The organism is bacterium (assembly GCA_035307765.1).
In the GTDB taxonomy this organism is placed as follows: domain Bacteria; phylum Sysuimicrobiota; class Sysuimicrobiia; order Sysuimicrobiales; family Segetimicrobiaceae; genus Segetimicrobium.
The window spans coordinates 111,862-169,099 of the sequence record DATGHU010000034.1; the positions used below are offsets into that span (position 1 = coordinate 111,862).

The following is a 57,238-nucleotide window of genomic DNA, read 5'->3' on the forward strand; positions in this document are numbered from 1 at the left end:
CTGACATCAGACGGGCCTTCCGCATACTGCACGCCGCGGGCGTCCGTGTTCGGCGGAATGCCCTGCCGATGGGTTGTCCCGGCCATGCCGACCGATCGACAAAACCCGTTCAGTGCGTCCAACCCCAGCATGTCCACCACCGTCCCGGTACAGGTGTTATCGCTGACGATGATCATCATCGTCAGGACGTCGTGGAGGGTGATCGTAAACCCGGGACGAAAATGCTGAAAGCACCCGCTGTTGCTGGTCTGGTACTTGGCCTGGATCGTGACGGGCTGGTCAAGCGAGAGCCCGCCGGCGTGTACCTCGCGGAGGGCGGCCATCAGGATGGAGATCTTCCGCGTGCTCGCCGACGGGACGACGATCGCGCCGCGCCGGTGGGCGAATTCGCCGCGGCGTGGGTCCTTGAGACACCATCCCGTCTCAAATCGCTGCTCCGAACAGAGCGCATCGAGCCGGCGCCCCAGGGTGTCGAGGGTGCTGATCACAGTCCGTCCCCCTTCCGCGCGATCAGTCTATGGCAATCAGTGAAAGATCATCCCCCCGCTCACATTGATCGCCTGTCCCGTCATGTACCCCGCATCGGGGGAGCAGAGGAACCCCACCACCCCGGCGACATCTTTGGGCTCCGCCAGCCGGCCGAGGGGCGTACCGGCCAACCGCAGTTTCGTGAACGACCCGGGGGCAAATCCGAGATGGGGAGCCTCCTCGTAGTCGATCTGGCGCCACATCGGCGTGTCGACCGGCGCGGGGCACACGCAGTTCACGTGGATGCGGTCCGGAGCATAGGCCACCGCGAGGCTCCGGGTCAGTGCGATCACCCCCGCCTTGCTCACCCCATACGGTGCCCACCAGGGGGTCGCCAGCTTGCCCGCGATCGACGCCAGGTTGACGATGTGGCCGCCTCCGGCCGCCGCCAGGTGCGGCCGGGCTGCGACGCAGGTGAAGAACACCGCCTTGCAGTTGATGTTCATGATCGTGTCCCACTCCACCTCGGTCACCGCCTCGGGCCGATGGACCCGGACGACCCCCGCGTTGTTGATCAGGATGTCCAGCCGCCCGAACGTGTCGACCGCCGCCGCGATGAACCGCGCGCGATCCTCGGCGGCGGCCACATCGGCCTGAACCGCCAGGCTGCGCCGGCCGGTCGCCGTGAGCGCGCGCGCCACGGCCGCCGCGGTGGTCTCATCGCGGTCGACCACGACGACGTCGGCGCCGTCCTCTCCGAGCCGCTGCGCGATCGCCCGACCGATCCCGCGTCCGCCCCCGGTGACGACCGCGACCTTACCCGCAAGGGCCCCCGCCATGGTGAGTCTCCTTCCCCCTGAAGTTCGGCGCAATTGGCAGATAGACTCTCTCATTATCTTATCGTACCGTAGCATCGGCAAGCACGATCGCCATCGCGAGGGGAGCGGTGCATGAAGCTCAAAGAGTGGAGCGCGTTCTGGCTGCTCGGTCTGATATGGGGCTCGTCGTTCCTTTGGATCAAGATCGCCGTCGCCTCGATGGGCCCCCTGCTGGTCGCCGCGCTCCGCCTCGGCATCGGCCTCCTCGGGCTGCTCGCCGTGATGGCGGTCGTTCGGCAACCCCTTCCGCGGGGCCGCCGCACCCTGCTGACCTACCTGGTGCTCGGCGCGCTGCAATCTGCGGCGCCGTTCGCCCTCATCGCCTGGGGGGAAACCAAGATCGATTCGGGGCTGGCGGCGATCCTCAACGGCACGATGCCGCTGTTCACGATCCTGATCGCCCATTTTTGGCTGCACGACGAGCGGATCACCCCCACTCGCTTCTTGGGGCTGGTCGTCGGGTTCGGCGGGGTAGTCATCCTGGGTAGCCGCGATCTCGGTCCGGAAGGACTTCACGGAACCGCGTGGGGACAAGCGGCGCTGCTCGCGGCCACGATCTCTTACGCCATCGCCGCCATCTTTTCGCGCCGGCACCTCCGGGAGGAACCCCCGTTGGTGCAGGCGACGATGACCGTCCTCGTTGGAGACATGCTCCTCTGGGCGTCGGTGGGCCTCGCGGAGCGCCCCATCCACCTCTCGCTCACGACGCTGCCGTGGATCGCGCTGGCGTGGCTCGGGCTCCTGGGATCCTCCGTGGCCTATCTGCTCTACTTCTACCTGATCCGCGTGTGGGGAGCGACGCGGGCGTCGCTCGTGACCTACGTCTTCCCCGTCATCGGCCTCGTCCTCGGGATCACATTCCTCGGCGAGCGAACGGACTGGCGCCTTCTGCTCGGCTCGCTGCTCGTCCTCGCCGGCATTGTCACCGTCAACCGCCGCCCGGCCCCCGGCCGCGATCCGGCATTCTCCAGGGCGGGGTGATCAAGACCGGTCGGCGGACAGGAAAAGGTCCGTCCGGGCCTCGACCGGGGCAGAGCCGGTCGCGCGGGGCAGAACGAAAACCAACCGACACTCGTCAGCCGCGGCTATCGCTGCTCCCGGCTCGGGAACATCGCCGGCGCCAGATTCCGCGGTCGCGGTGGGGCCTCGTCGAGGACAGCGTCCCCCGATCCGGTTGCACGCGGCTCGGGTTCCGCGGGGAGCCCCTCGGCCGGCGGCGTCGCGGCACGGTTGACCACCAACCGGAAGACGTCAGATCGAGCATAGTGACCCGTGACATCGAAATCGTAGCGACCCTCAACAACCCGGCGCAGGTCGAGATCCGCGGTCAGGATTCCCTCGCTGCCGAACAGCGGTCCCGCCAGGTAATCCCCAAGCGGCCCCACGATCGCGCTCCCGCCCCGGGAGAGGATCTCTGGCTGGTCCTCGAGTTCCTCGCGCACCTCCAGGTCCGCCGGGTACATCCCCTTCGTTACGTACTGACAACAGGAGAGAACGAAGCAGCGCCCCTCGCAGGCGATATGACGGATCGTAGCCTGCCAGGAGTCGCGCGAGTCCGCGGTGGGAGCGACGTAGAGATCGACGCCCTGAGTGTACATGGCCATGCGTGCAAGCGGCATGTAGTTTTCCCAGCAGATCAGACCACCCAGGCGCCCGTAGTCAGTCGGAAACACCGGCAGCGTGCTTCCGTCACCTTCGCCCCAAACCTGCCGCTCGGCTGCGGTCGGCTTGAGTTTTCGGTGACGTCCCAGGATCTCCCCGTTCGGTCCGACATAGAGGAGCGTGCAGTAGAGGGTCCCTCGGCTGTACGTCGTGTCGCGCTCGATGACGCCCATCGCGACGTATGCGCCCACCTCCTGAGCGGCGCGGCAGACCGCATCGGTCGCCGGACCAGGAATCTCGACCGCGTTCGCCCAGTAACGGGCCCACGTCCGTCGCCCGGCGGATGACCGGCTTCCTAGCTTGGTTCCAAGCCCCAAGCCCCACAGGTAGGCCGGGATGTACGCCTCCGGGAACACGATGAGTTTCGCGCCCCGAGTCGCCGCGGATCGGATCAAGTCGCAGGCCTTCTCCACCGTCGCTTCCCGGTCGAGCACAATCGGTGCGGCCTGGATCACCGCGGCGCGCACCGTTGGAAACGCATCGCCCATGATCCCCCTCCCTCCCGGGAGCCCGAACCGCAGGTCGTCCCTGCGCCATCATTCCGCACCCGCCCCCCCCTCCCTGCCGAACCCGCTTCGATTCCCGCGCCGAGCCGGGACGCTGACGGAGGCGAGGCGAGCCGCGGACGAGGACTGATGCCGCGACAGAACGAACTGATGCCGCTGATCCTCAGATGGGATCTCGTCGCGAATGGGTGCATTGATCTCCAGGGCGACACCGCACGAGCAACGCCTCGGCGAACAGGCCGGATGCAAGTTGCCGACGATTTTCCGTCCCACAGACGATGGGGAGGCTTTCCCGTAAACCGGCCAACGCGGATCGCACAAGCGACGATGACGGCTCTGGCATTGTGGGTAGCTGTCTCCCTGCCGGGGCCCACGGCCGCTTCGGCGGCCGTGACGGTAAAGGGCGACCGGGCAGCATGGGCGGAGATCGCGGCAGCCTACCGCAAGCTGAACAGCCTCTCCGGGTACCGCATCAAGGGCGACATTTCCGTCAGCGGCGGGCCCGGCGGCGGGACGGTGAGCGGCGAGTTTGCGCCGCCAAACGCCTACCACCTCACCCAGCAGAGCCCACGAGGAACGTCTGAAACGTTCTCCGTGGGAGGCAAGATCGTCAGCAGGCAAGCGGAGCCGGGGTGTCGGGGGCGCTCGATGCGTGACTCGGCGCAGGATCCGAATGGATCCCCCTTCTTCAAGGACCCCGAGGACTTCGACGGCGAGTACACCATCACACGGCAGCCGGATACCACGATCGACGGTACACCGGTTCACGCGTATGGGATTGTCATGCGCGCGCCGCGGGGAGGCGGGCAGATCACCGGCACCATTTCTATCGGAACCGAGACCGGGCTTCCCCGCCGCAACGTCTTCACGATCGCCGGGGTCAGCGGGCAGGGCGGGGGGACGACGGGGACGAGCACCACGGACTTCTATGACCTTGGCGCAAAGATAGCGATCGTGCTGCCCGACTGCTGACACGGACGAACCCCGCCACGCGGCGACGCGCCCAGCCAGCGCTCGGCTCCCGGTGCTACCCCGACCTCAGGCCGGATGCGTCCGCCGTCGCGCGGCGGCCAGGGATATCCTAGGGAGCGCACGCCGCCCATGCCCCTGGCGGAGTCGGCCAGGTCGCGGCCTCAGGATGCAGCAGCGTCCCTAAGATCTCCAGCCCGTCTACGATTCTCGGCCCCGATCGGCTGAAGTAACTACTGGCGTCGGTGGCGTAGACCCGTCCCGAGGCAACCGCGGGAAGTTTCCGCCACTCCGGGCGGGCGGCCAGCGCAGCCGCCTCGGCCTGTGTCCGAGCCACGTCGAACCCGCAGAGCCCCAGCACGATGACCTCAGGGGTGGCCGAGGCGATATCGGCCCAGTCGATCCGGAACGATGGCCGGCCTTCGCGGCCGATCATCTCTCGGCCGCCGGCAAGCGCGACGAGCTCCGGCATCCAGTGCCCGCCGCAGAAGGGTGGGTCTAACCACTCCAGGCAACAGACCCGCGGACGGCTACGGCCCCGCGTCGCCGCCTCGACCTTGGCGATCCGCGCCTCAAGACGCGCCACGAGATCCCGGGCTTCGGCTTCCGCCCCCACGGCGGTCCCCACCACCGAGATGTCGTTGAGGATGTCCGCCAGCGTGTGCGGGTGCAGCTTCAGCACCCGTGGCGGCACGGGGAACGCCTCGATGATCGGCCGGATGTCGGACTCCGGGAGGGCGCAGACGTCGCAGAGGTCCTGGGTGATCAGCAGATCCGGGCGGAGGGACCGCAGGCCCTGAACGTCTATGGTGTAGAGGCTCTCCCCGCGGGTCAGCGACCGCTCCACCGCCGCATTAATCTGGGCACTGCTCAGCGAGGCCGAGTCGATGGTGCCGTGGACGACAATCGGGCGCCGGCGGATTTCCGGAGGAAAGTCACATTCGTGTGTGATTCCCACCACATCGGGGGCCAACCCCAGGGCGCAGACAATCTCGGTCGCGCTCGGCAGGAGGGTGACGATCCGCACGCTTCGCTCCACCTCCTCCCCGTCCCACGCCCCAGGCGGACCGGGGCCAGGACTTCCCGCACCATGGTTCGACGGCGCTAGAACACGCGCCTTGCTCCCGAATCGGGGCCGCCTCCGAGCCCACGCGAAGGGGTGCTTGACCGAAGCTCACGCCCGCGCGTGCGCCCCGACCACCCGTTTCCGCTTCTGGGCATCCCCGGGAGGCGCAGCGGTGTCCAGGGATGGACGGAGGCAGGCTACGCCGCGTCCGGACCGCGCAGTGATGCGATCGTCTCCACCGTCACCTCTTCCAGGCTGGACACGACCAGATCGGCAGCGGTGAAATCCAGCGAGCGGGTGAGCACCGAGGGGACGGCGATGCAGGCCATGCCCGCGGCCTTCGCCGCCTGCGCCCCGTGTGGGCTGTCCTCGAGCGCTACGCACGCCGCCGGGGCGGCCCCCAGCCGATGCGCGGCCAGGAGATAGACGTCGGGGGCCGGCTTCGCCCGCGGCACTTCGTCTCCCCCCGCCGCCGCATCGAACTCCGCCGCGAGGTCAAGGTTGGCGAGGGCCCTAAGGATCCACGACCGGCGTGAAGAGGAGGCGACCGCGGTCCGCCAGCCCGCCCGTCTCACCGACGCCAGCAGTGGAACGACTCCGGGTAGCGGTTTCAAGTAGTCCGGCGCCACGGCGTCGTGCTGTTTCTGCCACACCGCGGTCACCTCTTCGGGCGGCGCGGGGCTGCCCGGCCCCCGAAAGGGGGCCAGCGGATCCCAAGGACGGTCGTTGCGGCCGATGTTCTGCAGCCAGGAGGTGAGCGGAAAGCGCAGTCCGTACCGGGCGTACGCCGCCTGCCAAGCGAGGACCTCGGGGGTTTCGCTGTCGAGGATCAGCCCATCAAGGTCGAAGATCACAGCCTGGATCACAATCGCCCTTCCGCGGACGCGCCGCGTGGGCGTCCCGGTCCCGCGGGAGCCGCCGCGGCGGGACGGGCCAGGGGGAGGCTGAACCAGACCGTCGTTCGCCCGTCAGCGCTGCTGGCCCCTGTCTCGCCCCCGTGTGCCCGCGCGATTTCCCGGACGATGGCGAGTCCGATCCCGGCGCCGCCCGTTGCGCGCGAGCGGGATTTCTCCCCGCGGTAAAACCGCTCGAAGATGTGCGGGAGATCGTCGGGCGTGATCTCTTCCCCAGTGTTCGACACCTCGAGGCGGACGGCCCCCGCCGCCGCCCGGACCGCAATCGTCACCTCGGCGTGGAGGGGCGCATACCTGAGAGCGTTGTCCACCAGGTTCCGAAGCGCTTGGCCCACGAGATCCCCGTCGGCCTCCACCGGGGGAAGAGATGGATCATACAATTCGCTCAGCCCCATCCCGCGGCGGGCGAACTCGGGGCCGTAGACCGCCGTGAGTCGGTCGACCAGCGCACGCAGGTTGACCACCGTCGACCGCGGATGGGAAACGCGGGCGTCAAACTGGCTCAACTGATGGAGGTCATCGACCAGCCGGACCAGCGACAGCACTTCCTCGTGCAACATCACCAGCGTCTCCGGGCTGGGCGGGGTTACGCCGTCCCGCAGCGCCTCGAGGTAGCCACGTAGGGTCGACAGCGGGGTCCGCAGCTCGTGGGCCACGTTCGCCACCAAATCACGCCGGAGCCCCTCGATCAGCTGGAGGGCCGCCGCCATCTGGTTGAGCGATTCGGCCAACCGCCCGATCTCGTCACGCCCGTGGCGGGGGAGACGCCGGCCGTAATCCCCCCGTGCGATCTGCTCCGCCAGGACCATCATCTGCTTGAGCGGGCGCACGATGCGCATGACCAAGATCCATCCGGTCAGCATCGCGATTGCCGCGGCAACCAGGCTGCTCGCCAACAGGATCCGCCGGCTCGACACCTGGAATTCGGCCTCGATCATCGTGGGGTCGACGTGATAGCGCATCATGATCGCCATGAACGTGTGCGACGCCTGCTGCTCGAGCGCCACCCCCGAGATGACCACGGCAACGGCGATGACGAGCCACTGCACGCCGAGCAGACGCCAAAGGAGACTATTCCGCACGACCGTCCCCCACGAGCTTGTACCCCACCCCGCGCACGGTTTGGATATACCGAGGGTGCAGCGGGTCATCCTGCAGCTTCTCACGAAGCTTCCCGATGTGGACGTCGATCGTCCGATCGACCACCACCGCTTCGTCGAACGCGTAGACGTGGGCCAACAGCTGGTCCCGGGTGAAGACCCGGCCGGGGAACTCCATCAACGCCTGCAGCAGCTTGTACTCAATGGGCGTGAGCCGTACCTCTCGGCCGTCGATCGACACCTCGTGGCGCTCCAGGTCCATTACCAGCGGGCCCCGCACCAGCCTGGGGATCAGCGGTTTTTCGATCGACGAACGCCGCAAGATCGCACGCACCCGCGCGACGAGCTCCCGGGGGCTGAAGGGCTTGGTCACGTAGTCGTCGGCCCCAACGGAGAGCCCCACCAGCTTGTCCACTTCTTCGATTTTCGCCGTGAGCATCAAGATCGGGACGTTGGAACCCCTGCGGATCTGCCGACAGAGCGTGATGCCGTCGATCTTCGGCAACATCAGATCCAGGATGACGAATCCCGGGCGGTGCCGGGCGAACACCTCCAGCGCCTGCGCTCCGTCGTAGGCCGCCAGCACCTGGAACCCCTCCCGCTCGAGGTACATCCGAACGAGCGAGATCAGCTTGTGATCGTCGTCGACGACAAGGACGCTCGTCTCCTCCGCCATGACCCCTCCGCGGACTTTCCCCTCGGTATCGACCCGTAGTTTATGAACCTCGTGTGAAGGTTTGATGAAGACCCTCTCGAACCTGTCTGTGCTTCCCGAGGGGTCCGGCGGGATCCCTCTCCCCTGGGCCGCCGTCGCCCCCCATTCGTCCACCGCGTGTTCCATCCCGGGGCATGATCTCGGCTGCGGGGTGTTACGAAGATGTGAATTCCCTGTGGATACAGTTGAAGGGGACATCGATGAACATTACCCACTCGACCACACCGGAACTCATGGACGCCCCGGGTCGCCCGGCCGGCGAACTCCGAGAGAACCTCCGCGACCTCGAGCGGATGAACCGGTTCCTGGGCGGACACGCGATCGTCCGCGCGTACCTAAACCGGGCGCTCCCGGTGTGGCGGCGGCGGGGCGGAACCGCGGGAGCGGCGCTGGTGGTACTGGACGTTGCAACCGGAGGAGCCGACGTGCCGACGGCCGTGGCCGCGTGGGCGCAGAGGCGGCGGGTAACCATCCGCATCGTGGGCATCGACCGCCACCCCACCATCGCCCGGCTCGCCCGCATCTCGGCGGCGGCCTGCCCGGAGGTGACGGTGATCCGGGCCGACGCCCGGGCCCTCCCCTTTGCGGACGCGAGCGTCGATGTCTGCCTCTGCAATTTGGCGCTGCACCACCTGACCGCCGAGGAGGGGCTGGCTCTGGTCCAACGCCTCCATCGATTGAGCCGGGTTGGGTTCCTGATCGTCGATCTCCTCCGATCTCCGGCCGGATACGGTGGGGTATGGCTCGCCACCCGCTTCGCCCGCAGCGCGGTCACCCGCCACGACGGGCCGCTCTCGGTTCGCCGGTCCCGGTCGTGGGCGGAGTACCGGCAGTTCGCCGCGGCGGCAGCGATTCCAGGGCTCCGGCTGATCCGTCACTCGCTTTTCCGCGTCTCGCTCTCCCGGATCGGATAGCACGGGGATGCTCGACGCACTCGTGGTGGGCGGCGGGCCGGCCGGAAGCATCGCCGCGGCGGTCCTGGCGACGCGGGGATGCCGCGTCCTCGTCGCGGAGCGCGCGCGCTTCCCGCGGACGAAGCCGTGCGGAGACTATCTCAATCCCGGCTGCGGCGCCGTCCTTGAGCGCGTCGGGGCCGTCGCTGAGGTCGAACGCGTGGCGCTGCCGGTGCCGGGAATGCGCATCGCCGCGCCGTCCGGCGTGTCGGTCGTGACCGCGTTTTCGAGTGGCGGCGGCTACGCGCTCCCCCGTCGAACGCTCGACTACGTGCTGATGGCGCATGCCGCGCGGAAGGGTGCGGCCGTAATCGAGGAGGCACGGGTCACGGCATTGGAACCCGAGGCGCGGGGCCTCCGGGTGACCGTGGAGCGCGGGCCCGGGCCGGTGCGGCGCGAGTCCTACCACGCCAGGCTGGTGATCGGCGCCGACGGCATCCGCTCGGAGGTCGCCCGGATGATCGGCGCTGGGAATCCGCCCCGGAGCGGCCGGTTTACCGTGGGCGCCTACCTCCGCGATCTCCCGCCGGACGCCGCGCCGGGGGAACGGCTGCCGGGAGAGATCCACTTTGCCCGAGACCGGTACTGCGGGGTTGCGTATCTCCCCGGGGGGCTGGCTAATGTCACGATCGCCCTCTCCAGGAGGACGGTCCGTTCGTGGCGGGGGGCCGTCGCCGCCGGGTATTGGGCCGCGCTTCACGACTTCCCGCGACTCGCCGACCGACTCGCCCAGGCAGCCATCGTCGGAGGGCTGCGGACCAGCGGCCCCCTAACCTTCTGGCGCCGCCGCAGCGTGGCCTGCGGAATCTTGCTGGCCGGCGACGCCGCCGCGTTCATCGACCCGATGACCGGACAGGGGGTCTCCCTGGCCCTGCGCGGCGGCGAGTTGGCCGCGGAGGCCGCGGTTCGCGCCCTCGATCACGACGGGCCGACGACGCGGACCCTGGCCGCCTACGATCGGGCGCGGCGGCGAGAGTTCGCCGGCGCGGTGTTCCTGTCCAGGATGCTGGAGCACCTCGCCTTCCGCCCCATGGTGATCCAGCGGGCCGTGCGCGCGATGTCCGCGCGCCCGGATCTCGCGACGCGGTTTATCGACGCGGTGGGGGGCGTGAGTCCCGCCACCTCTGTGCTCCACCCCAGATTCCTCGCCGGCATCGCCGGGATCGGGTAGATGCATACCGAGACAACGACCCACATCAACGGCAGCCCGGAGGAGATCTACGGTTATGCCTCCCGCGTCGAGGAATGGCCCCGCTGGCTGCCGCACTACCGCGGCGTACGGGTGATCGCCACGACCGGCAACGAGCGCATCGTGGAAATGCGGGCCCGCCGCGGGCGGATCCCCGTCTCGTGGTGGGCACGGCAGATCCTCCTCCCGGGGGAGCGCCGGATTCGGTACACGCACGTCCGAGGGGTCACGCGGGGGATGGAAGTTGAGTGGCGCATCGTCCCGGCCCCGCACGGGACGGTGGTCACGATCGCGCATGATCTGGCGCTCGACTGGCCGCTGGTCGGCCGCCCGGTCGCGGAGTGGATCATCGGTCCGTTGTTCGTCGAACCGATCGCCGGGGCGACCCTGCGCCGGATCAAAATGCTCGTGGAACAGTCAACCGCACCTGCTGGAGGTGGAAGATGAAGCGACGAGTCGTGGTCACCGGGATGGGCGCGATCACTCCGATCGGGCACGGGAGCCAGGGGTTGTATGAGGGGATCCGCCGCAGCCGGTCGGCGATCGACCGCATCACCCGGTTCGACCCCGAACCGTTCTCCTGCAAGATCGCCGGCGAAGTGCGCGACTTCGACCCCGCCGGCTATCTCGAACCGAAGCGGCTGAGGCGGCTGGACCGGTACTCTCAGTTCGCGGTCGCCACCGGTCGGATGGCCCTCGACGACGCGAGGCTCGATCTGACCGAGGAGAACCGAGACGCGATCGGATGCTTTGTAGGCTCCGCCCTGGGGGGCGCGAGCTTCGCGGAGGAGCAGGCGGCGGTGTTCCTCACCCAGGGCCTTCATCGGGTGAAACCGACCCTCGCCCTCTCGGTGTTCTGCGGTGCGGCATCCTGCAACATCGCGATCGAATTTGACCTGCGAGGACCGAGCAGCGCGAACTCCGACAGTTGCAGCAGCGGCACGATTGCGATCGGCGAGGCGTTTCGGACCGTCCGGGACGGCTACGCCGATCTGATGCTAGCCGGCGGAGTCGAGGTTCCTCTCACCCCGCTGATCTTCGGCGCATTTGCCATCATCCGCGCGATGTCCACCCGTAACGATGAACCGCACCGCGCCTGCCGGCCGTTCGATCGCGCGCGCGACGGCTTCGTCATGGCTGAGGGGGCGGCGCTCCTCGTGCTCGAAGAGTGGGAGCACGCGCGCCGCCGCGGCGCCCCCATCTACGGCGAGATCCTCGGCTACGGATCGTCCAACGATGCCCACCACATGACCGCTCCGCTCCCCTCCGGCGCCCAGGCCGCCCGCGCCATGCGCAACGCGCTCGCCGAGGCGGGCATCCCCCCGCAGGCGATCGGATACGTCAACGCCCATGGCAGCAGCACACCCCTCAACGACTCGACCGAGACGCTCGCGATCAAGCAGGTCTTCGGGGACGACGCCTACCGCGTGCCGATCAGCGGAACCAAGGCCATGCACGGCCACGCCCTGGGCGCCAGCGGGGCCATCGAGGCGGCGATCTGCATGCTCGCCTTCCGCCACGCCTACCTGCCCCCGACGGTCAACCTTGAGGACCCGGACGCGGCTTGCGACCTCGACTACATCCCCGGCACGGGCCGCGAGGTGGCGATCGAGCACATCCTCAGCAACTCCTTCGGATTTGGGGGGATCAACGCCACGCTGGTGTTTGGACAAGCCCCTTCCTGAGGCGGCCTCGGACGCCGCACCCTAGCGGGGCCGCTCGTCGATCACCCGGCGCAGCTTGCCGCCCTCGCTCCGCGGAAGGCTGCCCGGCGGCACGACGCGGACCTGGACATTGATGCCCGTGATCCCCCGCAGGCGCCCGCCAACCCTCGCCTCGAGGGCGGCCCAGGGGGGCCCGTCCGGGGCACGCTCCCCCGCCGAGGCCGGCTGGGCTTCGATCCGCACCTCAAGATTGTCCAGCGCCCGCTCCCGCGTCACCCGCAGCTGATAGTGGGGCGAGAGCTCGGCAAACTGCACCACGACCGACTCGACCTGGGAAGGAAACACGTTGACCCCGCGGATGATCAGCATGTCGTCGGTTCGGCCGACGACAAGCGACATCCGCGTGTGGGTGCGGCCGCACACGCACGGGGTGGGGTCGAGCGAGGCGAGATCTCCCGTCCGGTACCGGATCACGGGGAGAGCCTCCTTGGTGAGGGTGGTGAAGACGAGTTCCCCCACCGTCCCCTCCGGCCGCGGATCTCCGGAGGCGGGATCGACAACCTCGACCAGGAAGTGGTCTTCGAAGACGTGCGAACCTCGCTGCCCCTCGACGCATTCGTTGCTCACACCCGGACCGATCACCTCGCTCAACCCATAGATGTTGACCGCCCGCACGGGCAGGAGCCGCTCGATCTGCAGGCGCATCTCCTGGGTCCACGGCTCCGCTCCGAGCACGGCGCACCGGAGGGAGAGCTTCCCCGGATCGATCCCTCGGGCGATCGCGGATTCCGCCAGTGTCAACATGTAGGACGGCGTACAGGCGATGACTCGAGGTTGAAGATCCTGGATCAGCAGCAGTTGGCGCTCGGTGTTGCCGCCCGAGACCGGCACCACGGTCATCCCCATCAATTCCGCGCCGTAATGCATTCCCAGCCCACCGGTGAAGAGCCCGTATCCGTACGCGTTGTGGAAGATATCGCCGGGGCGGCCGCCGCTCGCGGCGAGGCACCGCGCACAGACCTCGGCCCACACCTGCAGGTCACCGCGAGTATACCCCACAACCGTGGGCTTTCCTGTGGTACCGGAAGATGCGTGGAGGCGGACGACGTCGCCTTGGGGGACCGCGAAGAGCCCGAACGGATAGTGATCGCGCAGGTCGGCCTTCCGCGTCCAGGGGAGGCGGCGAAGATCATCGAGCGTCCGGACCTGCTCCGGGCGGACGCCGGCTCGATCAAATGCCTGGCGGTAGAAGGGAACGCGATCGTAGACGCGTCGGATCAACTCCTGGAGACGCCGCAGTTGCAGTGCGGCCAAGTCGGCCCGGGGCATGGTTTCGGCGGCGATGTTCCAGATCATCGGCCGCCGGGATGTCGAAGGTCGCTCGCCGGAGGGGTCGTGCCGGCGGCACGGACAACTGACCAGGGTGCGTCCACGGGGGATATCTACCAGGAGTCGGAGTACCGCTCCTCCTCCCAGGGATCCCCGCGCATATGGTATCCGTTCTGCTCCCAGAATCCCGGGCGGTCCGCGAGCATCAGTTCAATCCCGCGCACCCACTTCGCGCTCTTCCAAAAGTACAGCTTCGGCACCACCAACCGGCACGGCCACCCGTGCTCGTGGGTCAGCGGAGTTCCGTCGTGCGCAACGGCGAAGATGGCGTCGGGGTCGAGCAGTGCCGCCAGCGGGAGGTTCGTCGTGTACCCCCCGTAGCTGTGCACCATCACAAATCCCGCCTCCTGCCGCCCCCGCGCGTGCCTCAGGACCTCGGCCGCCGCCACCCCCTCGAAGCTATTGTCGAACCGCGACCACGCGGTCACGCAGTGAATGTCGCAACGCACCGTGGTCCGCGGCAGTCGGGCAAACTCCTCCCACGTCCACCGGGACGGGACCTCCACCTCACCGCTCACCGTGAACTCCCACGACGCGAGATCGATTCGGGGAATTCCCCCGTAGTGCAGAACCGGCCACTTGGCCGTGGCGGTCTGCCCCGGGGGTAACCGCAGCGCTTCGGTCCGCTCCATGCGGAGTGGCTCGGACTCCCCCGGATGCTACCGGGTCGAGGGGGCCTGTGCCTGGGGCTTGACGGAGATCGGTGCAGATCCCGGCCATGGGTGGACCGGGTTTCCCGCAGCGGCGGCAATCGTCTCGGGCAGCAGGTACTGGCCCTGCGTGTACAGCGTCCCCTGGAGTTCGTGCACCAGCGCGGGGTCTTCCGTGAACCGCGGGATCAGGGTCTTGGCGTGAATGGAGAGTACCGTCGCGGCACCCGCGGCCTGCCCCTCCTCCATGGTCGTCGGGATCACTCGGGCCGACCCCGCGGCCTCATAGCTGGCGGAGATCGACCGGCTGGCGACAAGCAGGTTGGTAATCCCGACCGGCACGAGCGCCCGCAGCGGGATCGTGTAGACGTACCGGTGGGCCGCGTACGGGTTCCGCTCCCCCGGTCGGTACGGGTGCAGATCAATCGGGTAACTCGCCACGCCCACGGCGTCCCAGAAGACCCGCGCGTCGACGATGTCCTGCACGGTCAGCGTCGTCAGGCCCCGGATATGCCGGGTCTCACGGATATACAGGTAGTCGGCGGGCCGGACCAGTTCGGCGTCCCTGAATCCCGGCGCGAAGGTCCGCAGATACTCGATCAACTTGGGCAGTTCCACCCGCGCCCTGAGCATTCCGTCGGCGACCGAGGCGGGGTCGGTCCCGTCGACGCCGTAGACGAGGAGGCCGTTGATCAGAACGGTGCGGTTGTCCTGCCGCCCGATGTTCAGATCGTAGATGCCGATCCCCGGCTCGATCGGCCGGTAGAGCCGCATGATATCGCCGTAGCCCCACGCGTTCCCGTGGTACATCCCGCCCCGGGTGGCAAGCCGCCCGGAGGTATTGGTGACGTACTCCAGGACCTCCCGCCAGTGGATGCCCCTGACCTCAAAAACCAGCGTCGCCGCCATCATGGCATGGTCAACGCCCGAGCCCTCGCGCCCGAGCGAATACGGGACGCCGGCCATCGCCGCGATATCCGCATCATCGGTGGCGTCGACGATCCGTTTGGCGCAGACCGTTTCCCGGTCGTGACTGAACTCGTCCTCGACGACGACCCCAACCACGCGCTGGCCTTTCACAAACACCTGCACCGGCCGAGTGGACAGACGCAGGGTGATGAGGGGTTCACGGCGGACCTGGCGGAGGAACACGTGCTTGGCGAGCTCCACATCGAAGGTGATTCCGAGCTGCCCGAAAACCTCAGAGAACACCCCGCGGGACAACTGCTGGCCGGCGGGGCCGTAGTCCATGTCAAACATGTTGAGCATCGACCCGGTGAGATCTCCACCGAGGTAGGGACGCGCCTCGGTCAAGAGGACGGGCGTCCCCATCCGGGCCGCCGTGACCGCAGCCGCGACGCCGGCGGGGGTGCCTCCCACCACCAGCACGGGCACAGAGATTGCGCAGGCAAGGGGCCCGGGAACCCGACCGTGCGCCGTCGGCACGCCCACGGAAACGCCGAGCAACAGGGCAACCAGCGCCGCCGCGAGGCGGGTGACGGTCACGCGAACATCGGTTCCCATGAATTTCACCGACACATTATAACAGATGCCGCTCACGCTGACACTCCACTGTTTTGAGGAGGCCCATCGCTCCGTCGGATAATACGCAGAGGAACCTCGACGGGTTCCGGTGGCCCCCTACGTCCCACGCACGGGCTGGGGGGCGGGGGGGCGGATGAAGATTCGGCACAGGATGATGCTGAACTCGTACAACAACACCATCGGGATCGCCACCAACAGCATGGTGACCGGGCTCCAGTCGGGGGTCCCAAACACCGCGATCCCAGCGATGATCATGTAGGCCCACCGCCACTCTCGGCGGAGGCTCTGCGGGGAAACCACCCCGATCATCGCCAGCGTGAGGATAACGAGGGGCGTCTCAAACGTGGCGCCGACAATGAGGAGAAAGAACAGGACAAACGAGATGTATGCGTTGGCGGTGATCAGCACGTTGAACTGGTTCCCCGCCTGTCCCAACAGCCAGTGGAGACTGACCGGAAGGATGAACTTGTAGCCGAACGCGATCCCCATCGCGAACAGCACGCCGGCGAGGAGCGCGAGCGGAATCGTCCGCCGCCGCTCGTGCTCCGTGAGCGCCGGGTCGATGAAGGCGTACAGCTGATACAGAATCCACGGCATGCTCACCGCGAAGCCAAACAAGAACGCCACTTTCACCTTGACGAGGAACGGCTCAAGCACCGTGAGCGTGGTCAGCTTGACGTGGCCCGCCGGCTCGAGCAAAATCCTCAGCAGCGTGTCCACAAACGCCAACCCCAGTCCGGTGGCGATGAGCAATCCGAGCACCGCGTACTGGAGTCGCTGGCGGAGCTCCTCGAGGTGCTCCACCAGGGTCATGTGCTTTTCCCGGTCCGCCATCTCAGTGCGTATCCCCGGCCAATTGGGAAACCGTCACCAAGGCATACCCCCGGCGCTGCAGCTCTCTAAGGATCTCAGGCAGCGCTCGGACGGTATCCAGGGTGCCGTTGTGAAGCAGGATGACCGCACCGGACTCCGCCCGGGCGAGCACCCGCGCCGCCAAGATCTTCGGCGGGGGCAGGGCCCAGTCCCCCGAATTCGCGGTCCACATCGCCAAGCCCATCCCATCGGCCGCGGCGGCGTCCGCCACCGCCGCGGTGTAGTCCCCCCCCGGGGGCCGGAACCACAACGGCCGCCCGGCCAACACACGGACAACGTCGCTCGCCGCACCGAGCTCTTGCCGCATTGTCGCGTCGCCGACCGTCGCCAGATTGGGGTGGTGCACGGTGTGATTTCCCACCTCGTGCCCTTCGGCAGCCATCTGCGCAATGAGGTACGGATATGTGACCGCGCGGTCGCCGATGACGAAGAACGTCGCGTGGGCGCCAAAGCGGCGGAGGATCGCGAGGAGCAGCGGCGTGGCGACCGGACTGGGGCCGTCGTCGAACGTCAACGCGATCTCCCGCCGGAGGGGGTTGCCGCGCCAGAATCGCCCGTGGCTTTCCACCCCGAACAAAATGCCCTCCAGCCGATATTTCATTTCCAGGAAACGCTGACTCAGCGTGCCGTGAAACGTGGTCGTCGATTCGGAGGTCCGATCACCGGGCAGCGCCGGCGGCGTCCTGGGCGATCTGGCAGACGGGGGCAGTTCGTGGGCGCGCGGCGGGACCATCACGACATCCCCGCCCAAAAGCGCAGGGCTGTACCAGACGTCTCCGGCCCGAGCGAGGGCCTCGGCGGAGGGACGGTCCGCGGGCTCCGCCAGCAGCCGCTCCCGGTAAAGACGAGCCGTTGCGGTCACGTCCGTCCGTCGCCCCTCGAAGGGCCCGCTCACCTGGTACTGTCCGGTCAGCACGACCTGCGCCGCCCGAGGATCGGCAAGGAACGCGGTTGTGGCCAGCGCGCGTTCGCTCGCCTGCACCTCTCGCACCAGCGCCCCGGCGTCCTCCCCCGACCGATCCATGCCGTAGACGAACCAGATCCAGGCAAGGTGTCCGATCAGCCCGTTGGGCATCCGGCTGATCCCATCGCTCGCGACCGTTACTTTGACAACGAACGGGGCCAGGCCGGCACGGCTAAGCGCCCGCCAAATGCGCACCTCCTCGGCGCGGATTCCTCCCCCGATGGGATGGGTGTCCGTGGTGATGTACGGAGAGATCGGCACGGGGGGGACGCCGGGCCAGGGCGATGCGGGGGTGCTCCCTTCCGCCGCGTCGGCGACCGCGACCGAGGCAAACGAGGCGACCCACGCCGCGGCGGCGGCCCTCCATCGCGTCGGGGCCCGCGAGGTCACGGCCGGGACGGACGAGGCGATCCGCACCAGGTCCTCCTGTGGCAGTTCGCCCACCAGGGTGTAGGAGATCACACCGATGTTCCAGTGGAGCAGCGTCGCCACACCCTGCACCGCGATGGTGCCGGTCACCGAGCCGATCCGCACGGGCCGCCCGCGCGGCGACGCCAGCGCCCCACGGCTCTCGAACAGCGTCAGGGTGGAGACGCCGTCCGAGTAAAGGGAAACGGCGGCGGGCTGCCCGCGGACGTCTCGCACCACCGAGCGCGTGAGCACGAAGCCCGCCGGGAGATAGGTTGGGAGTTGCGGGGTGAACCCCATGCGCTGCGCGATCTCCGCGGCCGACAGGCTCGGCGGGTTGTGCTGCTGCTGCACCCGCGTCCCAGGGGGAGCCGGGACCGTAAAGAGATCCGGGGTGAGGATCGGGTTAAGCTGGACGTTCAGAAACACCGAGGATTCCTGAAGAGTCCAGTCGGCCCGATACCGCTCGAACCGCAGGATCAGTCGCGTCTGCCGATCGACCCAGATTCTGAGCGATGGCCTCCCCGGGAACTTGCTCTGCACCTCGATCACCCGCGCTGGACGCCCCGCCACCAACTCGGGGGCGCCGAACCGCACGTAGTAATTGGAGAGGATTTGGGGGAGCACCGCCTGGGTGAGGCGCTCCTCATCGGCCGCTGGCGCCGGCCGTTCGACCACCTGATTACGGGCGGGGACGTATTCCATCTCCATCCGCCCGGTGATGATCACGATCCGCTGGGGCTGGTTGCCGGCCGGCAGGTACTCGAGGCGGGTCCGGTCCGGCGCCGCGTGATAGATGCGGACCTGGGAGGCCTGGACTTGGCCGCCCCAAATGGTGATCGCCTTGGTCCCGGCGTAACTGACGCGCCGCGGGGCGCTCGCACCCGATCGCAGCCACGACAGCGCGTTGTCCGGCTCTGGGGTTTTGGCCCATCCCGGGGTGCCGACGAGATTCCCGATCAATGCAAAAACCGCCAGGACGGCGGCCTGGCGGATGCGCCGCAGAACCATGCTACCGGATCGGTTGGTCCGGGGTGCCGAAGTCCGAAGACACGAACGTGGTAGTGGCTTCATCGACCAGCGATCGGTCGGCGGAGAGAACGACGTAATGACGCAGGTACGCATCGGTATCGAGCGGCATCTGACGCGGCCCGAACTGACCGGTCATCCACGCCAGCGGCAGGCCCAGCACCAATACTACCGCGCTCGCGGCCAGCGCCACACGGATCGGCCGAACGGCGAACACCCCGAGCACGCCGTTCAGGAAGCGAAGGCGGGGTCCGCGTGCCGCCTCGCGCTGCAACTGCCAGTGCAGTCGCTCCGTGAATCCCTCGCGCGGGGTCGGATCGGGCAAGCTCCGGAGAAGCCGCTGTACCTCCTGCACCCCCTTATATTCCTGGAGGCAGCTCGCGCAGGTGTCCAGATGGGCCTTGACGCGCTCGACGTCGCGGACGCCAAGTGCGCCATCGAGGTATGCCGAAAGGTCCACCGACACGTGCCGGCTCACCGATCTTTCCTCCTCGCGCTGACGTGCGACCCGAGTTCATCGCGGAGCACCTGCCGGGCCCGGTGCAGCCTGGACCGTACCGTCCCGACCGGGCACCGCAGGGCGCGCGCTACCTCATCATACGACAGGCCTTCGATATCCGCAAGGACGACGGCCGCCCTAAACTCCTCCGGCAACCGGTCGAGTGCCGCCTGGATCGTCGCTTCCAGGTCGGTTGCCTCGGTTCGCTGCTGAGGGTCGTCGCGCGAATCCCCCATCAGGGCGACAAGGGGGTCTCCCTCGCCACCGATCGGCGCGTCAAGGGAGATCATCGGCCGCCGATTCCGCCGCCGCACGATGTCGATGTAGGTCCGACTCATGATCCGGTACAGCCACCGATCGAAGTAGGTTCCGGGCTGGTACCGATCGAAGGCGTGGAACGCTTCGACGATCGCCTCCTGGGCAAGGTCTTCGGCGTCGTCGTGATTTCCCGTCAGGCGGTAAGCGACGCGGTAGATCTGGCCCTGGTGTCGTTGTACCAACTCCTCAAACGCGGCCAGGCGACGAGTCGAGCTCGACTCATCGCCGCGGCCCACCGCGTCCCGGCCCCCGAATGGGGACGTCATCCCCTCCAGGCCCTCCAGGACAGATATGGCCTCCGCCATGGCCTGGCCCCCTTACGCCCTTCGTGTCCTTGCAAGCGTTGGGGACCGGCAAAAAGTTCCCGGGGAGGCTCCGTCGGAGGGGGAGCCGGCGTCAGCAGTTCAGGTCTAGGCGGTTTCGATCGAATTGGATCGTGCGGTCGAACCGGGCGCCTAAGAGGCCGGGACGGCCTTCCCCAAAATCGCCTTCCGGAACTCATGGACGTGGGCGGACGGCGTGATCGCCACGATGATATCCCCCGCGTGGAGCGTGGTCTCCCCGTGGATGATCTCCGAGGTATCTCCCCGCACGAGGATGGCGAGCGTGCAGCTCTGAGGGAGGACGAGGTCCCGCACCTTCTGGTTGATGCTCGGGGATTCCTCGGTGAGCGCAACCTCTACCAGTTCAAGGTGGCCTTTCCGCAGCGCCATCAGGGGGATGACATCAGCGACCTCCACTTCCTGTTCGATCAGGCTGTAGATTAATTTTGTCGAACTCACCGTCTCGTCTATCCCGAGCATTTGGAAGGTCAGCTCGTTTTTGGGATTGTTGATCCGAGCGACCACGCGCTTGACCTTGAATTTCCGCTTGGCCATCTGGCAGATCACGAGGTTGTCTTCGTCGTCCCCGGTAACGGCCGCCACCAGATCGGCCCGCGGAGCTCCCGCCTGCTCAAGCGTGCGCACTTCGCACCCGTCCCCGAGAAACGCCACGTCCCCGAACTCCTCCTGCAGGAGGTCAAACCGTTGCCGTCCCTTCTCGATCAGCGTGATCTCGATGCCCGCGGACCGCAACGCTTTGGTCAAATAGTACCCGACCTTGCCGCCGCCGACGACGATCACATACATAGGGCTCGCTCCCTTCCGCTCGGCTACGACGAGTGCGCCAGGACTTCGGGCAGCGCCTGGTACTCCGCCACACTCCGGTACGGTCGCTCGAGGATGAAGTCCAGACACAACCCCGCCCCCAACAGGGTCGGACTGATCGTGTCGACGCCCAGTTCTTTGTACGCCTCGGCCCGCAACGGATCGTAGATCCGGGCGATCACCCGTGCGACCTTGAACTTCATCTTCGCGATCTGCGCGGACATGATGTTCGAGTTGTCCCCGCTGGTCGTCGCGGCGAACGCCCCGGCCCGCTCGATGCCCGCTTTCCGCAGCACATCCTCATCGATCCCGATCCCCAACACCGTCTTGCCATGAAAACTCCGGCCCAGCCGCCGAAACGACTCTCGGTCCCGATCGATAACCGCGAGCGAGTGCCCGCTGGCCTCCAGCATCAGCGCCAGGGCCGCCCCCACTCGTCCGCACCCCAGAATGACGATGTGCATCGCACCCACCCTCCCTTTGATCCATTCCCCAGTCGCCCGGCCCCGAGGACCCGCACCCTTGCCCTCCCCTCCTTACACCGAGCGCCCGGGCGCTTCCTTGTGCGCGGCGACGGTACCCGGGAGGCGGGGAGCGGCCCCGGCGGAGATCGCGGGCTCATCGACCGAGGCCCCGATGCTCGTCTCCGCCAGGCGGTCGATGATCACTTCGCAGGGGGCGCTCCGAAAGAGCGACTCCGCGGTTCTCGCCGTCGATCCTTCGGTAAACCCCATGTCCGGCGAGATCCCCAACACGATCAGATCGACTCCCTTGTCCCGGGCGACACGCGCGATCCCCTCCCCCGCATCCCTGGCCCGGATGATTTCCGCGTGCGGCTCGAGGTTATGCAGGGCGACGATCGTTTTGGCCTGCTCGAGCGCCCGATTCGCGCGCACCTCCGCTTCAGGCAGCGGCACGCCCAACGAGAGCGTCCGCGGGACCTCCAGAACGTAGCCGAGAAAAATCGCGGCTTTCTGCGGGGCCCCCAATCGGCTGGCGAGCTCGACCGCCCGCTCTGAGTAGTAGTGCTCAAGAATGGGCACCAGGATAGTCTGGACCGCCCCCACCGAGCGGACCGCGCGGGCGACTTCCTGCGGAACCGCCCGAGGCACGCGCAACATCCACCAGAGCAGGGCACCCATCGGCACCGCGAATGCCCCCGCCAGCACGGCTCCAAGCAGGCTGACGTGCAGCGGCGGGATCATCGGGCGCCTCGCCGGCGAAGGTAGGCAAAGACGAAAGAGAGCCGGTACGCGCCGAACCCAACAAACCCCAGCCCCACCAGCACGGCCGTGAGGTGGAAGCCGAACGCCAAGGTGCGGGCGAGCACCACGATACCCAGGACCACCATCAACACGGCGGTTACCGTGTGATAGGCGTCGGCCCGAGTGAACTTCACCGCTTCAGCCACGGGCCCGCTCATCGGCATCCTTCAAGATGCCCCACCCGCCATAGGATACGGGACGCTGGTTCGATGCAAGGACGCCGGCCCCACCATCGGCAAGTCCCAGAGGCAGAAGCACGCACCGAAACCGCCAGGTGCGGGCTTTGCGCTAACGGTCTCGAGGGTACGGATCCACGATTCGGCATGGGTCACCTCATCGCGCCGGATATGACACCGGGCGATCTCCCTCTCCCGGCGCCTGCACCAGACTCTCCGACGTCGGCCGGCGGTTGTACCGGTTCATCGCCGCAGCCAGTCCGTCGGTCGCGGCCACAAACGCCGCCTCAGCAGCCTGAGTGACGGCGCGGTCGATCGTCAATCGCTCCTCGGCGGTGAACCGATCTAGAACGAACTCGGCTGGATCCACCCCCGCGGGCGGGCGTCCGGTTCCGATCCGCAGGCGCGCAAATGCGCCGGTGCCCAACTCCTCCATGATCGACCGCACGCCGTTGTGCCCCCCCGCCCCGTCCCCCGGTCTGATCCGAATGTGTCCGAGCGCAAGGTCGAGGTCGTCGTGAACGACGAGCAGATCGCCGGGGCCGCGATGCCTGCGGCGAAGGAGGTCCTTCACCGCTTGACCACTCACGTTCATATACGTTTCGGGGATCGCCAGGATCAGCGAGGCTGACGCCACCCGCGTCTTCCCCCAGGCCGTCCACCCATCCTCTTGCAGCTCGACCCGAAGGCGCTCGGCGAGGCATCGGACCACATCGTGGCCGAGGTTGTGCCGGGTGTTCTTGTAGCGGCGCCCGGGATTGCCGAGCCCGATCACGATCATCATCAGAACGGCACAACGTGGAGGGTGCCGACCCTCGCAGGTGGGCGGCAAGCACTTCGGGCGGCGGCCGGGGACAGAAAAGGCGCGGGGTTCACCGCGCCCTTCACCACTCCCTTCCGAACCACCCTAGTCCACGATTGCGCCCGCACGGTATCCATAAAAAGGAAGTATCGGGCACGCGCGGTCGCAGGCAGGCACCGCGGCACGTACTACTCTTTCTTGTCCGCCTTTGCGGGCTTCGCGTCGGCCTTGGGCGCCTTCGCCTCCGCCCTCGCTGCGGGTTCGGCTTTCGCCTCCCCTTCGGCTTCCGCCCCGGGCTCCTTCCCAACCAGCTCCGGCTCAGTCGCCGCCGCGCCCTCGACCGGCGCCGCCACCTCTTCCGCCTTCGGCGCCACCACCGCCGCGATCACCTCTTCTGGAGCGGTTACGATCTCGAGCCCTTGGTCGACCGGCAAGTCCCGCACGTGAAGCGACGCACCGATGCGCAGCGCCTCCACACTGACCGTCACGTGCTCCGGGATCGCGGTCGGCAGGCACCTGACGAGCACCTCACGTAGATGCTGCTCGAGGATGCCGCCGGACGCGGCAACCCCCTCCGGCACGCCCGTGAGCACGACGGGGACGCGCGCTTCGATCTTGTCGGTGAGGCTGATTTGGTGCAGGTCGACGTGAAGGACCTCGTGCCGCAGGTGGTCGTGCTGGATCTCGGCGACCATGACGGTATCCGTGGTCTCCTCGCCGTTGAGTTTTACCCGCAGGTCGATGAGGACGTTGCGCCCCGCCTCCGTGCGCAGCGCACCCAGGAGCGCCTTGCGGTCGACGGTCAGCGCAACCGGCGTCCGGCCCCGTCCGTACAGAACGGCGGGCACCAACCCCGCCTGCCTGACCCTCTTGACCGCGTTCTTTCCGAGTTCAACTCGCGGCGACGCCGCTAGGCTGATCCGCTCCATTTGCGTCGTCCCCCTTTATCCGCCGGGAGGGCCTGCGCAACCGCGCCCCCGGAAACGAACCCCTGCGCAGGCTCACGACCGGTCATTATAGCACTCGCGAGTAGGTGACACAACCTCGGCAAAGCAAGAAGCCGGGGCGTCCCTTAGTCCTTGGGTGGGACCGGGGGGTAGCGGGCGAGGTCGATCGCCGCATCTTGTAGCAGCCGTTCCGCAACGGAATCGGGGTAGGACGCGCCGTAGACGATGCGCACCAAGCCGGCATTGACGATCATCTTCGCGCAGGTCAAACAGGGCTGATGAGTACAGTAGAGGGTGGCGCCGGGAATCCGCACCCCGTGATAGGCCGCCTGGATGATCGCGTTCTGCTCGGCATGAAGGCACAAGCAGGTATCCAGCGCCGTCCCAGGGGCCGCACCCGATCGGCAGCGGTCGCACCCCCCATCGCCGCAATTGGGCCTCCCGCGGGGCGTCTCATTGTACCCGGTGCTCAACACCATTCGGTCGTTGACGATGACCGCACCCACTTGCCTGCGCAGACAGGTAGACCGGGTGGCGGCCAGATGCGCCAGGTTCATAAAGTACTCGTCCCAAGAGGGCCGGGCCACGTGGATCAGCGGGTACCGTACAAACGGTCCCCGGCATCGCCCAACCCGGGCAGGATGTACCCGTGCTCGTTCAACCGCTCGTCGACCGCGGCGGTGTAGATGTCCACGTCGGGGTGCCCGGAGTGGACCCGCCGGATCCCCTCGGGGGCGGCGATGAGCACCATCAGCCGGATGGTGCGGGCCCCGCGCGTTTTGAGCAGATCGATCGATTCGACGGCCGATCCGCCGGTGGCCAGCATCGGATCCACCACCAGCACCTGGCGGTTGCCGACATCGGGGGGGAGCTTGCAGTAGTAGGTGTGCGGAGCCAGGGTCGCGGGATCGCGGTAGATCCCGATGTGGCCGACCCGGGCCGTTGGCATCAGGCGGAGAATCCCCGCCTCCATCGCCAGCCCGGCTCGGAGGATCGGGACCACAGCGATTTCCTGCCCCGCGATCGTCGCCCCCTTCGCCAGGGTCAGGGGGGTCTGCACGTCGATCGGGCGGACCGGCAGGTCGCTGGTTGCCTCAAAGGCCATCAGCATCGCGATCTCCTCGACCAGCTCGCGGAACTCTTTGTGGCCCGTCCGCTGGTCACGGAGGATCGAAAGTTTGTGCTGGATCAGGGGGTGGTCGAAGACCCGAACCTGACCCACCGACTACCGCCCCATTCCGCCGAGCCGACGCGACACGATCAGGTCACTTCCACCGGCTCCGGGTAGACGGGGAATGAGGTGCACAGATCCCTCACCTGGCCGCGCACGCGCTCGGCGATCGCCGCGTCCTCGGGAGCTTGGAGCACCTCGTCGATCCAGGCAGCGATCCGTCGCATCTCTTTGGGGCCCATCCCGCGTGTCGTCATCGCGGGCGTCCCGATTCTGATTCCGCTGGTGGTCATCGGTTTTTCCGGATCGAAGGGAATCATGTTCTTGTTCACGATGATGTGGGCGTTCCCCAACGCCTTCTCCGCCTTTCGCCCGGTGAGAGACCGCTTGCGCACGTCGAGCAGCACCAGGTGATTATCCGTGCCCCCAGAGACGACGTGATAGCCGGTACTCCGGAACGCCTCCGCCAACGCGCGCGCGTTCTCGACGATGCGCGCGGCATAGGTTCGAAACGCCGGCTGGGAAGCTTCCAGGAAGCACACCGCCTTGGCGGCGATACAGTGCTCGAGCGGGCCGCCCTGGAGACCGGGGAATACCGCTTTGTCAACCTGCGACGCGTAGGAAGCCCGGCAGAGGATCATTCCGCCGCGCGGGCCGCGCAGCGTTTTGTGGGTCGTCGACGTCACGACATCCGCGTACGGCACCGGATCCGGATGCGCCTTCCCGGCCACCAGTCCAGAGAAGTGAGCCATGTCCACCATCATCAAGGCGCTCACATCATCGCAGATCGCCCGGATGCGCGGGAAGTCAAAGGTACGGGAGTACGCGGTCGCTCCGGTGACGATGATCTTTGGACGGTGCTCCTTGGCCAACCGTGCGAGCACGTCGTAATCGATCTGTTCGCTGCGCTCGTCGACCCCGTACGGGATGACGCGGTAGAGTTGGCCGGAAAAGTTCACCGGGCTCCCGTGGGTCAGGTGCCCGCCGTGCGCCAGATTCATCGCCAGGATCGGATCGCCGGGCTTAATAAAAGCGAAGTACGCGGCCATATTCGCTTGAGCCCCTGCATGCGGTTGGACGTTCGCGTGCTCGGCGCCGAACAGAGTTTTAGCCCGATCGATGGCCAACTGCTCCACGACATCGACGAACTCGCACCCGCCGTAGTAGCGTTTGCCGGGATACCCCTCGGCGTACTTGTTGGTCAGCGCGGTCCCGAGGGTTTCCAGGATGGCGCGGCTCGCGTAGTTCTCCGATGCGATGAGATTCACTTGGAAGCGCTGGCGCTCGACGTCCTGGGCGATCGCCTGCGCGACATCTGGATCCGTCCTCCGAAGCTCGCTCATGATGCACGCCTCCCTTCGCGCCGACCGTCCTCCGGCGCCCTACTGGTCCTCACTTCCGCGCACGCCGGTCGACCCCTGCCCGGCACTTCGCCACGCGCGCGGCAACCTCCAGACCGGAAAAGGTCCGGGACTCTTCTACCGAACACCATCGGGGACCGCGATCTCGCCCAGCACCTCGCGGATCGCGGCGAGCGGAACGGCCCCGACCCGCACCACCCCGGGCGGGGTCCGCGTGACGTCGACGACGGTTGACGGCCTGGCCAACGGGCACCGCCCCCCGTCCAAGATCAGGTCGACGTTGGCGCCCAGATCGAGGGCAACCTGCACCGCCGTGACCGGTGAGGGGAACCCGTGGGTGTTCGCGCTGGTGCCGACGATCGGAGCGCCGAGCATGTGGCAGATTGCGGCTGCGATCGGCAGCCCTGGTTGCCGCACCCCGATCGTCTCCCCACCGCCGGCGAGGGCGCGGGACAGGCTCGGCGCCATACGGCACACGATCGTGAGCGGTCCGGGCCAGAACCGATCCGCCAGCCGAACGGCGCTCTGCGGAAGTTCCGCCACCACCTGGCGCCACTGCGTGCGGTCCGCGACCAGCACCGGCACAGGGTCACTCGGCGGGCGCCGCTTGGCGGCAAACACTCGCGTGACCGCGACCTCGTCGGCCGCGACCGCACCCAACGCGTAGAAGGTTTCGGTGGGAAAGGCCACGAGCCCCCCGTCGCGGAGCATCTCCAGCGCTCTGCGCGGCACGTCCTGACTCTTCTGATCAACCCCGATGATCTCCATCGCCACCCACTTTCAGAGCGATGACCACTCGCTCGACCCCAGCGTAGTCGTGCACGATGCAGGCAGGGGCAAATTGGCCTGTGCGATCGACGAGCTCGGCGATCGTGCGGGCCTGGTTCCAGACCGCCGACACTTCAAGGGCAAGCACTCCGCCGGCGGCGAGGTAGTGCCCGGCTTCGGCAATGATGGGGCGGTGGACGCTGAGGCCGTCGGGCCCTCCATCCAGAGCCACCGCGGGTTCGGCGTCGCGCACGTCGCGCGGCAGGTTGGTGAGCTCCGCCGTCGGGATATAGGGGGGGTTGGCCACCAGCGCGTCGACTCGACCCTCAAGGCCCCAAAATCTCAGGGGAACCAGCGCCGATCCTTCGGCCCATTCCAGGCGCTCCGCCACGCCACCCTGAGCGGCGTTGATCCGCGCCACCTCAAGGGCGGCCGCCGAAACGTCGGTAGCAAACACCCGCGCCCGCGGGAGCAGGCGCGCCACCGCAATAGCGATCGCGCCGCTCCCGGTCCCGATATCCACGACCCGCGGGCTAGGGTGGTCCCGGAGGGCAGCTCCCACCACCTCGACGAGTCGCTCGGTCTCGGGGCGAGGGATCATCACACGGGCGTCCACCATGAAGTCGATCCCGAAGAACTCCCGGTGCCCCACGAGATAGGCAACCGGAATCCCCGCCGCCCGACGCGCGATCAGCGAAGCGTACACGGCCTCGGCGTCGGGTGGGAGCGGCGCACCGGGTCGAGCGAACAGCTCCTCCCGGCTCAGCCCGGCCGCGTGGCGGAGCAGGACCTCCGCCTCCAAGGGCCCGTCCAGGGGCGCCTCTACCATCTGGCGCAGCCGGGCCGTCCCCCACACCCACGCCTCGCGGCGGGATCGGGCGGGGGGATCGGATCGAGATCGGGATATCGGCGCAGCGATGCGCTGGTCGGGGATCACGAGGCGGCGGTGAGACTCTCCGCGTGACTCGCCGCCGCGAGCGCTTCGATCAAGTCGTCGAGGGCACCGTCCAACACGGTGGGGAGATCGTGGACGGTCTTTCCGATCCGGTGGTCGGTGATTCTATCCTGGGGAAAGTTGTACGTGCGGATCTTCTCGCTACGCTCACCGCTGCCGACCTGCCTGCGACGCGCTAGGGCGATTTCAGCCTGCTGCTGCTCAATGGCCCGTTCCAGCAAGTGCGCACGCAGGATCCGCATCGCCTTCTCGCGGTTTTGATGCTGAGACCGCTCATCCTGGCAGGCAATGACGATTCCGGTCGGCAGATGTGTGATCCGGACCGCGGTCTCGACTTTGTTGACGTTCTGGCCGCCCGCCCCGCCCGACCGATAGATGTCGATCCGGAGCTCATCAGGTCGGATCACGACATCCACTTCCTCGGCTTCCGGGAGGACCGCCACGGTCGCGGTGGACGTGTGGATCCGACCGCTGGCCTCAGTGGCGGGGACCCGCTGCACCCGGTGCACCCCGCTCTCGTACTTCAGCCGGCTGTACGCCCCTCGCCCCTGAATGCCGATGATAGCCTCCTTGAACCCGCCGAGACCTGTGGGGCTGCTGGAGAGCACCTCAGACTTCCACCCGTGGCGCTCCGCATACCGCATGTACATCCGGAGGAGGTCCCCGGCAAACAACGCGGCTTCCTCTCCACCCGCCCCGGCCCGAATCTCCACGATCACGCTCCGATCATCTCGGGGATCCCGGGGAACCAGGAGTTGTTCGATCGTCCGGGTTAAGTGGGCCTGCCGCGCGGCGAGGACGGCTTTCTCGGAGGCGGCGAGCGCGCGCAACTCGGGATCGCTCTCGCGCGATAGCGCGTCGACGTCGCCGAGCTCGCGGGTGATCCGCCGGTACTCTTGAAAGGCGGTCACCACCTGGGTGAGGCTGGCGTGCTCGCGCGCCACCTGCTGATATTGCCCGGGATCGGAGAAAATGGTGGGGTCCGCCAGCCGTTGGGCGAGCTCCTGGTGATGAGCCTCCAGTGCTTCAAGCCGGGTCAGGACTTCCGGACGCACGCGACCTCCTTCGGATCTTCCCTATTATAGCATCGGACGGATGCCCTCCCGCCCGGCTCCGACTCACCGATGAGCACCACGCGCGGTGCCGGGATCGCTTCTTCGATCAGCGTGTCGTCCGGCCCCGGCCATCCAGCAGTGCGGCCACATTCCAAGGGCCGCGGGCGCCGGGACGATCCCCCCCCCGGCGCACAGCCGGAGGATCTCGTCGCTCGCCGCGCAGCCACAGGCAGGAGCAGGGCAGGGCTCGAGCCGACGGGGCATGGACGAACCACGCGCCGCGGAACCCCAGACGACGCGACCGGCACGGTCAAGAGAACGCCGTCCCGCAACGGGGGAGAAGGCGGCCGCTCACGCACGGGCGGGGTGAAGCGGTGACGACGGAGGCGCAGGCTGGCGGGGGGAGGCGTCCGATCGGCCGCGGGGCCGCGGCGTCAGATCTGGATGCCGTACTTCTTGGCAAATTTCTGCACGCGGCCCTCGGAATCCACGAACTTGCGCTGGCCGGTGTAGAAGGGATGACACTTCGAGCAGATCTCCACTCGGATGTTCTCGCGCGTCGACCCAGTCGTGAACGTCTCGCCGCAGGCGCAGGTAACCGTGGTTTGCTTGTAATTGGGATGAATGCCCTTCTTCATGGGAAGCCCACCTCGGGCCCCGCGCCGGGGTGACCGCTGGCGTCGGGGCGGATACAACAGGCGAAATTATACCACACCCCTGATGCACGCGCAAACGCGGCATCGCCCTCCTTCCAAAGCGGTGGACGCCGTCGGGTTCGGCCGGGAAGGGTGTGCGGATGAGGACGGCTAGGGGTGCCGGTGTTCGTTCGTGGAAGCCGCGGGCGTCGTCGCCAGGACGACCAAAGGATCGCCCGGTCGCACGTACCGGGTCGGATCCTGCGGAACGCCGTTGCGCCGGACTTCAAAGAGCAGATGCGGACCGGTGCTCCAACCGGTGCTGCCGATCCGTCCCATGAGCTGCCCCATGGCGACCCGCTCTCCGAACGAAACAAGCACCGAAGAGAGGTGGGAGTAAGTTGTCTGCAACCCGTTCCCGTGATCGACAATGACCATCCGGCCATACCCCATCATCCACCCCACGAACTGTACGATGCCGCCCCGCGCGGCGCGGACCGGCGTGCCGAGCCGGTTGGCGATGTCGATGCCGGTGTGAAACTCCCGAGTGCCGAAGATCGGGTGAACCCGCCAACCGAACCGCGAGGTAATCTTCCCCTCGGTCGGCTGGAGCATCGCGGGCTCATCGGCCTCCGGCACCCCCATGCGAACCGGGACGGAGCGGATGGAGGTCGCGGAGATCTGCTCCCGCGTTGAGGGCGTCCGCCGCGGCGCCGTCGAGGCGGGGTGCGCACTATCTACCCCTGGAACGACAAGCACCTGCCCAGGGTGTAGCAATGCATCCAGCGAGAGGTGATTAGCGTCCGCCAAGGTCTCCACGCGGACGCCGGCGTCGTGGGAGATTCTCCAGAGCGTCTCACCCGCGGCCACCGTATGCGTGGCGGGGGCGACGGGTACTGCGGCGGTTTCCGGGGATGGGATCACAAGAACCTGGCCGGGATGCAGCAGCGCCCCGGGGGCGAGCCGATTGGCCGCCAGAAGAACGTCGACCGTGACCCCCGCACTCTGCGAGATCCCCCAAGGTGTCTCGCCCGGGGCCACGGTGTGGGAGCCGACGCTCGCCACGGCGGGGCCGGCCGCAGGCGTCGCGAGCGAAAGATCGCTTGACCGCAGGTGCACCACCGGCACCAACGCGGAGGGGGCGGCGGGTTTCCCGGGATCTGCTTTGGCGAGATCTAGAGGAACGGCCAGAGGAACGGCCGCGAGGGTGAGTGCGAGCAACAAGCCTGCCACCACCAGCTGGGCGCGATCTGCCATGCAGGCCTCCCGAGGTTGCGCGATCCGAGATTGTTGAGGAGTTCTTGGGCTACCGAATCGCCTGTGCTGCGTGTGTGATCCGAAGCACCAGCAATAATGTATGCCAGATTATTGCGAGGACTAGCCCATACGTTTGAGCCCGTGGGAGAGAATTCCTGCAACTCCGGGGGATTTTCCCGTGAACAACGCGGATACGGACGTATGTTCCCCAAAGGACCGCGAAGGAGAGCGATCGGTGTGTGTGCGAGCGCCGGACCGCGGCGGCTGCGCCGAGCTGACCCGGTCAGCTACGCGTCGTTGTCGCTGTTCTTAATGATCGACCGGAGGAACGCCTGGTTGTTTGGCGTCTTGCGCAAGCGGTCGAGAATCAATTCGGTCATGGCGACGGTGTCGAGCGTCTCTAGACTCTTCCGAAGCACCCAGACCTTGCGGAGTTCCTCCTCGTTCAGCAACAGCTCCTCGCGCCGCGTGCCGGAGAGCTTGATGTCGATCGCGGGGAACGTCCTGCGCTCCTGCAATTTGCGGTTGAGGTGCAACTCCATATTGCCGGTACCCTTGAATTCCTCGTAGATGACATCGTCCATGCGGCTTCCGGTATCGATCAACGCCGTAGCGATGATCGTGATGCTCCCCCCCTCTTCGATCTTGCGCGCGGCTCCAAAAAAGCGCTTGGGACGATGGAGCGCCGCAGGGTCGAGGCCGCCGGAGAGCGTCCGACCGCTCGGGGGAATCACGAGGTTGTTGGCCCGGGAGAATCGGGTGAGGCTGTCGAGCAGAACGACGACGTCCCGCGCGCCCTCCACAAGCCGCTTTGCGCGTTCCAGCACCAGATCGGCCACCTGTACATGCTCTTCGGGCGGCCGATCGAAGGTCGACGCCACCACCTCGGCCTCCACCGACCGACGCATGTCGGTGACCTCCTCCGGCCGTTCGTCCAGAAGAAGGACCATCAGGTAAATCTCCTGATGGTTTTGCACGATGCTCTGCCCGATCTTCTTCAAGAGCATGGTCTTTCCGGCTTTGGGTGGGGACACGATCATGGCTCGCTGGCCTTTGCCGATGGGCGAGAACAGGTCCACGATGCGAACGGTCAGGTCGCTCTGAGGCAGTTCCAGCTTGAGCCGCTCTTGCGGAAACACCGGCGTGAGTTTCTCGAAATCGGGCCGTGACCGAGCCTGTTCGGGGTCGAGCCCATTCACCGCCTCGACGCGGAGAAGCGCGTAGTACTTCTCATTGTCCTTCGGCGCACGGACCTGTCCCAGAACCTCATCCCCCACTCGAAGCCCGAAGCGCTTGATCTGTGAGGGAGAAACATAGATGTCTTCCTGGCCGGGGAGGTAGCCGCTCGTGCGGAGGAAGCCGTATCCCTCCTGCATAACCTCGAGGATCCCCGAACGAAACATCAGCCCGCTTTGCTCCGTCTGCGCCTGCAAGATCTTCATGATCAGCTCCTGTTTGCGGTAGCGGCGAAAGTTGGGAATGCTGAGATCTTTGGCAAGATCCTGAAGCTCGTTTAGACTCTTGATTTCAAGTTCTGCGATCGCCACTACGGGCCACCTCCACGCAGTCCCATCCCATCACAAGGGGCGGCATCCGAACTTCGGACGCTGGCCCGGCGCTCACTGCCCGGTGGCTTCGATATAGCCCGCTCGACCACGGGGGCCGGTGAGCAGCATTAACACCTGATCGTTGGGCTTGAGATCACTCGGCGCCACCGCTTTGTTGTTCCGATAGACGGCGACCTGAGGCGTCAACGCGTAGCTTTGTACCGCCTGTGTCTCGACGCTTACCGTGATATCCGTAGACCCGACCCGCACGAGCTTCCCCTTCACATAGTTGAACTTATTCAGCGCGCCCATCACCGCCGCGATCGCCCCCGCGGATTCGCCTCGTGTCGTCGCGGCGTTCGGGTGGAAATTCCCGTCCGGCCCGGGGGGCATAATTCCTGTATCGATCGCCACCGCGACGTACCCATGCAGGGTCGGCGGGACATCCGCCGCATCCTTGACGGACAACGGCGCGGAGGATTTTTGGGTCGCCTCCCCCTGCCGGCCCAGCGCTCTGACAAGCAGCGCCGCGAACTCCGCACGGCTCACCTGCGAATTGGGACGGAAGGTATTGTCCGGAAACGTCGCCAGCAACCCCTTTTGAAATTGGAGGGTCACCGTCACCGAGTCGTCCTTTGCGGGCGACACCCCCATGATCTCGTACGGTCCCGGGGGAACGAATTTGTTATCCTGATCCTTTTGGAGCCACCGGGTATCGTAGACAAACGATTTGCCGGAGGCCAGGACGAGGTTGAGGTCTCCCTGGACGAACGTCTGCCCGAGCGACCAGCGGGCCACCTCGGTGGTCCCGCGCCTAACAATAAAGTCATACTGTTGGGTAGTGGGGTATGTGAATTTTATGTCCTGCTTGCCCGAATTCGTGACTTTGAACGTCAGGTCGACAGCATCTTCGGTCCCGTACACCGCCTTGTCGGTCTCGAGGGAGTAGGTGACGTCGCCCTTCCGCACCTCGGCCTTTTGTTGTGAGACGGCACCGGTGTTGAGCAACGCCGCGATCGCCGGTCGCACCTCCTCGGGGATCTCCGCGAGATCCTTGTAGTTCGGGATCCCTCCGGTCCCCTTGATGTCGAGCCCTAAGGCGAGTGCCTCGACCGCCCCGAGTCGGGTAATCGGCTGGCCGGGCTTGAACGTCCCGTCGGGGAATCCATGCAGCACCCCGGCCACAGACAATTTTTCGATCCCTCGCTGATTGGGATCACCCTGGATGTCCGAGAACAACGCGGCTGACGCCGGCATGACGGCGACGACCACCGCGGCGGCAAGCGCCACCGCGGCGACAGCATGACTTCGATGGATCATTGCACACCCTCCCCGCCCATGATTCAGATACCCCAATTTCAGCTTCTCCAGGCCCCCGCCCCCCCTCGGCTCGCCGGCGCGGATTCGCCAACTGCGGTCCCGATCTCTCCTCGCGTAATCCTTCGCGTCACTCGGTTCTCAATTTAGGGAGTGGCGAGAGGACGTCACCGACGAGAGGGAGAGGTGCATGGAAACCAACTGCTCGCGGGGCCCGTCCGCTGGCTCAGATGCCGCACCACCCACGGGAAACGGCGTGTGGCGGAACGAGCTTCGGACAGGCGGCAAGACCTACCATAAAACTTTGGTCCGCGGTATTCGCCGTTGAGTCCTATTTTCCTCCCTATCCCTGCTTGGATCGTTTGCTCACTCGAAAGGGGGCGGGAGCCGCATTGATGCTGTGCAGGTACTCTTCTCATGTATACCACGCCGGATCGCGCACGGCAACAGCCGTATGTTCGGGCTCGGGCCCCTACATTCGCTCCGCGGGGGCGACGCCGATGAGGTCCAGGGTGTTCCGCAGAACCCGCCGCGCCGCGTCGACGAGGATGAGACGCGCCGCGGTCAGCTCCGGATCCTCCGTCAGCACCCGGCACTGAGTGTAAAAGGCGTGAAAGGCCTCCGCTAGTTCCCGCGCGAACGCGCAGAGCCGTTGGGGCTCCCGCCGGGTCCCCGCGGCGTACACGATCTCCGGGAGCATGACGGCGCGTTTGGCCAACACCCACTCCTCAGGAGCGGTGAGCTGGCCTAAGTCGGCCGCATCGGCCCGCGGGAGGCCGATCCCGACCCGCTCGGCCTCGCGAAGGATGCTACAGATTCTGGCGTGGGCGTATTGGACGTAGTAGACGGGATTGTCCGCGGATTTTCGCTGCGCCAGGGCGAAGTCGAAATCCATCGGCACGCTCGGGCTGGTCATGGTAAAGAAGAATCGAGCGGCATCGCGCCCGACCGCGTCGAGAAGATCCCGCAGCGTGATGAACTCCCCGCTGCGCTTGCTCATCCGCACGACCTCACCCTCGTTGCGCAAACGGACGTGCTGGTACAGCAGAACCTCGAGCGACGACGGGTCCTTCCCGAGCGCCTCAAGCCCTCCCCGCACCCGGGCGACGTCTCCGATGTGGTCCACGCCCAGCACGTTGATCAGGTGGTCGAATCCGCGCGCGTACTTATCGAGATGGTACGGGATGTCGGCGGCAAAGTAGGTCGGCCGACCGTCGCCTCGAATCATGACCCGGTCCTTGTCGTCTCCGAACTGCGTGGCGCGAAACCAGAGGGCACCGTCTTGTTCGTAGACGACGCCGCGGCGGCGCAACTCCTCCAGCACCTGCTCCACCGCGCCGCTGGCGTGCAGGGTCCGCTCGCTGAACCAGGTGTCGAAGGTCACCCCGAAAACCTCCAGGGTCGTCCGAATATCGCTCAGCATCTCCTCGAGCGAGATCTCCTGGATCCGGGCCACCCGTGTGGGGAGATCCAAGTCGGCAATGGCGGCACCATGCGCGGCGACGATCCGGCGGCCGATCTCCGCCACGTACGCACCGCGGTACCCTTCCTCGGGGAAGACCGCCGGACGGCCGAGCGCCTCCAGGTAGGTGGCCTCCACGGAGCGGGCAAGGAGCTCAACCTGGTTTCCGTAGTCGTTCACGTAGTACTCGCGAGAAACACGGTAGCCCAACGCTTCCAGGAGGCGCGCCACTGTTTCGCCAACCGCACCGTTCCGGCCCGACCCCACCGTCAGGGGGCCCGTCGGGTTGGCGCTCACGTACTCGACGAGGACGCGCTGACCCCGGCCGATATCCGTTCCACCAAATGCGCGATCGTCGGCATAGACCCGGCGGAGCCATCGGTGGAGAAAGCTCGGCGCCAGCGACAGGTTGAGGAACCCCGGTCCGGCGAGTTCGGCCTTGCTGACCGCCTCGGAGGGAACAGGGAGGTGGCGGAGGATCGCCGTCCCCACATCCCGGGGGGAGCGCCCGAGCGTGCGCGCGAGTACGAGCGCAATGTTCGCCGCAAAATCCCCGTGCCGGGGATCCCGGGGGAGTTCCACCTCGAACCGAGGGAGCTCCGCCGGCGTGGAGGGGGGAAGATCGCCCGCGCTGACAGCGTGGCGGACGGCTTGGGCGATCAGCGCTTGGAGATCATGGGTGAGCACGTCTAGAGTCTGATGACGCCGGCCCGCGACATATCCTGGATATGGATCGTATCAACGAAACGGATCTGGTGCACCGCAGAGGTCATCACCAAAGAATGGGTGCGCACGCCGCCCCCGAACAACCGCACGCCGCGAAAGAGATCACCGTCCGTGATGCCGGTTGCGGCGAATACCAGATCATTGCCCCGCACCAGGTCCTCGGTCCGAAAGATCCGGTCGGGATCACTGATGCCCATCTCCCGCGCGCGCTGACGCTCGGCGTCGTTTCGATACCAGAACCGCCCCTGGATCTCTCCCCCCAGGCACCGCAGCGCGGCCGCGGTGAGCACTCCCTCCGGCGCCCCCCCGATGCCCATGACGGCGTGGACGCCCGGCCCGGAGACCGCCGCGGAGATTGCCGGGGCGACATCCCCGTCCGAGATCAACTTGATCCTGGCCCCCGCCCGACGGACCGCAGCGATGAGATCCGCGTGCCTCGGGCGGTCCAAGATCACCACCGTGATGTCGCTAACTCGACGGCCGAGCGCTTCCGCCAGCACTTCGAGGTTCCGCTCGGGGGGCCACCGCAGATCAACCCTCCCCGCCGCCTGCGGTGGGACGACCAGCTTTTCCATATAAATATCGGGGGCGTGGAGGATCCCACCCTTCTCCGTCACCGACACAATCGCGATGGCGTTCGGCAGGCCCTTGGCGACGAGGTTCGTCCCCTCAACGGGATCCACGGCGGCGTCCACCGTAAAGCCGCCGCCGCGGCCCACCTCTTCGCCGATGTACAGCATGGGGGCCTCATCCTGCTCCCCCTCACCGATCACGATTCGCCCCTGGATCGTCAGCTCGTCGAGCGCCGCGCGCATCGCGGTCACGGCCGCCTTATCCGCCTGCTCAACCCGCCCTTCCCCCATGTGGCGGGCCGCGGCGATCGCCGCGGCCTCCGTCACTTTGACAATGTCGAGGGCGAGCAGGCGCTCCATGGGGCTCACCATATCACCGGGGCTCCGCCGGCCGCTCAGCCAGCACCACGGAAACGGTCCGTGTCTGCCGGTCGCGGACGATGGTCAACGTCACCGTTTCTCCGATCTTCTTGCCGACAACATCGTGGACGAACGTATTCCAGTTGTCGATTCGATCCCCATTTAGGCCGGTGATGATGTCGCCGGGCTCCACCCCCGCCTTGGCGGCCGGGGCGTTCGGCTCAAGCTCCCGAACGATTACCCCGTAGGTGGTCCCCAGGTTGTAGGCCTGGGCGGTCTGCGCATCCACCTCACCGCCGAAGATGACCCCGACCCAAGGCCGAATGACGCGGCCGTTGGCAATGAGCTGCTCCATCTCCCCGCGGGCCACATCGCTCGGGATCGCAAATCCGATCCCCTGGGCGTTCGGGATGATCGCGGTGTTCACGCCGATGACGTTGCCCGAGCTGTCCACCAATGCACCGCCGCTGTTCCCGGGGTTGATCGCCGCCGAGGTCTGGATCAGGTTCTCAACAATGAGGTTCGGTAGCTCGATGTTGCGGTTCAGGGCGCTGACCACCCCCGTCGTGACGGTGCTCCCCAGGCCAAACGGGTTGCCGATCGCGATCGTCAGTTGGCCTACCTGGAGATTCCGGCTGTCCCCCAACCGGACCGACGGCAGGGGCTCTTTGGCAACGACCTTGACCACGGCAAGATCGGCTAGCGGGTCACGGCCGATGAGTTTTCCGGTGAGGGTTTTCCCACCGAGCAGCGTCACCCTGATGGTCGTGGCTCCCTGCACCACGTGGTTGTTGGTGAGGATGTATCCGTCCGGTCGAACGATCACGCCGGACCCCGCCCCCTGCTGGGGGAAGAGCCCAAAGACCGTCTGAACCTGCGACTCCGTATCGATGTTGACCACGGCCGGCCGCACCTGCTTGACCACGTTGATGACGACCGATTCCTCGGGGACGACGCGGACCGTCCCACCCAACGCCGGCGGCGGGGGGGCCGCCGCGGCAAGCGGCGGGGCACTCGGTGCGATTGGGCTGGCGGAAAAGACCGGATGAAGATTCAGATACTGAGGAAGAACGACGCCCCCAAGCAGCGCGCCGATGACCGCGACCGCGATGACGGCCAGCGCCGCCGCGGGGTACCCAGCCCGCCTCGGGGGTGTACCGGGTGATTGCATAGCCATCACAAACCCCTCCTTTTTGGCCTCTCTTAATTATAACATCCTCTACCGGTCGACCAGTTTCACCCCCGTACTATCCTCGGCAGTGTCAAGGTCCGTACGCGACACGCGTCATGTGCGGTGGAACGCCCGGATCATAGCATATACACGGCGATCACGACCGGACTCAGTCGCAACTCTGACATAGCGGGCAGCGGACTTCGCGAAAGGCCAGTTCGATCGCGTCCATCTCCAGTACGAACATGCTGATGCCCGACGCCCAAGATCCGGTCGAGAATTGGCCGTTCCGGTGAAACCATTTTGACCCCTCCTCGCATCCTCCGGGGCCCCATTCACGACGCACTGTCATTTCCGGCCACCCGTTTGCCGCGGTCGGGAGTCCTACGGTATAATCGAGACAATTTGAATCCCTCCCGTTCCCGGGAATGGAGCGCCTTCCGGTGCTGAACTGGATCAGGCGTCCGAAATACGCCCCAGGCGAGCGCCGAGATGTTCCGGCGGGACTCTGGACCAAGTGTCCCCGGTGTGCCACTCTCATCTACCGCAAGGAACTCGAACGCAACCTCCAGGTCTGCCCCCGATGCAACTACCATCACCGGCTGTCCGCCACTGACCGCCTGGCGATGGTGCTGGACGAGGGGTCGTTCGAGGAATACGACGAGAGCTTGGTCCCCGAAGATCCATTGGAATTTGTCGACGAGAAGCCGTATCCGGTCAGGATCGAGGAAGCCCAGCGACGCACCGGCGTGCCGGAGGCGATCCTCACCGGAACCGGCGCGATCGAGGGACGCCACGTCGTCGTGGGAGCCATGGAGTTCGGGTTCCTCGGTGGCAGCATGGGCGCGGTCGTCGGGGAGAAGGTGGCGCGGAGCGCGGAGCGGGCCGCCGCGCGGCGTTGGCCGCTGGTCCTCTTCGCCGCGTCGGGGGGAGCGCGCATGCAGGAAGGGGCCCTTTCCCTCCTCCAGCTCGCGAAAACGAGCATTGCCCTGGGGCGGCTGAGCGATTTCGGGATCATGTTCATCTCCGTGCTCTGTGACCCGACCACCGGGGGGGTGGCCGCGAGCTTCGCGCTCCAAGGCGACATCATCCTCGCCGAACCCGGCGCGCTGATCGGGTTCGCCGGGCGGCGGGTGATCGAGCAAACCATCCGTCAGAAGTTGCCCGAAGGTTTCCAAACCGCGGAGTTTGTCCTCGAGCATGGGTTCCTTGATGCGATCGTTCCGAGAGGGGACCTCCGGTCCACGCTGGGGCGCCTCCTCCGGCTGTGCGGCGCCCCCACTCTGGCAGAGGGCACGGGCCCGGCCACCCACGCATCTTCTCCGCCCGTCCCCACAACCGATGGCCATCCCGTCTGATCTCACCGGGGCTCCTGGAACGAGGGACGAAGCTGCCGCGGAGCGGTTGGAGCGGGAGCTCGAGAAGACCGAGCGCGAAATCAACGAGCTCAGGCGGATCACCGCCGCCGACAAGGGCATGGACCTTGGACGCCAGATCACGGCGCTCCAGGAACGCGCCGAAGTCCTCCGCGAGGCGATCGCCCGCGATCCCACCCCCTGGCAAACGGTCCAGCTGGCCCGACACCCGGGCCGACCCAAGATCGGCGATTATATTGCCGGGCTCACGACGGACTTCATTGAACTTCATGGCGACCGGGGGTTCCGGGACGATCCGGCGATCATCGGGGGGCTGGGGGCGGTTGACGGCAGACCTACGGCGGTGATCGGGCACGCCAAAGGACGTGACACCCGGGAGAATATCGCGCGCAACTTCGGAAGCCCGAATCCGGAGGGGTACCGGAAAGCCCTACGTATCATGCGGCTCGCGGAGAAACTTAAAGCTCCGGTCGTGACGCTGATCGACACCCAGGGGGCCTCCCCGGGGAAGGAAGCGGAGGAACGGGGCCAGAGCGAGGCGATCGCCAGCGGGCTCTTGGGCATGGCGAGACTCCGGACCCCGATCGTCACCGTGATCACCGGCGAGGGGGGAAGCGGGGGCGCCCTGGCCATCGGCGTGGGCGATGTGGTGCTCATGCTGGACAAGGCGATCTACTCGGTGATCTCGCCGGAGGGTTGCGCGGCGATCTTGTGGCGGGATGGCTCGCGGGGCCGCGAGGCTGCACGCGCGCTCCGCCTGACGGCACGCGACCTACTCGGGTTAGGCATCGTCGACGAGATTATCGCCGAGCCCCCCGGGGGGGCACACCGGCAACATGATCAGACCGTCGCCGTGGTCGTCGCCGCCATCCGCCGGTACCTCGCGGCCCTCGCCGGTCGATCGACCGAGGAGCTTCTGTCTGCCAGGTATGCAAAGTACCGTTGCATCGGCCGCCTCAAGGACTTAGCACAACCGCAGACGCCGCCAACCGGGTGAGCCGCGCGGACAGCGAAGCGCAGACGTGGAGAGGGGCAAACGCATGGGCCATGAGGGCCGACTTGATCTCGACGAAATCCGGGCGTTGATCCAACTCGCGACCGAGGCCGACATCACCGAACTCGACGTCGACGCTCCGCACGTCAAGGTTCGAATCAAGAAAACCCACCGCAACTCGGCCGATCGGATCGCGGTGGACCTCGGCCCCCCGGTGGCGGGCGCCGACCCGGATATCCGCCTTGTTCCAATCGCCGCCCCTATGGTCGGGACCTTTTACCGATCCTCCAAACCCGACGCCCCGCCATTTGTGAGTGAGGGGGACGAGATCCATGCCGGCCAGACGGTCTGTATTCTCGAAGCGATGAAGCTCTTCAATGAAATCCCGAGCGATGTGGACGGGCGGATCGTCCGGATCCTGGTCGAGAATGGCGCCCCCGTTGAATACGGGCAGCCGCTGTTCCTCCTCGATCCCGCACCCTAACGATGTTCTCGAAGGTCCTTATCGCCAACCGGGGGGAGATCGCGCTCCGCATCATCCGTGCCTGCCGCGAATTGGGACTGCGGACCGTTGCGGTATACTCCGAAGCCGACCGCGCTTCCCTGCCCGTGCGCATCGCCGACGAGGCGTTTTGCATCGGCCCCGCCCCCGCGCGGGACAGCTACCTCAACATCCCCAGCATCATCAGCACGGCGGAGTTGTTGGGGGTCGACGCGATCCACCCAGGGTATGGATTTCTGGCCGAGAACCCCCATTTCGCCGAGATCTGCCGCGATTGCCGTATAACATTCATCGGCCCGACACCGGAAGCCATCGCAAAGATGGGGAACAAATCGGCGGCCCGGGAGATGATGCGCAAGGCGGGCGTCCCCATCGTGCCGGGCAGTGACGGCCCGGTTCATGATGAGGCCGCTGCGATCGCGGTCGCCCGAGGCATCGGCTATCCCCTGATCGTCAAAGCGGCCGGCGGCGGCGGGGGCCGGGGGATGCGGGTGGTGCAGAACCGGGAGGATCTTCTCGGCGCCCTCACCGAGGCCCAGCGTGAGGCGGAAGCGGCCTTCGGCAACGCCGAAGTCTACATCGAAAAGTACCTCGAGGAGCCGCGCCATATCGAGATCCAGATCCTCGCCGATGCCCGCGGCACGATCGCGACCCTCGGTGAGCGCGACTGTTCGGTGCAGCGCCGCCATCAGAAACTCATTGAAGAGGCGCCGGCCGTCGGGATCACCTCCAAGCTCCGACGAGCCCTGAGCCGCGCGGCCGTACGGGTCGCCGAGGCGGTCTCGTATACAAACGCCGGCACGGTCGAGTTTCTCGTGGATCAGTCGGAACGGTTCTACTTCGTGGAGATGAACACCCGCATCCAAGTCGAGCACGGGGTGACCGAAATGGTCACCGGAGTGGATCTGGTCAAAGAGCAGATCCGAATCGCTGCGGGGGAGCGGATGACCGCCCCGCGCGAAGGGGAGCCGCGCGGGCACGCGATCGAGTGCCGGGTGAACGCTGAGGATCCGTCCCGAGACTTCCTCCCCGCACCCGGCTCGATCACAGCGTTCGTCCCCCCGGGGGGCCCGGGGATCCGTGTAGACACTCACGCCTTCGCCGGCTATCTGATACCTGCCCATTACGACTCGCTGATCGCCAAGGTCATCGCGTGGGGCCTGGATCGCGACGAAGCGGTCGCGCGGATGCAGCGTGCGCTCCAAGAGTTTGAGGTGAAAGGTGTGCCGACGACGATCCCATTCCACCAGCAAGCCCTCGATAACGCCTTCTTCCGCCGCGGTGAGATCTACGTCAACTTCATCCAGCGGCGCATGGACCTGAGCACACTCCGCGCTTAGCCCCTTCGAGGCGCCCATCCCGTGGCGCGCCTCCACCGCCGGCGCGCCGCCCAATCCCCTTCGAGCTTGACGCGAGCCCCTTGGGACATTAATATATCAACTAAATATGATTTGTGATCGCTATGGGGTGCCACCATGACGAGCCGGGATCTCGCGGGGATCGCACAGGCGCTGGCTGATCCGATCCGCCTAACAATGCTGCGGCGACTGATGGACGGCCCGTCGACGGTCTCCGAACTCGTCCTCCTCACCGGAGAGGCGCAGTCCAATGTATCCAACCATCTGGCAGTGCTCCGCAGTCGCGGATTGGTGAGAGCGACTCGGGTCGGGCGGCAGCGAGTCTACGAAATCCCAGACCCTTCGGTGGGGCAACTCGTGGAATCCCTGCTTGTCATTGCGGGGCGCGGACCCCGGCTGACGGTGAAATCCCCCGCCATCGCCAGGGCTCGCACCTGCTACGATCACCTGGCGGGCCGCCTCGGGGTGGCGATCTTCGATTCGCTGGTGGCGCGCGGGGCGATCGCAAAGCCCGCCGCACGGTATCGGGGCCCGGTGGGGTTGGGGCCCGCGGGCCCGGAGGTGTTCGGGCGCCTGATGGTCGATATTCGGGAGGCGAGCAGCGAACGACGTCAGCTCGCGATCGCGTGCGGCGATTGGACCGAACGGAAGCCGCACCTCGGGGGGGCGCTTGGGGCCGCGCTGTGGGCCAGGTCGCTGGAGCGGGGATGGGTGGTGCGCAAACCCGGCACCAGGATCGTGCTGGTGACGGGACGCGGGCGACGTGGGTTCCACGAGAACTTGGGGATCCCGCTCCGCGACCCCGCGCTGCTTTCGGCGTGATCGGGAGACGGCATTGATCACCCTCCCGCTCCCGCGCCGGTTCAGCGTCGCGCGCACGCTGGCGTTCCTTCGAAGTTCGTCGCTGGGGGCGCCGTACCACTTCATCGACCCGCGCCGCCTCCGGCGACTGTTCCGCCTCGGCGGGCGAGCCCGGGTTGTGGAGTTTGCATTCGGCCGGGCCGGCGCTCACCTCCGGGTGGGGATTGCCGGCGAACGCACCGTCCCCCGGCCTCTTGCCCAGGCTCTGCGCCGGCTCGGGGTCCACGTGTGGAGCCTGGACACCGATCTGGCGCAGTGCTACCGGACCTTGCGACGCGATCCCCTGATGACTCCCTTCGTGCGCCGATGCGCAGGGCTGCGGATGATTCGGACGCCCGATCTCTACGAGGCACTCTTGATCGCGGTACTGGGGCAGCAGATCAGCGTTGCGGCGGCCGAATCGGTCCGCCGGCGATTGATGACCGCGCTGGGCGACCGCATGGTCAAGGATGGGATCGTCTTTCTCGGGTACCCACCTCCGCGGCGGCTGAGGAACACATCCCCCCGCCTCTTGCGAACCCTGGGCCTGAGCCGTCAGAAGGCCCGGTACGTGCTGGAGATCGCCGACTGCGCAGCCACCGGGGGCCTACATTCTGCCGCCTTTGACGCGCTCAGCGACGAGCAAGCGATCGAGAGACTCAGGCAGATCCCCGGGGTCGGCCGGTGGACCGCGGAGGTCGTGGCGATGCGCGGGTTGGGCCGGGCGGATGTCTTTCCCGCAGGCGACCTGGGTCTGATGGTGGCCGCACACCGGGCCCTCGGTTGTGCGGCGCGACCGGGGGAAGCGGATCTCCGCACCCTGGCCGAACGGTGGCAGGGGTGGCGGAGTTACGCGGCGCTGTACCTCTGGCAATCGCTGGGGATCACCACCTAGCCACGGACGCCACACGCCCTGAACCGGGGCCGCCGCTCCCCCGCCCGGGTGTGGGAGGGCCCCGCTGCACGGGACGGGGCGAGCGGCCTGCGGCACGAGCCCGCGCAAAGGATGCGCCGCGGCATGGCACGAAGTCCACGCACGATGGCGCGTGTCGCGTTGCTTACGGGCTTCGAACCCTTCGGCGGGCAGGAGGTCAACCCCAGCGGGCGGATCGCCGAGGCCGTTGCGGATCAACAAATCGCGGGCCTCACCATTCGGGTGGGGGTCCTGCCGGTGATCCGGTCCGTCGCGGGGGACCGCGTCGCCGAGCTGATCGAGCGCCACCGACCGGTGGCGGTGGTGTGCTTCGGGCAAGGGAGCCCCCGCCAGACCATGCTGCGAATCGAACGGTTGGCGGCGAACATCCGCGACTACCCGATTCCCGACAACGCGGGCCACCGCCCCTCGGGGGAATCGGTCGTCGCGGGCGCACCAACGGCCTACTTCGCAACGCTGCCCGTCGCGGTGATTCGGGATCGCGTACGCGCGGCGGGCGTCCCGTGCCGCCTCTCGAATTCCGCGGGGACCTTCCTTTGCAACGAAGTCCTCTTCACCACGCTACACCTTCTCGCCGGCCGGAGCCCATCGACCCCTGCCGGGTTCGTGCACGTCCCACTCCTGCCGGAGCAGGTGGCTCGACTCGATCGACCGGGCCCCTCGATGGCGCTGGAGACGATGCTCCGTGGAGCGCGGGCCATCCTCGAGACGGTGGCCGACCTCGTGGCCCATCCGAGAGGCAGGAGCACCGCCCTCTCGTCGCCTCCGCGTGGTGGCGTTCCTCCCGCGAACAAGAATGGGCTCACCGGGGGCCGCGGGCGCCGCCGGTAACCGCCCCGCGGCTGCCGGATGAGAAGCGGTGGCCGACGCGAGCTGAGATTCAGGACGGGCGGACCTCCCACTCGGGGATCCGATCGATCACGGCAATGTGACGGGCTCGGGCGCGATCCGCTACAAGGAGCGGCGGGCGCGCGCGGACGCACCATGGAAGACCAGCGCCGCGGCGCCAACGATCCCGACATCGTCCCCGAGGTCCGCGGGCACTACCCGAACCTGTAGCGCCGGTTTGGGGTAGACGCGTGCGGCGATAGCCGCGTGCAGCGGCCGGAAGAGCAAATCGCCGGTCTTGCTCACGCCGCCGCCAACGATGATCACGGCCGGGTTGAGAATCGCGAGCAGATTGCTGAGAAAGGTGCCGATGTAGGTCCCGGCGCGGCGGTAGAGTTCCAGGGCCAGCGGGTCCCCGCCGACCGCCGCATCCGCAACGGACTGAGCGGTAATCTCCTCGGGGTGGGCCGCAAGATTCTGGAGGGTGGTCCGGTCCCCACGAGCCACGGCTTCGCGCGCCTGCCGGGCGATCGCCGTGCCCGAGGCGAGAGCCTCGAGGCATCCGCGGTTGCCGCAGTGACACCGCGGACCCTCCGGGTCGACGATGATGTGGCCGAACTCACCCGCCGTCCCGTCGGCCCCCCGGTACAGTTGCCCGTCCAGAATCACCCCGCCGCCAATCCCCGTCGAAACCGTAATATAAACGAGATCCCGCACCCCTTGCCCGGCGCCCACCCACGCCTCGCCGAGCGCTGCGGCGTTGGCGTCGTTCTCCACAAAGACCGGAGTTCCAAGTGTTCGAGCGAGCATCGGCCCGAAGGCGGTCTGTTGCCCCCACCCGGTCAGGTTCGGGGGATCGTAGATCACACCGTGGTCATGGTCGGTGGGCCCGGGCACCGCGACCCCGACCCCACGTGTCCCCGTCACCCCGGTGACGCCGGAAAGCTCCCGGGCGAGAGCCCCGATCGCCAGGGCGACCGCGTCGGGGCCCCCCCGCGGGGTGACGATCCGTTTGCGGGCCAGCACCCGCCCGTCGCGATCCACGATCCCCACCAGGAGCTTCGTGCCTCCGAGATCGACCGCGAGCGCAAACCCGGCCGCAGCGCCGCCCACGTTCAACCGCCTATACGCAAGTGGGCAGATCTACGAGCGCCCGAAGGTATCATCGCGCCCCCCGGCCGGATCGCATCGAACGCGAACTGCCGGGCCTCCAGCATCGGCTCAAAGTACCGCTTTTGTCGATTGGTGGCCGTGCCGATGATCATCGTGCGCTCCAGCTCGCTCCCGTAGCCACCAATCCCGGTGCCAATCTCGGTGACGAGCACGTTGCCGACACGAAGCACCACAACGGTCGTCAGCGGATGCGGGATCGCCGAATCCCTTCGAACCTGACCCCGGAAACGGTGAGGCAGTCCTCGTAGGCCCAGCCCAACAGAAACAGCCCCGCGAAATCCTGCCGACTCAGTTCCCCTCGGATCCGGATCTGGACCCCGTTCGAATTCGTCCACGCTGAGCAGCTACGGCTTTCGCGCCGCGCCTTCCCGAGGGGCGATCCACGCGACCCACAGGTTCGGCGCAGCACCTCACGCCTCCCCCCAAGAGCCCGATGGTTCGGGGTGATCAAAGCGGGCGAGGCAGGATGGGTATCCGACCGGCGCGCACTCGGGAGCCAATCGGGCTCCCCGACCCGCCAATGATCGCCTCACGGCGTGTGGCGCGCCCCAGTGCATCTTAAGATTTCCAATGGCCCGTGGCACCCACCCTTCGCCGGCGCCGCGGCAGGGGCGCCATCGCGTCGAGGCGAAGGGGACCTGCAACAGGGGGGCTCTCCATGGGACTGTATTCGGTGATCGCCGTTGTCGTCGTTCTTGCGCTCATACTGCGCAGCGGGATAAGGATCGTCCGCGAGTACCAGCGGCTGGTCGTGTTCCGCCTTGGACGCAGCTTCGGCCCAAAGGGACCCGGGGTCGTCTACCTGATCCCGATCGTCGACCGGGCGGTTTTGGTCGACCTGCGCGAGGTGTTCTTGGAGATTCCCGCGCAGACATGCATCACCAAAGACAACGCGCCGATCTCGATCGATTTCCTCATCTACTGGAAGGTCATCGATCCCCAGCTCAGCGTCATCAAGGTGGGCAACTTCGCCGGCGCAGCGCAGGGGATTGCGACAACCGGCCTGCGTGCCGTCATCGGCGACATCATCCTCGACGACGTGCTGGCGAAGCGTGATCAAATCAACCAGGTCCTGCGTGCCAAACTGGATGAGGTGACCGAGCGCTGGGGCGTCAAGGTAACGACCGTGGAAATCCGCGAGATTACCCCGCCCAAGGACGTCCAGGACGCGATGACACGGCAGATGTCGGCGGAGCGGAGCCGTCGGGCGCTGGTCACGGAGGCGGACGGCAAGAAGCAGGCCGCGATCACGATCGCCGAGGGGGAAAAGCAGGCGGCGATCTTAAAGGCGGAGGGCGACCGGCAGGCGGCGGTCCTCCGAGCGGAGGGGTTCGCGCTCGCGCTCGACAAGATCTTCACCATCGCGAAGACGGTGGACACGAATACGATGAGCCTCCAATACCTGGAGGCGCTCAAGGCGCTGGGGGCGGGGCCGGCGACGAAATTCATCTTCCCGATGGAGTTCACCCGGCTGCTCCAGCCGTTCCTCGACTACGCCGGACGATCGTTCACGTCCTCGCCGAAACCGCCGTAGCGAAACCCCTTAAAAACGGGCGGGCCCCGGCCAGTTCCGCGGGGCCCGCCCGGACCATCCAGTTCGCTCTGAAGACGTGAGATCGAGAAAATAAGGCGGTGCCGCTGGTCTCCCCGGACCTCCGGGGATGTCATCGACAGGCACGGACGTTGCGAAGTCAGTGTGCGGTTACATCACTCCAGATAGCGTGGGACCAGTTCAACTTCGCGCACCCCCTCGGCCGCATGCTCCACGCGCCAGGCGCGGGCCGCGGAACGGGATGCGACGATCTCGAAAAGATCCGTGCCCCGGTAGACGAGCGCCACGCCGTCATCGACCCCGAACCCGGGTGGAATGGCACCCTCGGCCACCGCACGCTGGAAGGCCGCCCGCCGATCCTTCTCTCCGTCATGGTGGGGACAGAAGCTACCGGCGATCAACCCAAGACCATCGCGCAGCGGCCGAAGCGGTCTTCCGAAAGAATCTGTCAGTCCCGCTTCAAACCAGCACAGCGCTCCGGCGCTGACGCCGCACAGGATGGTTCCTCGTTCCCACGCCTCACGAAAAATGGCATCGAGGCCAGTGAGTCGCCAGATCGCCAGCAGGTAAGCGGTCGCGCCGCCTCCGACATAGACGATATCCTGGTCAAGAATGAACTGACGCAGGTCCTGGACGTTCCGATGAAACAGTCGCAAATGCGACGGTAAGCAGCGGTCAATGGTGTAGGCTTCGTAGAAGCGGACGATATAATTGTCCGAATCGCCGCTCGCCGTCGGCACAAAACAGATCTTCGGCAGCGGTGTGCGCGCGAGTGACAGAATGTAGCGGTCGAGGCGGGGATTCTCGGGCTCCGTGCTGAAGCCGCCCCCCCCTAGAGCCACGATGCAGGATTCTGTCATCGTCGCCTGCCTACCGTTCTCGCTCGGCATTGCCCGCGGATCAGTCAGCGGCGTCTCGGCCATAGCACGGCGATGGACCTCGCGCGCGCGAAACGACCTGCCAAGATGCGCCGGGGGCCGAAATCCTGGAGCGGATTTGGGGGGGCGGCATACAAGGCGGGTCGACAGATTGGACCCAGATCGCCCCGCGAGATCCTAGAAAATCGCCTCGTGCGTCTCGGCGTTGAAGACGTGCATCTTCCGCATGTCCAGCACGACCTCTGCCGACTGCCCCATCCGAGCCTGGCTGCGGGCGTCGACGCGAGCCACGATGTTGTGTTCGCCGGCGGTCAGGTAGAGGATGATGTCAGAGCCGAGCGGTTCGTGGACGTCGACCGCGGCCTTGACGACCGCGCCGTCCTTGGTGTCTGCGCGAAACGCCCGATCGTGGACATCCTCGGGGCGGATGCCGAAGATAATCGGCCGACCGGCCCAGGAGGACAGCTTCGGCACGTAGGCCTCGGGCACGTCAGCTTTGAACACCCCCCCGTCAACAACCATCCTGCCGTCCTGTTTGGCCAGCTTGGCTTCGAGGAAGTTCATGGCGGGGGATCCGATGAACCCCGCGACGAACAGGTTCGCCGGTTTGTCGTAGAGGTTGAGCGGACTGTCCACCTGCTGAACGACCCCGTCCTTCATCACGACGATTCGGTCTCCCATCGTCATCGCCTCGACCTGATCGTGCGTGACGTACACCGTCGTCGTTTGCAGCCGGGCATGGAGCTTCTTGATCTCGGCGCGAGTCTGCACCCGCAGCTTCGCGTCCAAGTTGCTGAGCGGCTCGTCCATCAGGAACACCTGGGGCTCGCGCACGATCGCCCGACCGAGGGCGACGCGCTGGCGCTGGCCCCCGGAGAGCTGCTTGGGCTTGCGGGAGAGCAGCTCTTGGATGCCGAGCATCTCGCCCGCCTCCTTCACCCGCCGGTCGATCTCCGGACGCGGATACTTCCGCAGGCGCAGCCCAAACGCCATGTTGTCGTAGACGGTCATGTGCGGGTACAGCGCGTAGTTCTGGAATACCATCGCGATGTCTCGGTCCTTCGGCGCCACGTCATTCACGAGCCGGTCGCCGATGTAGATGTTGCCCGCGGATGCCTCCTCCAACCCGGCGATCAATCGAAGACAGGTGGTCTTGCCGCACCCGGAGGGACCCACCAGGACCGTGAATTGCTTGTCGGGGATGTCGAGCGTGACGTTGTTCACCGCGACGACGTTGCCAAACTGCTTGCTGATTTGCTCGAGCAGCACCTTCGCCAAGTTGCACCCCCGGCGGCGGCCCAGTCTCTGCGCGGTTGCCCCGCGCCCAGTGAGTTGCCGCCACCGCCTGGGCTCTACGACACGGCGCCCTGCCTCCCCTTCCTCTCCACGCCCGGATCAGGCATCGGCGGGGGCACCCGGACGCAGCGGCCGGCTCGTCCCCGCTTCCGCCTCCCGCTTCATCGCGTACAGGCGGCTGTCGGCAACCTGAAGGAGCCGCTCCCAATCCTCCGCGTCGATCGGCCAGGAAGCGATCCCCCAGGAGAAGCTGACGTGCGCCCGGGTCCCCGCCCCATCCGGGATCAGGATTTCGAGGTGCCGGAGCCGGCTCAGCACCTCTTCTGCCTTGGCGGAGGGGGTTTCGGGGAACATCAGGACGAACTCGTCTCCCCCGAACCGCGCCGCGAGGTCGGAGCCCCGAATCGCCTGCGTCAGGATCTCCCCTACCTGGACGAGCACCGTATCGCCCACCGTGTGCCCATAGACGTCGTTGACCAGCTTGAAGCGATTCAGATCGAGCAGCGCCATGCTCAGTTCATATCCCGCCCGCCGGCTCCGTTCTAATTCCGCCTCGAGCCGATCCAGAAAGCAGCGCCGGTTGGCCAACCCGGTCAGGGCATCGGTCGCCGCCAGTTCCTTCATCCGCTCGTGCAAACGTGCCACCTCAACCGCGCCGGCGAGATACCGAGCGACAACGGTCAGCAGGTGCAGTTCCGCTTCCGTGAACGCCCCGGCCGTGGCCCGGTAGGCACTCAGCACCCCAATCGGGCGGCCGTGAACCATCAGCGGGGCGTAAATTGCCGACCGGAGGATCGGGTCCAGTCGGTGGGTGCGGGGGTCGGCGTGCATGTCGGGCACGATCAGCGGGGCGCCGGTGTCCATGACCACCCAGAGCAGACCCTGGCCGCGCCAGAACTCCTTCCCGTGAAAGCTGTCGCGCAACCCGGAAGTGGCCCGGACCCTCAGGATCTCCGGGTTGCGGACGTCCAGCAGGGAGACCGCGCACGAGTCGAACCTCGTCTCCTCGCGGAGGGCCTGCATCACATCCGCGAGCAGGTCGGACAGGCTGAGCACTGCGGTAAACTCCGTGGCCAGCCGCGCCAAAAAGGCCAGCGCCTCATTCGAATCCCGCACCACGGCGTGACCCTCCGGCTGGGGCGGGGCGTCCCCCGGTCCGCGCGATCCCTTGTCCGCGGTCATGCGCGATTCCCCTGTAGGACCTTCACCCGGTCAATGACCTGACAGAACACGTCGACGATCCGCGGATCGAACCGAGTGCCGGCGCATCCCCGCAACTCCGCGATGGCCTCCTCGTGCGATTGGGCCTGCTTATAGGGCCGGTCATCGGTGATGGCACTGTAGGTGTCGACGACGGCGAGGATGCGCGCCCCCAGGGGGATGTCCTCTCCCTCCACGCCGTCCGGATACCCCGATCCGTCCCAGCGCTCTTGGTGGTGGCGCACGATCCTTGCGACCCCGTGCATCCGCTCTGTCGGCGCGAGGATCCCCTCGCCCACGACCGGGTGCTGTCGCATCACGATTTGCTCCGAGGCCGTCAGCGGACCGGACTTCCTCAGGATCTCATCGGGCACCCCGATCTTGCCGATGTCATGGAGAAGGGCTCCCCAGCGAACGTCCCGAATCTCGTCGTCTCCGCATCCCAGCCCCCGGGCCACGGCCTCCGCCAGGTGGGCGATGCGTTCGCTGTGGCCCGCGGTGTAACTGTCCCGGGCGTCCATCGTCCGGGCCAGCGCCAGCACCATCTGAAGGTAGGACTGTTCAAGATTCTGGTAGAGCCGGGCGCGGCGAATCGCCGTCCCCCCGACCTCGGCAATCCCATCGAGGAGGCGCACCTCCGCGTCGGTGAAGGGCCGGGTGCCGGGGCTGCGCTTGCGGCCGAGCCCCAACGTGCCGATTGTCTCCCGCTCCGACCGAACCGGGACGATTACGATGGGGCCCACGGCCAGGAACGGCGAGGGGTCGAACCCGGGGATGGACGCCGCGGTCGCGAAGTCGTCCGTGATGTAGGCCGCACCGGTCTGGACGGCGCGCCCGAACGGGCTCCCGGCAACCGAAAATGTCCCCCCCGCCTGCTCGAACACCTTGCCCACCGCGCAAACCCGGATCAGGGTTTGGCCGTCGGCCAGGAGGGCGAGGGTGCCGTGATCGGCCTGCAGCAGTTGCATGGCCTGCGCAACGAGGATGGGGTACATCTCGTCCGCGTTGCGCGCAGCCCGCAGGCGCCGGCTGAGGTCGTAAAACGCCTCGAGCTCGGCCGTCCGCTGCGCCTGGGCCTGGTCGAGGAGTCCACCCCACCAGGTCCGCTCGACGGTGGTCCGATACTCCTGCGCCGCCATGTCCAGCACGAGGGCGAGGAAGAATCCCCCGGCGATGAAGGCGCCGAGCCGGAAGCCCGTCGTTTCGAGCGCGGCCCCCTGCCCCGCGCGCAGCCAGAGGATGATGATCATCCCGGCCATGGCCATCGACGAGGCCAGGGCCTGCCTGAGGTTCAACCTGGCGACGGCCTCAAGAATGGTCAGATAGTAGAGGTACAGAAATGGGCTGCCGAGCCCCCCGGAGATGACCACCACCACGGTGACCACGATGATGTCGAGGGCGATGATCAGATCCGCCTTCCTCAGCAGGGCGATCCACTGCGGACCGACCGCGAGCATGATGACATATCCGCCGAGGAGCATCACGATGGCGGTAACCGCGGGGTGGGTGACTCGGATCACCTCAAACCAGAGCGCCGGGATCAGCGACAGCAGGACCAGAACCCGGACAAGGCTGATCCACTCTTCGCCCGTGCGGGCCCCGAGCCTGACCGGCGGAGGGGAAGCCGGCAGCAGGGAAGCATCGACTTCAATCCGTGTGGACACCGCCGCGCATCCCTTCCCCGTTTCCGTATGGCATCCGCTCGCCGGGGCGGCCCGTCCGCCGGGTGCCGTGGACCCAAACCGTGGAAGGCGCTCTGAGGACGGGCACGGACCGGCACGCCGCTCCCGACCGCCGCGGTTTGGCCGGCGTGCACGGCGTCATGCGCCGCCTCCGTTGTCGTTCGGGCCACAGTCTCCTGATGAGACAAACTATGCCCATTTCGGGATGGGCCGAGACCTGAACGCCCCACCGCGGGCGGTGGGGCGGGCTGCAAACGGGCGCGCGGCGGGAAAAACCTGCCGGGAGATGCGGAAATCCTCACGTCGTGGTCCTGACGTGAACGCCGCCGCGTCCGCCTCGAGGCCGGATCAGCCGACCTGCCGCAACCCCTGCTTGATGGTGGTGATGATCTCGATTGGAGTGGGATCGATGCCGCGAAGGCAGGCCAGGTAGACGCTGACGAGGTCGCCCGTGAGCACCAGTGAGAGCAATCTGGCGAGGCGGCCCGTCCCGTGTGCCCGCACTTGGTGGACGCCGGCGGCGGGACCGAACGCCAGATCACACGTCAACTCGATGCGTCGAAGTGAGCGCGGGTCCTCGGTGCCGTCCAGCAGCACGACGACGGCGAAGAGTGCCGCCAGTGCCGGCGGAGCTCCCCACCCGACCGTTTCATTATGGTTCAGCTCGGGAAACGCATTGCACGCCGCCAGCGTCTTGCTGTTCTCGTTGAACTGGCACTTCCAACGGCGTGCGGCGGCCTCGAGCCACGGGGAGGAGGCGTAGACGACCGGGATCCTCCCCGCCAACCGCTCCGCCAGCTCCTTGGCGGGGTTCCGGGCCGAAGGGACCTGGGGCCCGTTCTCCGCCGCCAACGTCTCCAGGACCGCGGCGGCGTCCTCCACTTCGGCGCCGCACGGCGCAACGAGACCCCAGCGCTCCAGCGCCGCGAGGATCGGGATCATGAGATATCCAAGCGCGGCGCGAGGGGCGAGGCCGCCCGGCACCACGACACCGGCGCGGCGTGCGGTCTCCTCCAGCGTCCCCCCGGACGTGACGGCAAACAGCACGGCCCCGGCGCGTTCGGCCTGTGCGGCGGCCGCAAGGGTCTCCTCGGTCGTGCCGGAATAACTGGCCGCAATCACGATGGAGCGCCGGCCGACAAATGCGGGCAGGTCGTAGCCCCGGACCACGGTGACGGGCACGGGAACCCGAGGCGCCAGGTATCCGCCGAGCAGGTCGCCGCCGATCGCCGATCCGCCCATCCCGCAGACAACGAGGTGCTCCGTACGGTCGGGCAGCACGGGAAGCGGGGCCGCGGAGCCGAGGCGCCACGCCTCGCGAATCTGTCGGGGCAGTCCAAGGACGCACTCGAGCATTCCCGACGGGTCACAGGCCCGCAACCGTGCGGGGGCGTCGAGCGCCGACATGTGTGAATCATTCGCCGGAGCGCGGCGCTCCCCCCCTCCTCCCCGAGAGATGCGCAGGGAGACCCATCCTGGAACCCGAACCACACTCCCTGCCGACGCGGTTTCAATCCCGCGACGGAGCCGGAACAGGTGGGGGCATGATCCGTGCGGCCCAAGCAGACCGAAGAGCGGAACGGGCGGGAGCGGCCGCCGGATCGTCCGAGGCCGGGAGGGCGGTCGATCGACATTCACGGCCTCTTGACCAACCGGGAGTACATCAAGGTGACCGCGTACGTGCTGCCGCGCCGCACGAAGATCCGGGTCCTCGACATGATGGAACGGCTCAGGCAGCGTCGCCGGGCGCGCCCGCCGGCGGCCGAGGGCCGCCCCGGGCCGATCCCGGAGATGACCGGGGGCGAACTGGTGCGGGAAATCAACTGGCGGATCGGCACGCTCCCTCCGGAGGATGCGGAGGCCCTCGTCCGGTACCTCGGCCGCTTGACCCGCTGGCGCCGGGGCCGGAGGGGGGGCACCGACCCTACCGCGCCCGGCGCACGCGGAGATCCCGGCTGATGCCGCGCGTGACGCTGCTCCACTACACGACGCCCCCCGTAGTGGGCGGCGTGGAAGGAGTCGTGGCCCGGCACGCACAGTTGCTCGCCGCGGCGGGGCTCGAGGTGCAGGTCCTCACCGGGCGGGGCGGACCGATCGGCCGGGGCGTCCGGCTCCACCGCCTCCCCCTGCTCGATTCGCGGCACCGCCGTGTGATCGCCGTCACCCGCGAGCTCGAGGCCGGACGCGTCACCGGCGCATTCGAGGCGCTCGTGTCGGAGATCGAGGCGAACCTCCGCGGCGCGCTGGCAGGGTGCGAGGTCTGCGTCGTGCACAATGCGCTCACCCTGCACAAGAACCTGGCCCTCACCGCCGCGCTACACCGGCTTGCCACCCGGCGGCTTCCCGCGCGACTGGTGGCCTGGTGCCACGACCTGGCGTGGACGAACCCGCAGTACACCGTGGACCTCCACCCTGGCGCCCCGTGGTCCCTGCTGCGGACGGCGATCCCGGGGGGAACCTACGTCACGGTCTCCCGCGACCGCCAGCGGGACCTCGGCGTCCTTCTCGGGAAGCCGGAGGCCGACATCAACGTCATTCCGAACGGGGTCGACCCGGCCGCCTTCCTGCGCCTGACGCCCACCGGCCGGTGGCTGGCCGCCACCCTGCGGCTGTGGGAGCAGCAGGTGGTCCTGTTGTTGCCGGTGCGGATCACCAGGCGCAAACGCATCGAGTATGCGCTGCACGTGGTCGCGGAGATGGTGCGACGCGAGATGGCCGTGCGGCTGCTGGTCAGCGGTCCGCTCGGCGCGCACAACCCCAGGAACCGGGGCTACCTTGAGGAACTCCGGACCCTACGAGCGGGTCTGGGGCTGGATGAACAGGTGGTGTTCTGCTCGGACCTCTCCGGGCGGGACGGGCGCCGCCTCCGGCTCTCCGACCGGACGATGACGGACCTCTACCTCCTGGCCGACGCGCTGCTCCTACCGAGCCGACAGGAGGGATTCGGGCTTCCGCTGCTCGAGGCCGGGCTGGCCCGCCTGCCGGCGTGGACCACCGCCTTGCCGCCCCTGCGTGAGATCGGGGGCGATACGATCCACACCTTCGATCCGGAGGAGCCCCCCGCCGGGGTGGCACTCCGGCTGCTCCATGCGTTGATGGAGGAGGAGGGATACCGCCTCCGACGGCGCGTCCTCACCTCGTACTCCTGGGAGGGCATCATGCGCGAGCGGATCATCCCGCTGCTCAACCGCCTCGTCGCGGTGGGCCGGCCATGACCGGACCACAGGCCGGCGGTCCAGGATCGCCCGCGGTCCGCCCCGGAAGGCGGGGGGCGGTGCCGGAGCGCCGGTCCACCTCGGTGGACGAGTGGTTCGCGAACCACACCTTTGACGCGGGGGCGTTCAGCGACCTCGCCGCCCTGCTCGCGCTCAAGCGGGCCCAGGGGGTGACGATCAGCCTCGGCCTCCCCGCGCTCAACGAGGAAGCCACGATCGGCCGGGAGATCGAGGTCCTCCGTCGGACGCTCGTGGAGGAGGTCCCCCTTCTCGATGAAATCGTCGTGATCGACAGCGGATCCGACGACGGAACCGCGGGGGTGGCGCGTCACCTGGGGGTCCCCACCTATCACCAAGCGGAGATCCTCCCCGAGCAGGGCACCTATCACGGAAAGGGCGAGGCGCTGTGGAAGAGCCTGCACATCCTCCGCGGGGACCTGATCGTCTGGGTGGACACCGATATTCGCAACATTCATCCGAAGTTCGTCTATGGGCTGATCGGCCCGCTGCTGCAGGAGCCGTCGATCGGCTACGTCAAGGGGTTCTACCGGCGTCCGATCAAGGTGGGCGGACGGCGCAACGAGTCGGGCGGCGGCCGGGTGACCGAGCTCACCGCGCGGCCGCTGCTCAATCTGTTCTTCCCCGAGCTTTCGGGGGTGATCCAGCCGCTGGCGGGCGAATACGCCGGGCGACGCGAGCTCCTCGAGCACCTCCCCTTCTTCACGGGGTACGGGGTTGAGGTCGGCCTGCTCATCGACGTCCTCCGCCACCTCGGGCTTGACGGCATCGCCCAGGTGAATCTAGACTCGCGTGTGCACCGCAATCGGGATCTCACCCCGCTGTCGGTCATGGCCTTTGCCATCGTGCAGGTCGTGATGACCCGCGTGGGCGAGCAGCTGCGCGCCCCGCTGCGCGAGTGGATGAACACGGCGATGACGCTCGTCAGCCTCGACGGC

At 67.1% G+C, this 57,238-nt stretch carries 56 protein-coding genes and 1 pseudogene (2 of these 57 running past the window's edge); 17 read left to right on the forward strand and 40 right to left on the reverse strand.

Going from position 1 to position 57,238, the window contains the following annotated elements; genetic code table 11:
* Positions 1-488, reverse strand: partial view of a serine hydrolase gene (locus VKV57_11465; GenBank protein ID HLW60525.1) — the 5' portion only. It extends 388 nt beyond the left edge of the window; only the first 488 of its 876 coding nucleotides appear in the window; it begins with the start codon at positions 486-488; its stop codon lies off the left edge, out of view.
* A gap of 36 nt (positions 489-524) precedes the next feature.
* Positions 525-1,307 (reverse strand): SDR family oxidoreductase, encoded by a 783-nt coding sequence (locus VKV57_11470; GenBank protein HLW60526.1) that lies wholly within the window; start codon positions 1,305-1,307, stop codon positions 525-527.
* Positions 1,308-1,418: 111 nt separating this feature from the next.
* On the opposite strand from VKV57_11470, the gene VKV57_11475 reads away from it, so the two are divergent.
* On the forward strand, positions 1,419-2,327 hold the full coding sequence (locus VKV57_11475; GenBank protein HLW60527.1) for an EamA family transporter: 909 nt from the start codon (positions 1,419-1,421) through the stop codon (positions 2,325-2,327).
* 104 nt (positions 2,328-2,431) lie between these two features.
* Here VKV57_11475 and VKV57_11480 read toward each other — a convergent pair whose 3' ends face one another.
* Positions 2,432-3,496: a carbon-nitrogen hydrolase family protein gene (locus VKV57_11480; GenBank protein HLW60528.1), complete on the reverse strand. Its 1,065-nt coding sequence runs from the start codon at positions 3,494-3,496 to the stop codon at positions 2,432-2,434.
* Positions 3,497-3,841: 345 nt separating this feature from the next.
* Here VKV57_11480 and VKV57_11485 point away from each other — a divergent pair, with 345 nt between their 5' ends.
* Positions 3,842-4,486 (forward strand): hypothetical protein, encoded by a 645-nt coding sequence (locus tag VKV57_11485; protein ID HLW60529.1) that lies wholly within the window; start codon positions 3,842-3,844, stop codon positions 4,484-4,486.
* 109 nt (positions 4,487-4,595) lie between these two features.
* On the opposite strand, the gene VKV57_11490 is transcribed toward VKV57_11485, so the two are convergent.
* The 4 genes from VKV57_11490 to VKV57_11505 form a co-directional block, all read right to left on the reverse strand.
* The gene (locus VKV57_11490) at positions 4,596-5,522 is read right to left on the reverse strand and encodes a cobalamin-binding protein (protein HLW60530.1); all 927 of its coding nucleotides are present in this window, start codon (positions 5,520-5,522) and stop codon (positions 4,596-4,598) included.
* Between the two features lie 224 nt (positions 5,523-5,746).
* Entirely contained in the window at positions 5,747-6,415 is a 669-nt protein-coding gene (locus VKV57_11495) for an HAD family phosphatase (GenBank protein ID HLW60531.1), read from the reverse strand.
* Entirely contained in the window at positions 6,412-7,545 is a 1,134-nt protein-coding gene (locus VKV57_11500) for an ATP-binding protein (GenBank protein ID HLW60532.1), read from the reverse strand. The genes VKV57_11495 and VKV57_11500 overlap by 4 nt, the downstream gene beginning before the upstream one ends.
* Positions 7,535-8,239 (reverse strand): response regulator transcription factor, encoded by a 705-nt coding sequence (locus VKV57_11505; protein HLW60533.1) that lies wholly within the window; start codon positions 8,237-8,239, stop codon positions 7,535-7,537. The genes VKV57_11500 and VKV57_11505 overlap by 11 nt, the downstream gene beginning before the upstream one ends.
* A 239-nt stretch (positions 8,240-8,478) precedes the next feature.
* On the opposite strand from VKV57_11505, the gene VKV57_11510 reads away from it, so the two are divergent.
* From VKV57_11510 to fabF, 4 genes are read left to right on the forward strand one after another with little or no spacing between them, the layout of a single operon-like run.
* Positions 8,479-9,192, forward strand: coding sequence for a methyltransferase domain-containing protein (locus tag VKV57_11510; protein HLW60534.1), 714 nt, complete (start codon positions 8,479-8,481; stop codon positions 9,190-9,192).
* Between the two features lie 7 nt (positions 9,193-9,199).
* Positions 9,200-10,402 carry an NAD(P)/FAD-dependent oxidoreductase gene (locus VKV57_11515; GenBank protein HLW60535.1) on the forward strand — a complete coding sequence of 401 codons (1,203 nt, stop codon included), beginning with the start codon at positions 9,200-9,202 and terminating at the stop codon, positions 10,400-10,402.
* Positions 10,403-10,867, forward strand: coding sequence for an SRPBCC family protein (locus VKV57_11520; protein ID HLW60536.1), 465 nt, complete (start codon positions 10,403-10,405; stop codon positions 10,865-10,867).
* Entirely contained in the window at positions 10,864-12,105 is a 1,242-nt protein-coding gene (gene fabF, locus VKV57_11525; protein ID HLW60537.1) for a beta-ketoacyl-ACP synthase II, read from the forward strand. The genes VKV57_11520 and fabF overlap by 4 nt, the downstream gene beginning before the upstream one ends.
* Before the next feature lie 21 nt (positions 12,106-12,126).
* Here fabF and VKV57_11530 read toward each other — a convergent pair whose 3' ends face one another.
* The 26 genes and pseudogenes from VKV57_11530 to VKV57_11655 form a co-directional block, all read right to left on the reverse strand.
* The gene (locus VKV57_11530) at positions 12,127-13,440 is read right to left on the reverse strand and encodes a phenylacetate--CoA ligase (protein ID HLW60538.1); all 1,314 of its coding nucleotides are present in this window, start codon (positions 13,438-13,440) and stop codon (positions 12,127-12,129) included.
* An 86-nt stretch (positions 13,441-13,526) separates the two neighbouring features.
* Positions 13,527-14,105 (reverse strand): sulfite oxidase-like oxidoreductase, encoded by a 579-nt coding sequence (locus VKV57_11535; GenBank protein ID HLW60539.1) that lies wholly within the window; start codon positions 14,103-14,105, stop codon positions 13,527-13,529.
* 27 nt (positions 14,106-14,132) lie between these two features.
* A complete protein-coding gene (locus VKV57_11540) occupies positions 14,133-15,683 on the reverse strand; it encodes an FAD-dependent oxidoreductase (protein HLW60540.1) in 1,551 nt (516 codons plus the stop codon).
* 81 nt (positions 15,684-15,764) lie between these two features.
* A complete protein-coding gene (gene tatC, locus VKV57_11545; GenBank protein HLW60541.1) occupies positions 15,765-16,502 on the reverse strand; it encodes a twin-arginine translocase subunit TatC in 738 nt (245 codons plus the stop codon).
* A gap of 1 nt (position 16,503) precedes the next feature.
* Positions 16,504-18,924, reverse strand: a complete 2,421-nt coding sequence (locus VKV57_11550) for a polysaccharide deacetylase family protein (protein ID HLW60542.1) — start codon at positions 18,922-18,924, stop codon at positions 16,504-16,506.
* 1 nt (position 18,925) lies between these two features.
* Positions 18,926-19,420, reverse strand: a complete 495-nt coding sequence (locus VKV57_11555) for a zf-HC2 domain-containing protein (protein ID HLW60543.1) — start codon at positions 19,418-19,420, stop codon at positions 18,926-18,928.
* The gene (locus VKV57_11560) at positions 19,417-20,064 is read right to left on the reverse strand and encodes a sigma-70 family RNA polymerase sigma factor (protein ID HLW60544.1); all 648 of its coding nucleotides are present in this window, start codon (positions 20,062-20,064) and stop codon (positions 19,417-19,419) included. The genes VKV57_11555 and VKV57_11560 overlap by 4 nt, the downstream gene beginning before the upstream one ends.
* 150 nt (positions 20,065-20,214) lie before the next feature.
* The gene (locus tag VKV57_11565) at positions 20,215-20,889 is read right to left on the reverse strand and encodes an NAD-binding protein (GenBank protein HLW60545.1); all 675 of its coding nucleotides are present in this window, start codon (positions 20,887-20,889) and stop codon (positions 20,215-20,217) included.
* 131 nt (positions 20,890-21,020) lie between these two features.
* Positions 21,021-21,371, reverse strand: a pseudogene (locus VKV57_11570) (TrkA family potassium uptake protein).
* A gap of 72 nt (positions 21,372-21,443) precedes the next feature.
* Entirely contained in the window at positions 21,444-22,112 is a 669-nt protein-coding gene (locus tag VKV57_11575; protein HLW60546.1) for a universal stress protein, read from the reverse strand.
* The gene (locus VKV57_11580) at positions 22,109-22,330 is read right to left on the reverse strand and encodes a hypothetical protein (GenBank protein ID HLW60547.1); all 222 of its coding nucleotides are present in this window, start codon (positions 22,328-22,330) and stop codon (positions 22,109-22,111) included. The genes VKV57_11575 and VKV57_11580 overlap by 4 nt, the downstream gene beginning before the upstream one ends.
* A gap of 175 nt (positions 22,331-22,505) precedes the next feature.
* On the reverse strand, positions 22,506-23,132 hold the full coding sequence (gene pth / locus VKV57_11585; protein HLW60548.1) for an aminoacyl-tRNA hydrolase: 627 nt from the start codon (positions 23,130-23,132) through the stop codon (positions 22,506-22,508).
* Positions 23,133-23,338: 206 nt separating this feature from the next.
* Complete coding sequence (locus VKV57_11590) at positions 23,339-24,079, reverse strand: 50S ribosomal protein L25 (protein ID HLW60549.1); 741 nt, start codon at positions 24,077-24,079, stop codon at positions 23,339-23,341.
* Between the two features lie 143 nt (positions 24,080-24,222).
* The gene (locus VKV57_11595) at positions 24,223-24,684 is read right to left on the reverse strand and encodes a cytidine/deoxycytidylate deaminase family protein (GenBank protein HLW60550.1); all 462 of its coding nucleotides are present in this window, start codon (positions 24,682-24,684) and stop codon (positions 24,223-24,225) included.
* A gap of 5 nt (positions 24,685-24,689) precedes the next feature.
* Complete coding sequence (gene upp / locus VKV57_11600) at positions 24,690-25,319, reverse strand: uracil phosphoribosyltransferase (protein ID HLW60551.1); 630 nt, start codon at positions 25,317-25,319, stop codon at positions 24,690-24,692.
* A 38-nt stretch (positions 25,320-25,357) separates the two neighbouring features.
* Positions 25,358-26,611 (reverse strand): serine hydroxymethyltransferase, encoded by a 1,254-nt coding sequence (glyA, locus tag VKV57_11605; protein HLW60552.1) that lies wholly within the window; start codon positions 26,609-26,611, stop codon positions 25,358-25,360.
* Positions 26,612-26,746: 135 nt separating this feature from the next.
* On the reverse strand, positions 26,747-27,397 hold the full coding sequence (locus VKV57_11610) for an L-threonylcarbamoyladenylate synthase (GenBank protein HLW60553.1): 651 nt from the start codon (positions 27,395-27,397) through the stop codon (positions 26,747-26,749).
* A complete protein-coding gene (prmC, locus tag VKV57_11615; protein HLW60554.1) occupies positions 27,378-28,253 on the reverse strand; it encodes a peptide chain release factor N(5)-glutamine methyltransferase in 876 nt (291 codons plus the stop codon). The genes VKV57_11610 and prmC overlap by 20 nt, the downstream gene beginning before the upstream one ends.
* A gap of 77 nt (positions 28,254-28,330) precedes the next feature.
* On the reverse strand, positions 28,331-29,407 hold the full coding sequence (gene prfA / locus VKV57_11620; protein ID HLW60555.1) for a peptide chain release factor 1: 1,077 nt from the start codon (positions 29,405-29,407) through the stop codon (positions 28,331-28,333).
* A gap of 434 nt (positions 29,408-29,841) precedes the next feature.
* Positions 29,842-30,045: a 50S ribosomal protein L31 gene (rpmE, locus tag VKV57_11625; protein ID HLW60556.1), complete on the reverse strand. Its 204-nt coding sequence runs from the start codon at positions 30,043-30,045 to the stop codon at positions 29,842-29,844.
* Between the two features lie 168 nt (positions 30,046-30,213).
* Entirely contained in the window at positions 30,214-31,299 is a 1,086-nt protein-coding gene (locus tag VKV57_11630; GenBank protein ID HLW60557.1) for a M23 family metallopeptidase, read from the reverse strand.
* A gap of 287 nt (positions 31,300-31,586) precedes the next feature.
* Positions 31,587-32,846, reverse strand: coding sequence for a transcription termination factor Rho (gene rho / locus VKV57_11635; protein HLW60558.1), 1,260 nt, complete (start codon positions 32,844-32,846; stop codon positions 31,587-31,589).
* A 72-nt stretch (positions 32,847-32,918) separates the two neighbouring features.
* The gene (locus tag VKV57_11640; GenBank protein HLW60559.1) at positions 32,919-34,166 is read right to left on the reverse strand and encodes an S-layer homology domain-containing protein; all 1,248 of its coding nucleotides are present in this window, start codon (positions 34,164-34,166) and stop codon (positions 32,919-32,921) included.
* Positions 34,167-34,635: 469 nt separating this feature from the next.
* Entirely contained in the window at positions 34,636-36,312 is a 1,677-nt protein-coding gene (gene argS / locus VKV57_11645) for an arginine--tRNA ligase (protein HLW60560.1), read from the reverse strand.
* A 2-nt stretch (positions 36,313-36,314) separates the two neighbouring features.
* Positions 36,315-37,295 (reverse strand): class II fructose-bisphosphatase, encoded by a 981-nt coding sequence (glpX, locus tag VKV57_11650; protein ID HLW60561.1) that lies wholly within the window; start codon positions 37,293-37,295, stop codon positions 36,315-36,317.
* Between the two features lies 1 nt (position 37,296).
* Entirely contained in the window at positions 37,297-38,460 is a 1,164-nt protein-coding gene (locus tag VKV57_11655) for a trypsin-like peptidase domain-containing protein (GenBank protein ID HLW60562.1), read from the reverse strand.
* A gap of 437 nt (positions 38,461-38,897) precedes the next feature.
* Here VKV57_11655 and accD point away from each other — a divergent pair, with 437 nt between their 5' ends.
* The 7 genes from accD to VKV57_11690 all read left to right on the forward strand — a co-directional run bounded on the left by accD (position 38,898) and on the right by VKV57_11690 (position 45,289).
* Positions 38,898-39,812, forward strand: a complete 915-nt coding sequence (gene accD, locus VKV57_11660; GenBank protein ID HLW60563.1) for an acetyl-CoA carboxylase, carboxyltransferase subunit beta — start codon at positions 38,898-38,900, stop codon at positions 39,810-39,812.
* 46 nt (positions 39,813-39,858) lie between these two features.
* Positions 39,859-40,827: an acetyl-CoA carboxylase carboxyltransferase subunit alpha gene (locus VKV57_11665; protein ID HLW60564.1), complete on the forward strand. Its 969-nt coding sequence runs from the start codon at positions 39,859-39,861 to the stop codon at positions 40,825-40,827.
* A gap of 43 nt (positions 40,828-40,870) precedes the next feature.
* A complete protein-coding gene (accB, locus tag VKV57_11670; protein HLW60565.1) occupies positions 40,871-41,308 on the forward strand; it encodes an acetyl-CoA carboxylase biotin carboxyl carrier protein in 438 nt (145 codons plus the stop codon).
* Positions 41,309-41,310: 2 nt separating this feature from the next.
* Complete coding sequence (gene accC / locus VKV57_11675; protein HLW60566.1) at positions 41,311-42,666, forward strand: acetyl-CoA carboxylase biotin carboxylase subunit; 1,356 nt, start codon at positions 41,311-41,313, stop codon at positions 42,664-42,666.
* Positions 42,667-42,801: 135 nt separating this feature from the next.
* Positions 42,802-43,506 (forward strand): metalloregulator ArsR/SmtB family transcription factor, encoded by a 705-nt coding sequence (locus VKV57_11680; protein HLW60567.1) that lies wholly within the window; start codon positions 42,802-42,804, stop codon positions 43,504-43,506.
* Positions 43,507-43,519: 13 nt separating this feature from the next.
* Positions 43,520-44,419 (forward strand): AlkA N-terminal domain-containing protein, encoded by a 900-nt coding sequence (locus VKV57_11685; protein HLW60568.1) that lies wholly within the window; start codon positions 43,520-43,522, stop codon positions 44,417-44,419.
* 123 nt (positions 44,420-44,542) lie between these two features.
* Positions 44,543-45,289 carry a pyroglutamyl-peptidase I gene (locus tag VKV57_11690; protein HLW60569.1) on the forward strand — a complete coding sequence of 249 codons (747 nt, stop codon included), beginning with the start codon at positions 44,543-44,545 and terminating at the stop codon, positions 45,287-45,289.
* A gap of 120 nt (positions 45,290-45,409) precedes the next feature.
* Here the strand turns inward: VKV57_11690 and VKV57_11695 are convergent, their stop codons facing one another.
* Entirely contained in the window at positions 45,410-46,399 is a 990-nt protein-coding gene (locus VKV57_11695; GenBank protein HLW60570.1) for an ROK family protein, read from the reverse strand.
* A gap of 2 nt (positions 46,400-46,401) precedes the next feature.
* On the reverse strand, positions 46,402-46,794 hold the full coding sequence (locus VKV57_11700) for a M24 family metallopeptidase (protein ID HLW60571.1): 393 nt from the start codon (positions 46,792-46,794) through the stop codon (positions 46,402-46,404).
* Positions 46,795-47,117: 323 nt separating this feature from the next.
* Here VKV57_11700 and VKV57_11705 point away from each other — a divergent pair, with 323 nt between their 5' ends.
* The gene (locus tag VKV57_11705; protein ID HLW60572.1) at positions 47,118-47,993 is read left to right on the forward strand and encodes an SPFH domain-containing protein; all 876 of its coding nucleotides are present in this window, start codon (positions 47,118-47,120) and stop codon (positions 47,991-47,993) included.
* Positions 47,994-48,166: 173 nt separating this feature from the next.
* Here VKV57_11705 and VKV57_11710 read toward each other — a convergent pair whose 3' ends face one another.
* The 5 genes from VKV57_11710 to VKV57_11730 all read right to left on the reverse strand — a co-directional run bounded on the left by VKV57_11710 (position 48,167) and on the right by VKV57_11730 (position 54,474).
* Positions 48,167-48,871 carry a peptidase E gene (locus VKV57_11710; GenBank protein HLW60573.1) on the reverse strand — a complete coding sequence of 235 codons (705 nt, stop codon included), beginning with the start codon at positions 48,869-48,871 and terminating at the stop codon, positions 48,167-48,169.
* A 195-nt stretch (positions 48,872-49,066) separates the two neighbouring features.
* A complete protein-coding gene (gene ugpC, locus VKV57_11715; GenBank protein HLW60574.1) occupies positions 49,067-50,167 on the reverse strand; it encodes a sn-glycerol-3-phosphate ABC transporter ATP-binding protein UgpC in 1,101 nt (366 codons plus the stop codon).
* Between the two features lie 117 nt (positions 50,168-50,284).
* On the reverse strand, positions 50,285-51,367 hold the full coding sequence (locus VKV57_11720) for a sensor domain-containing diguanylate cyclase (GenBank protein ID HLW60575.1): 1,083 nt from the start codon (positions 51,365-51,367) through the stop codon (positions 50,285-50,287).
* Entirely contained in the window at positions 51,364-53,049 is a 1,686-nt protein-coding gene (locus tag VKV57_11725; GenBank protein ID HLW60576.1) for an HD domain-containing phosphohydrolase, read from the reverse strand. The genes VKV57_11720 and VKV57_11725 overlap by 4 nt, the downstream gene beginning before the upstream one ends.
* Before the next feature lie 366 nt (positions 53,050-53,415).
* A complete protein-coding gene (locus VKV57_11730) occupies positions 53,416-54,474 on the reverse strand; it encodes a bifunctional phosphoglucose/phosphomannose isomerase (GenBank protein HLW60577.1) in 1,059 nt (352 codons plus the stop codon).
* Positions 54,475-54,618: 144 nt separating this feature from the next.
* On the opposite strand from VKV57_11730, the gene VKV57_11735 reads away from it, so the two are divergent.
* The 3 genes in view from VKV57_11735 to VKV57_11745 are tightly spaced (at most 59 nt apart) and all read left to right on the forward strand, a layout consistent with a single transcriptional unit that may run on beyond the window.
* Positions 54,619-55,026 carry a hypothetical protein gene (locus VKV57_11735; protein ID HLW60578.1) on the forward strand — a complete coding sequence of 136 codons (408 nt, stop codon included), beginning with the start codon at positions 54,619-54,621 and terminating at the stop codon, positions 55,024-55,026.
* Complete coding sequence (locus VKV57_11740; protein ID HLW60579.1) at positions 55,026-56,282, forward strand: glycosyltransferase family 4 protein; 1,257 nt, start codon at positions 55,026-55,028, stop codon at positions 56,280-56,282. The genes VKV57_11735 and VKV57_11740 overlap by 1 nt, the downstream gene beginning before the upstream one ends.
* Positions 56,283-56,341: 59 nt before the next feature.
* Positions 56,342-57,238 carry the 5' portion of a glucosyl-3-phosphoglycerate synthase gene (locus tag VKV57_11745; GenBank protein ID HLW60580.1) on the forward strand. It continues 126 nt past the right edge of the window, so 897 of the gene's 1,023 nt are visible here — the first part of the coding sequence; it begins with the start codon at positions 56,342-56,344; its stop codon lies beyond the right edge, outside the window.

What these genes read in the sequence shown, in the direction of transcription:
- VKV57_11470 (HLW60526.1), bottom strand. Translation starts at nt 1,307, where the DNA reads ATGGCGGGGGCCCTTGCGGGTAAGGTCGCGGTCGTCACCGGGGGCGGA.
- VKV57_11475 (HLW60527.1), top strand. Translation starts at nt 1,419, where the DNA reads ATGAAGCTCAAAGAGTGGAGCGCGTTCTGGCTGCTCGGTCTGATATGG.
- VKV57_11480 (HLW60528.1), bottom strand. Translation starts at nt 3,496, where the DNA reads ATGGGCGATGCGTTTCCAACGGTGCGCGCCGCGGTGATCCAGGCCGCA.
- VKV57_11485 (HLW60529.1), top strand. Translation starts at nt 3,842, where the DNA reads ATGACGGCTCTGGCATTGTGGGTAGCTGTCTCCCTGCCGGGGCCCACG.
- VKV57_11505 (HLW60533.1), bottom strand. Translation starts at nt 8,239, where the DNA reads ATGGCGGAGGAGACGAGCGTCCTTGTCGTCGACGACGATCACAAGCTG.
- VKV57_11510 (HLW60534.1), top strand. Translation starts at nt 8,479, where the DNA reads ATGAACATTACCCACTCGACCACACCGGAACTCATGGACGCCCCGGGT.
- VKV57_11515 (HLW60535.1), top strand. Translation starts at nt 9,200, where the DNA reads ATGCTCGACGCACTCGTGGTGGGCGGCGGGCCGGCCGGAAGCATCGCC.
- VKV57_11520 (HLW60536.1), top strand. Translation starts at nt 10,403, where the DNA reads ATGCATACCGAGACAACGACCCACATCAACGGCAGCCCGGAGGAGATC.
- fabF (HLW60537.1), top strand. Translation starts at nt 10,864, where the DNA reads ATGAAGCGACGAGTCGTGGTCACCGGGATGGGCGCGATCACTCCGATC.
- VKV57_11530 (HLW60538.1), bottom strand. Translation starts at nt 13,440, where the DNA reads ATGATCTGGAACATCGCCGCCGAAACCATGCCCCGGGCCGACTTGGCC.
- VKV57_11535 (HLW60539.1), bottom strand. Translation starts at nt 14,105, where the DNA reads ATGGAGCGGACCGAAGCGCTGCGGTTACCCCCGGGGCAGACCGCCACG.
- tatC (HLW60541.1), bottom strand. Translation starts at nt 16,502, where the DNA reads ATGGCGGACCGGGAAAAGCACATGACCCTGGTGGAGCACCTCGAGGAG.
- VKV57_11550 (HLW60542.1), bottom strand. Translation starts at nt 18,924, where the DNA reads ATGGTTCTGCGGCGCATCCGCCAGGCCGCCGTCCTGGCGGTTTTTGCA.
- VKV57_11560 (HLW60544.1), bottom strand. Translation starts at nt 20,064, where the DNA reads ATGGCGGAGGCCATATCTGTCCTGGAGGGCCTGGAGGGGATGACGTCC.
- VKV57_11565 (HLW60545.1), bottom strand. Translation starts at nt 20,889, where the DNA reads ATGTATGTGATCGTCGTCGGCGGCGGCAAGGTCGGGTACTATTTGACC.
- VKV57_11575 (HLW60546.1), bottom strand. Translation starts at nt 22,112, where the DNA reads ATGATCCCGCCGCTGCACGTCAGCCTGCTTGGAGCCGTGCTGGCGGGG.
- VKV57_11580 (HLW60547.1), bottom strand. Translation starts at nt 22,330, where the DNA reads ATGAGCGGGCCCGTGGCTGAAGCGGTGAAGTTCACTCGGGCCGACGCC.
- pth (HLW60548.1), bottom strand. Translation starts at nt 23,132, where the DNA reads ATGATGATCGTGATCGGGCTCGGCAATCCCGGGCGCCGCTACAAGAAC.
- VKV57_11590 (HLW60549.1), bottom strand. Translation starts at nt 24,079, where the DNA reads ATGGAGCGGATCAGCCTAGCGGCGTCGCCGCGAGTTGAACTCGGAAAG.
- glyA (HLW60552.1), bottom strand. Translation starts at nt 26,611, where the DNA reads ATGAGCGAGCTTCGGAGGACGGATCCAGATGTCGCGCAGGCGATCGCC.
- VKV57_11610 (HLW60553.1), bottom strand. Translation starts at nt 27,397, where the DNA reads ATGGAGATCATCGGGGTTGATCAGAAGAGTCAGGACGTGCCGCGCAGA.
- rpmE (HLW60556.1), bottom strand. Translation starts at nt 30,045, where the DNA reads ATGAAGAAGGGCATTCATCCCAATTACAAGCAAACCACGGTTACCTGC.
- VKV57_11630 (HLW60557.1), bottom strand. Translation starts at nt 31,299, where the DNA reads ATGGCAGATCGCGCCCAGCTGGTGGTGGCAGGCTTGTTGCTCGCACTC.
- VKV57_11640 (HLW60559.1), bottom strand. Translation starts at nt 34,166, where the DNA reads ATGATCCATCGAAGTCATGCTGTCGCCGCGGTGGCGCTTGCCGCCGCG.
- glpX (HLW60561.1), bottom strand. Translation starts at nt 37,295, where the DNA reads ATGGTGAGCCCCATGGAGCGCCTGCTCGCCCTCGACATTGTCAAAGTG.
- VKV57_11655 (HLW60562.1), bottom strand. Translation starts at nt 38,460, where the DNA reads ATGGCTATGCAATCACCCGGTACACCCCCGAGGCGGGCTGGGTACCCC.
- accB (HLW60565.1), top strand. Translation starts at nt 40,871, where the DNA reads ATGGGCCATGAGGGCCGACTTGATCTCGACGAAATCCGGGCGTTGATC.
- accC (HLW60566.1), top strand. Translation starts at nt 41,311, where the DNA reads ATGTTCTCGAAGGTCCTTATCGCCAACCGGGGGGAGATCGCGCTCCGC.
- VKV57_11680 (HLW60567.1), top strand. Translation starts at nt 42,802, where the DNA reads ATGACGAGCCGGGATCTCGCGGGGATCGCACAGGCGCTGGCTGATCCG.
- VKV57_11690 (HLW60569.1), top strand. Translation starts at nt 44,543, where the DNA reads ATGGCACGAAGTCCACGCACGATGGCGCGTGTCGCGTTGCTTACGGGC.
- VKV57_11705 (HLW60572.1), top strand. Translation starts at nt 47,118, where the DNA reads ATGGGACTGTATTCGGTGATCGCCGTTGTCGTCGTTCTTGCGCTCATA.
- VKV57_11710 (HLW60573.1), bottom strand. Translation starts at nt 48,871, where the DNA reads ATGACAGAATCCTGCATCGTGGCTCTAGGGGGGGGCGGCTTCAGCACG.
- VKV57_11720 (HLW60575.1), bottom strand. Translation starts at nt 51,367, where the DNA reads ATGACCGCGGACAAGGGATCGCGCGGACCGGGGGACGCCCCGCCCCAG.
- VKV57_11730 (HLW60577.1), bottom strand. Translation starts at nt 54,474, where the DNA reads ATGTCGGCGCTCGACGCCCCCGCACGGTTGCGGGCCTGTGACCCGTCG.
- VKV57_11740 (HLW60579.1), top strand. Translation starts at nt 55,026, where the DNA reads ATGCCGCGCGTGACGCTGCTCCACTACACGACGCCCCCCGTAGTGGGC.